Origin of the sequence: Methylobacterium oryzae, from assembly GCF_036441375.1 — a bacterium.
GTDB lineage: Bacteria > Pseudomonadota > Alphaproteobacteria > Rhizobiales > Beijerinckiaceae > Methylobacterium > Methylobacterium oryzae_A.
Map to the genome: position 1 here is coordinate 166,868 of NZ_MLCA01000002.1, position 52,128 is coordinate 218,995.

General features: G+C 69.1%; 50 protein-coding genes, 1 tRNA gene, 8 pseudogenes and 1 riboswitch (1 of these 60 running past the window's edge). Of the genes and pseudogenes, 37 read left to right on the top strand and 22 right to left on the bottom strand.

What is annotated here, in order from left to right; all coding sequences use genetic code 11:
• Together MOTC310_RS09185 and MOTC310_RS09190 are read right to left on the bottom strand one after the other, a co-directional pair.
• Positions 1-192 carry the 5' portion of a DMT family transporter gene (locus MOTC310_RS09185; protein WP_331301570.1) on the bottom strand. Its footprint begins 747 nt before the window's first position, so the window shows 192 of its 939 coding nt (coding positions 1-192); it begins with the start codon at positions 190-192; the stop codon falls past the left edge of the window.
• 113 nt (positions 193-305) lie between these two features.
• Positions 306-1,487, bottom strand: coding sequence for an MFS transporter (locus MOTC310_RS09190; RefSeq protein WP_331301571.1), 1,182 nt, complete (start codon positions 1,485-1,487; stop codon positions 306-308).
• Between the two features lie 106 nt (positions 1,488-1,593).
• On the opposite strand from MOTC310_RS09190, the gene MOTC310_RS09195 reads away from it, so the two are divergent.
• Positions 1,594-2,100 carry a winged helix-turn-helix transcriptional regulator gene (locus MOTC310_RS09195; protein WP_091778593.1) on the top strand — a complete coding sequence of 169 codons (507 nt, stop codon included), beginning with the start codon at positions 1,594-1,596 and terminating at the stop codon, positions 2,098-2,100.
• Positions 2,101-2,336: 236 nt separating this feature from the next.
• On the opposite strand, the gene MOTC310_RS09200 is transcribed toward MOTC310_RS09195, so the two are convergent.
• Positions 2,337-2,960 (bottom strand): TetR/AcrR family transcriptional regulator, encoded by a 624-nt coding sequence (locus MOTC310_RS09200; RefSeq protein ID WP_210185969.1) that lies wholly within the window; start codon positions 2,958-2,960, stop codon positions 2,337-2,339.
• A gap of 124 nt (positions 2,961-3,084) precedes the next feature.
• Between MOTC310_RS09200 and MOTC310_RS09205 the strand changes: the two genes are divergently transcribed.
• The 5 genes and pseudogenes from MOTC310_RS09205 to MOTC310_RS09225 all read left to right on the top strand — a co-directional run.
• On the top strand, positions 3,085-4,326 hold the full coding sequence (locus tag MOTC310_RS09205; RefSeq protein WP_091778597.1) for an efflux RND transporter periplasmic adaptor subunit: 1,242 nt from the start codon (positions 3,085-3,087) through the stop codon (positions 4,324-4,326).
• A 36-nt stretch (positions 4,327-4,362) separates the two neighbouring features.
• Entirely contained in the window at positions 4,363-7,554 is a 3,192-nt protein-coding gene (locus MOTC310_RS09210) for an efflux RND transporter permease subunit (RefSeq protein ID WP_091778598.1), read from the top strand.
• Positions 7,555-7,617: 63 nt separating this feature from the next.
• Positions 7,618-8,376 (top strand): isocitrate lyase/PEP mutase family protein, encoded by a 759-nt coding sequence (locus tag MOTC310_RS09215; protein ID WP_091778600.1) that lies wholly within the window; start codon positions 7,618-7,620, stop codon positions 8,374-8,376.
• A gap of 31 nt (positions 8,377-8,407) precedes the next feature.
• Positions 8,408-8,911: pseudogene (locus tag MOTC310_RS09220) on the top strand (DUF1993 domain-containing protein).
• A gap of 53 nt (positions 8,912-8,964) precedes the next feature.
• Positions 8,965-9,282, top strand: a pseudogene (locus MOTC310_RS09225) (SDR family NAD(P)-dependent oxidoreductase); the annotation flags it as partial.
• Between the two features lie 427 nt (positions 9,283-9,709).
• On the opposite strand, the gene MOTC310_RS09230 reads toward MOTC310_RS09225, so the two are convergent.
• Positions 9,710-10,666 carry an aldo/keto reductase gene (locus MOTC310_RS09230; protein ID WP_175543977.1) on the bottom strand — a complete coding sequence of 319 codons (957 nt, stop codon included), beginning with the start codon at positions 10,664-10,666 and terminating at the stop codon, positions 9,710-9,712.
• Positions 10,667-10,779: 113 nt separating this feature from the next.
• On the opposite strand from MOTC310_RS09230, the gene MOTC310_RS09235 reads away from it, so the two are divergent.
• Positions 10,780-11,667, top strand: a complete 888-nt coding sequence (locus MOTC310_RS09235; protein WP_091778604.1) for a LysR family transcriptional regulator — start codon at positions 10,780-10,782, stop codon at positions 11,665-11,667.
• 208 nt (positions 11,668-11,875) lie between these two features.
• Here MOTC310_RS09235 and MOTC310_RS09240 read toward each other — a convergent pair whose 3' ends face one another.
• Complete coding sequence (locus tag MOTC310_RS09240) at positions 11,876-12,769, bottom strand: LysR family transcriptional regulator (protein WP_091778606.1); 894 nt, start codon at positions 12,767-12,769, stop codon at positions 11,876-11,878.
• Positions 12,770-12,985: 216 nt separating this feature from the next.
• Here MOTC310_RS09240 and paoA point away from each other — a divergent pair, with 216 nt between their 5' ends.
• From paoA to MOTC310_RS09265, 5 genes and pseudogenes are all read left to right on the top strand, one after another.
• Positions 12,986-13,621, top strand: coding sequence for an aldehyde dehydrogenase iron-sulfur subunit PaoA (gene paoA, locus MOTC310_RS09245; RefSeq protein WP_331301572.1), 636 nt, complete (start codon positions 12,986-12,988; stop codon positions 13,619-13,621).
• Positions 13,618-14,568, top strand: a complete 951-nt coding sequence (locus MOTC310_RS09250) for an FAD binding domain-containing protein (RefSeq protein ID WP_091778610.1) — start codon at positions 13,618-13,620, stop codon at positions 14,566-14,568. The genes paoA and MOTC310_RS09250 overlap by 4 nt, the downstream gene beginning before the upstream one ends.
• Positions 14,569-14,571: 3 nt before the next feature.
• Entirely contained in the window at positions 14,572-16,779 is a 2,208-nt protein-coding gene (gene paoC, locus MOTC310_RS09255) for an aldehyde oxidoreductase molybdenum-binding subunit PaoC (protein ID WP_091778612.1), read from the top strand.
• Positions 16,780-16,793: 14 nt separating this feature from the next.
• Positions 16,794-17,510 (top strand): RibD family protein, encoded by a 717-nt coding sequence (locus MOTC310_RS09260; protein ID WP_091778614.1) that lies wholly within the window; start codon positions 16,794-16,796, stop codon positions 17,508-17,510.
• Positions 17,511-17,629: 119 nt separating this feature from the next.
• Positions 17,630-17,824: pseudogene (locus MOTC310_RS09265) on the top strand (amino acid ABC transporter substrate-binding protein); the annotation flags it as partial.
• Between the two features lie 1,293 nt (positions 17,825-19,117).
• Here the strand turns inward: MOTC310_RS09265 and MOTC310_RS09270 are convergent.
• Positions 19,118-21,253, bottom strand: a complete 2,136-nt coding sequence (locus MOTC310_RS09270) for a hypothetical protein (RefSeq protein ID WP_331301573.1) — start codon at positions 21,251-21,253, stop codon at positions 19,118-19,120.
• 225 nt (positions 21,254-21,478) lie between these two features.
• On the opposite strand from MOTC310_RS09270, the pseudogene MOTC310_RS09275 reads away from it, so the two are divergent.
• The 4 genes and pseudogenes from MOTC310_RS09275 to MOTC310_RS09290 form a co-directional block, all read left to right on the top strand.
• Positions 21,479-21,736: pseudogene (locus MOTC310_RS09275) on the top strand (Rha family transcriptional regulator); the annotation flags it as partial.
• A gap of 279 nt (positions 21,737-22,015) precedes the next feature.
• Positions 22,016-22,258 (top strand): annotated as a pseudogene (locus MOTC310_RS09280) (transketolase C-terminal domain-containing protein); the annotation flags it as partial.
• On the top strand, positions 22,249-23,151 hold the full coding sequence (locus MOTC310_RS09285) for an NAD(P)-dependent oxidoreductase (protein WP_091778622.1): 903 nt from the start codon (positions 22,249-22,251) through the stop codon (positions 23,149-23,151). The pseudogene MOTC310_RS09280 and the gene MOTC310_RS09285, both read left to right, overlap by 10 nt.
• Positions 23,152-23,468: 317 nt before the next feature.
• Positions 23,469-23,834, top strand: a complete 366-nt coding sequence (locus MOTC310_RS09290) for a TRAP transporter small permease (RefSeq protein ID WP_419539881.1) — start codon at positions 23,469-23,471, stop codon at positions 23,832-23,834.
• 387 nt (positions 23,835-24,221) lie between these two features.
• On the opposite strand, the gene MOTC310_RS09295 is transcribed toward MOTC310_RS09290, so the two are convergent.
• The 7 genes from MOTC310_RS09295 to MOTC310_RS09325 form a co-directional block, all read right to left on the bottom strand.
• Complete coding sequence (locus tag MOTC310_RS09295) at positions 24,222-24,545, bottom strand: Thoeris anti-defense Tad2 family protein (protein ID WP_091778623.1); 324 nt, start codon at positions 24,543-24,545, stop codon at positions 24,222-24,224.
• A gap of 427 nt (positions 24,546-24,972) precedes the next feature.
• The gene (locus tag MOTC310_RS09300) at positions 24,973-25,398 is read right to left on the bottom strand and encodes a hypothetical protein (RefSeq protein WP_091778624.1); all 426 of its coding nucleotides are present in this window, start codon (positions 25,396-25,398) and stop codon (positions 24,973-24,975) included.
• On the bottom strand, positions 25,368-25,748 hold the full coding sequence (locus MOTC310_RS09305; RefSeq protein WP_175543978.1) for a hypothetical protein: 381 nt from the start codon (positions 25,746-25,748) through the stop codon (positions 25,368-25,370). Before MOTC310_RS09305 ends, MOTC310_RS09300 begins: the two co-directional genes overlap by 31 nt.
• Positions 25,742-25,963: a hypothetical protein gene (locus MOTC310_RS09310; protein WP_091778628.1), complete on the bottom strand. Its 222-nt coding sequence runs from the start codon at positions 25,961-25,963 to the stop codon at positions 25,742-25,744. Before MOTC310_RS09310 ends, MOTC310_RS09305 begins: the two co-directional genes overlap by 7 nt.
• Positions 25,953-26,189: a hypothetical protein gene (locus tag MOTC310_RS09315; RefSeq protein ID WP_091778630.1), complete on the bottom strand. Its 237-nt coding sequence runs from the start codon at positions 26,187-26,189 to the stop codon at positions 25,953-25,955. The genes MOTC310_RS09310 and MOTC310_RS09315 overlap by 11 nt, the downstream gene beginning before the upstream one ends.
• Positions 26,190-26,200: 11 nt before the next feature.
• Positions 26,201-27,847: an AAA family ATPase gene (locus MOTC310_RS09320; RefSeq protein WP_331301574.1), complete on the bottom strand. Its 1,647-nt coding sequence runs from the start codon at positions 27,845-27,847 to the stop codon at positions 26,201-26,203.
• A gap of 108 nt (positions 27,848-27,955) precedes the next feature.
• The gene (locus MOTC310_RS09325; RefSeq protein WP_139174038.1) at positions 27,956-28,468 is read right to left on the bottom strand and encodes a hypothetical protein; all 513 of its coding nucleotides are present in this window, start codon (positions 28,466-28,468) and stop codon (positions 27,956-27,958) included.
• A gap of 718 nt (positions 28,469-29,186) precedes the next feature.
• Between MOTC310_RS09325 and MOTC310_RS09330 the strand changes: the two genes are divergently transcribed.
• The 10 genes from MOTC310_RS09330 (at position 29,187) to MOTC310_RS09375 (ending at position 32,985) form a co-directional block, all read left to right on the top strand.
• A complete protein-coding gene (locus MOTC310_RS09330; RefSeq protein ID WP_091778639.1) occupies positions 29,187-29,507 on the top strand; it encodes a hypothetical protein in 321 nt (106 codons plus the stop codon).
• A gap of 2 nt (positions 29,508-29,509) precedes the next feature.
• Entirely contained in the window at positions 29,510-30,070 is a 561-nt protein-coding gene (locus MOTC310_RS09335) for a TraB/GumN family protein (protein ID WP_091778642.1), read from the top strand.
• Positions 30,071-30,275: 205 nt separating this feature from the next.
• Positions 30,276-30,578 carry a hypothetical protein gene (locus tag MOTC310_RS09340; RefSeq protein ID WP_091778646.1) on the top strand — a complete coding sequence of 101 codons (303 nt, stop codon included), beginning with the start codon at positions 30,276-30,278 and terminating at the stop codon, positions 30,576-30,578.
• Positions 30,571-30,894 carry a hypothetical protein gene (locus tag MOTC310_RS09345; protein ID WP_331301575.1) on the top strand — a complete coding sequence of 108 codons (324 nt, stop codon included), beginning with the start codon at positions 30,571-30,573 and terminating at the stop codon, positions 30,892-30,894. The genes MOTC310_RS09340 and MOTC310_RS09345 overlap by 8 nt, the downstream gene beginning before the upstream one ends.
• Positions 30,887-31,201 (top strand): hypothetical protein, encoded by a 315-nt coding sequence (locus MOTC310_RS09350; protein ID WP_331301576.1) that lies wholly within the window; start codon positions 30,887-30,889, stop codon positions 31,199-31,201. Before MOTC310_RS09345 ends, MOTC310_RS09350 begins: the two co-directional genes overlap by 8 nt.
• Positions 31,189-31,407: a hypothetical protein gene (locus MOTC310_RS09355; protein WP_091778650.1), complete on the top strand. Its 219-nt coding sequence runs from the start codon at positions 31,189-31,191 to the stop codon at positions 31,405-31,407. Before MOTC310_RS09350 ends, MOTC310_RS09355 begins: the two co-directional genes overlap by 13 nt.
• Positions 31,404-32,018, top strand: a complete 615-nt coding sequence (locus MOTC310_RS09360; RefSeq protein WP_091778652.1) for a hypothetical protein — start codon at positions 31,404-31,406, stop codon at positions 32,016-32,018. The genes MOTC310_RS09355 and MOTC310_RS09360 overlap by 4 nt, the downstream gene beginning before the upstream one ends.
• A 1-nt stretch (position 32,019) precedes the next feature.
• Positions 32,020-32,538: a hypothetical protein gene (locus MOTC310_RS09365; protein ID WP_091778654.1), complete on the top strand. Its 519-nt coding sequence runs from the start codon at positions 32,020-32,022 to the stop codon at positions 32,536-32,538.
• A gap of 16 nt (positions 32,539-32,554) precedes the next feature.
• On the top strand, positions 32,555-32,833 hold the full coding sequence (locus MOTC310_RS09370; protein WP_091778656.1) for a hypothetical protein: 279 nt from the start codon (positions 32,555-32,557) through the stop codon (positions 32,831-32,833).
• The gene (locus tag MOTC310_RS09375) at positions 32,830-32,985 is read left to right on the top strand and encodes a hypothetical protein (RefSeq protein WP_175543979.1); all 156 of its coding nucleotides are present in this window, start codon (positions 32,830-32,832) and stop codon (positions 32,983-32,985) included. Before MOTC310_RS09370 ends, MOTC310_RS09375 begins: the two co-directional genes overlap by 4 nt.
• A 117-nt stretch (positions 32,986-33,102) precedes the next feature.
• On the opposite strand, the gene MOTC310_RS09380 is transcribed toward MOTC310_RS09375, so the two are convergent.
• Positions 33,103-33,807 (bottom strand): hypothetical protein, encoded by a 705-nt coding sequence (locus MOTC310_RS09380; protein ID WP_139174039.1) that lies wholly within the window; start codon positions 33,805-33,807, stop codon positions 33,103-33,105.
• 240 nt (positions 33,808-34,047) lie between these two features.
• Here MOTC310_RS09380 and MOTC310_RS09385 point away from each other — a divergent pair, with 240 nt between their 5' ends.
• Positions 34,048-34,992, top strand: coding sequence for a hypothetical protein (locus MOTC310_RS09385; protein ID WP_331301577.1), 945 nt, complete (start codon positions 34,048-34,050; stop codon positions 34,990-34,992).
• Between the two features lie 35 nt (positions 34,993-35,027).
• On the opposite strand, the gene MOTC310_RS09390 is transcribed toward MOTC310_RS09385, so the two are convergent.
• Positions 35,028-35,321, bottom strand: a complete 294-nt coding sequence (locus MOTC310_RS09390) for a hypothetical protein (protein WP_091778663.1) — start codon at positions 35,319-35,321, stop codon at positions 35,028-35,030.
• A gap of 282 nt (positions 35,322-35,603) precedes the next feature.
• Positions 35,604-35,678: transfer RNA gene (locus MOTC310_RS09395), tRNA-Gly, on the bottom strand.
• Positions 35,679-35,937: 259 nt separating this feature from the next.
• On the opposite strand from MOTC310_RS09395, the gene MOTC310_RS09400 reads away from it, so the two are divergent.
• Together MOTC310_RS09400 and MOTC310_RS09405 are read left to right on the top strand one after the other, a co-directional pair.
• On the top strand, positions 35,938-37,707 hold the full coding sequence (locus tag MOTC310_RS09400; protein ID WP_331301578.1) for an N-acetylglutaminylglutamine amidotransferase: 1,770 nt from the start codon (positions 35,938-35,940) through the stop codon (positions 37,705-37,707).
• A 118-nt stretch (positions 37,708-37,825) separates the two neighbouring features.
• Positions 37,826-38,650 carry a class II glutamine amidotransferase gene (locus tag MOTC310_RS09405; RefSeq protein WP_331301579.1) on the top strand — a complete coding sequence of 275 codons (825 nt, stop codon included), beginning with the start codon at positions 37,826-37,828 and terminating at the stop codon, positions 38,648-38,650.
• A 10-nt stretch (positions 38,651-38,660) separates the two neighbouring features.
• Here the strand turns inward: MOTC310_RS09405 and MOTC310_RS09410 are convergent, their stop codons facing one another.
• A complete protein-coding gene (locus tag MOTC310_RS09410) occupies positions 38,661-38,999 on the bottom strand; it encodes a flagellar protein FlaG (protein ID WP_331301580.1) in 339 nt (112 codons plus the stop codon).
• Positions 39,000-39,235: 236 nt separating this feature from the next.
• Between MOTC310_RS09410 and MOTC310_RS09415 the strand changes: the two genes are divergently transcribed.
• Complete coding sequence (locus tag MOTC310_RS09415) at positions 39,236-39,772, top strand: TY-Chap domain-containing protein (RefSeq protein WP_331301581.1); 537 nt, start codon at positions 39,236-39,238, stop codon at positions 39,770-39,772.
• A 22-nt stretch (positions 39,773-39,794) separates the two neighbouring features.
• On the opposite strand, the gene thiC is transcribed toward MOTC310_RS09415, so the two are convergent.
• The gene (gene thiC / locus MOTC310_RS09420; protein WP_331301582.1) at positions 39,795-41,681 is read right to left on the bottom strand and encodes a phosphomethylpyrimidine synthase ThiC; all 1,887 of its coding nucleotides are present in this window, start codon (positions 41,679-41,681) and stop codon (positions 39,795-39,797) included.
• A 71-nt stretch (positions 41,682-41,752) separates the two neighbouring features.
• A riboswitch (TPP riboswitch) is annotated at positions 41,753-41,858 on the bottom strand.
• 104 nt (positions 41,859-41,962) lie between these two features.
• On the opposite strand from thiC, the pseudogene MOTC310_RS09425 reads away from it, so the two are divergent.
• From MOTC310_RS09425 to MOTC310_RS09435, 3 genes and pseudogenes are all read left to right on the top strand, one after another.
• Positions 41,963-42,439, top strand: a pseudogene (locus tag MOTC310_RS09425) (serine aminopeptidase domain-containing protein); the annotation flags it as partial.
• Between the two features lie 369 nt (positions 42,440-42,808).
• Positions 42,809-43,183 carry an HNH endonuclease family protein gene (locus MOTC310_RS09430; RefSeq protein WP_331301591.1) on the top strand — a complete coding sequence of 125 codons (375 nt, stop codon included), beginning with the start codon at positions 42,809-42,811 and terminating at the stop codon, positions 43,181-43,183.
• A 116-nt stretch (positions 43,184-43,299) separates the two neighbouring features.
• Positions 43,300-44,370: an acyltransferase family protein gene (locus MOTC310_RS09435; RefSeq protein ID WP_331301583.1), complete on the top strand. Its 1,071-nt coding sequence runs from the start codon at positions 43,300-43,302 to the stop codon at positions 44,368-44,370.
• 11 nt (positions 44,371-44,381) lie between these two features.
• Here the strand turns inward: MOTC310_RS09435 and MOTC310_RS09440 are convergent, their stop codons facing one another.
• On the bottom strand, positions 44,382-44,627 hold the full coding sequence (locus MOTC310_RS09440) for a pilus assembly protein PilZ (protein ID WP_331301584.1): 246 nt from the start codon (positions 44,625-44,627) through the stop codon (positions 44,382-44,384).
• Between the two features lie 100 nt (positions 44,628-44,727).
• The gene (locus MOTC310_RS09445; RefSeq protein ID WP_331301585.1) at positions 44,728-45,216 is read right to left on the bottom strand and encodes a hypothetical protein; all 489 of its coding nucleotides are present in this window, start codon (positions 45,214-45,216) and stop codon (positions 44,728-44,730) included.
• A 184-nt stretch (positions 45,217-45,400) separates the two neighbouring features.
• Between MOTC310_RS09445 and MOTC310_RS09450 the strand changes: the two genes are divergently transcribed.
• The 3 genes from MOTC310_RS09450 to MOTC310_RS09460 all read left to right on the top strand — a co-directional run bounded on the left by MOTC310_RS09450 (position 45,401) and on the right by MOTC310_RS09460 (position 49,930).
• Positions 45,401-45,769, top strand: a complete 369-nt coding sequence (locus MOTC310_RS09450) for an ATP-dependent helicase (RefSeq protein ID WP_331301586.1) — start codon at positions 45,401-45,403, stop codon at positions 45,767-45,769.
• Between the two features lie 141 nt (positions 45,770-45,910).
• Positions 45,911-48,097 (top strand): transglycosylase domain-containing protein, encoded by a 2,187-nt coding sequence (locus MOTC310_RS09455; protein WP_331301587.1) that lies wholly within the window; start codon positions 45,911-45,913, stop codon positions 48,095-48,097.
• 282 nt (positions 48,098-48,379) lie between these two features.
• Positions 48,380-49,930 carry a GGDEF domain-containing protein gene (locus tag MOTC310_RS09460; protein WP_331301588.1) on the top strand — a complete coding sequence of 517 codons (1,551 nt, stop codon included), beginning with the start codon at positions 48,380-48,382 and terminating at the stop codon, positions 49,928-49,930.
• An 11-nt stretch (positions 49,931-49,941) separates the two neighbouring features.
• On the opposite strand, the gene MOTC310_RS09465 is transcribed toward MOTC310_RS09460, so the two are convergent.
• On the bottom strand, positions 49,942-50,781 hold the full coding sequence (locus tag MOTC310_RS09465) for an aldo/keto reductase (RefSeq protein WP_331301589.1): 840 nt from the start codon (positions 50,779-50,781) through the stop codon (positions 49,942-49,944).
• 295 nt (positions 50,782-51,076) lie between these two features.
• Between MOTC310_RS09465 and MOTC310_RS09470 the strand changes: the two are divergent.
• Positions 51,077-52,012: pseudogene (locus MOTC310_RS09470) on the top strand (adenylate/guanylate cyclase domain-containing protein); the annotation flags it as partial.
• Between the two features lie 27 nt (positions 52,013-52,039).
• Here MOTC310_RS09470 and MOTC310_RS09475 read toward each other — a convergent pair.
• Positions 52,040-52,114, bottom strand: a pseudogene (locus tag MOTC310_RS09475) (hypothetical protein); the annotation flags it as partial.
• Positions 52,115-52,128 lie beyond the last annotated feature (14 nt).

Consider the following 52,128-nt stretch of genomic DNA (forward strand, 5'->3'; position numbering starts at 1 on the left):
GAGCACGAGGGCGGCGAGCGCGGTGCGGATGGCGACCGCCCAGAGCGGCCTGATCTCCTGCACGGCCACCTTCATGACGACCCAGTTCAGGCTCCAGGCCGTCACCACGAACCCGAACAGCGCAAGGGTCGATAGGGGTGAGCCGGCGGCTGGCGCCTCGCCAGGGGCGATGGCTCGCGAGGTGGTTGTCACGACGGCCCCTCGGGGAATGGATCGGTCTGCGGGTCTCGATCACCCACGTACGGGAACGGCCCCGCTGGCGGGACCATTCTCAGATTTCGGGCCGAGACCCGATGCGCGTCGGTTCAGGCGGAAGCCAGCGCCGTGCTATGCGCGGTCCGGTTGGCGGCGTTGATCTTGAGCGTCGCGAGCTCGGCCAGGACGAGGGCGGCGACCACGATGCCGGCACCGACGTAGCCGAGGTCGTGCGCGCCCACCGTCGGGATGGCCAGCGCGCCGATGACGCCGGCCGCCGTGACCCCGAGGTACGTGCCCGAGGTGTTCAGGCCGAGCACCACCGGGGCGGACTGCGGCGCGACGACGACGAGGCGGTGCTGCTGTGGGGCGAGCAAGCCCCAGGCGACCGCGCCCCAGACCGCGACGGCGATGACCGTCGTCCAGAGGTGGGCGCCGGCGGTGGGCAGCCACGCCATGTCCGCGATGAGAATTACCAGCCCTGCCAGGATCACCCGGCGGTTGCCGATGACGTCGGACAGGCGCCCGGTCACGAGGTTGGCGACCATCCCGCTCGCCCCCCAGAGCACGAGCAGCGCGCTGATCAGGAGCGTGTCGTGGCCGAGCGCGCGGTCGAGGACGACGGTGAAGTACGTGTAGCTGATGAAGTGGCCGGTCTGGTAGACGAGGGTCGTCAGCAGGGTCAGCGCCACGCGTGGGTCGGCGACGGGCGCCAGGCGCTTCGCCAGGCCGATGGCCGGGGGCAGCGGAAGCTCCGCGAGCAGCGCCCAGACGCCCAGCCCCGAGACGGCGGCGAGGGCGGACACGAACACCATCGTCCAGCGCCAGTCGCCGAGACCGCCGATCAGCGCGCCGGCCGGCGTGCCGAGCGCGGTCGAGGTCGTCAGGCCGGTGATCACCACCGCGAGCGCGAAGCCGCGCTTCTCGGGCGGCACCATGCTCGCGGCGGCGCCGGTGGCGGTCGGAGCGAACATCGCCGCGCCGATGCCCGCCAGCACCCGCGTGGCGAGGGCGAAGCCGAAGGTCGGGGCCAGCGCGGTGGCGAGGTTGGCGACCACGAAGGTCGCGAGGCTCGCCAGCAGCAGGGTCTTGCGGGGCACGTTCGCGGCGACAGCCGCCACGGTGGGCGCCATCAGCGCGTAGGTGATGGCGTAGACGGTCGTGACCTGGCCGGCCGCGCCGATGGAGACGTCGAAGCCCCTGGCTATCTCGGGGAGCACCGCCGCCATCACGAAGCTGTCGGTCCCGAGGGCGAACATGCCCAGGGCGAGTACGAGCAAACGCCTATCCATGGAGGCCTCCTCCGTCACTGCGCCTTGACCCTCGGCCATCGCAGTTGCATCATGAAACTATCAACGTCAGTTTTATGATGCAACTGTTTTCTCGCGGAAGGGTCCCATGCAGCGGAAGAGCTTCTCCGGCATGAACTGCTCCATCGCCCGTGCGCTCGACGAGGTCGGCGAGTGGTGGTCGCTGCTCATCGTACGGGAGTGCACCCAGGGCGCGCGCCGGTTCGACGAGTTCCAGCGCGGGCTCGGCATCGCCCGCAACATCCTCACCGCCCGCCTCCAGCGCCTGACCGAACTCGGGATCATCGAGCGGTTTGAGCTTGAGGAGCGCGCCAACACGGAGGGCTACCGGCTCACCCCGAAGGGCGAGGACCTCTACCCGGTCGTCGTCGCGCTGATGCAGTGGGGCGACCGCTGGCTGGCCGACGACTGCAAGCCCCGGACGGCTCTCGTCGAGGACGCCACCGGCGAGCCGGTCGAGCCCATCGCCGTGCGCACCAAGAACGGGCGCCCGCTCTCGTTCCGGGACGTCCGCTTCGTGCCCGGACCGGGAGCGACGGCCACGACGCACGCGGTGATCGAGGACAGGAACCGCAAGGTCCTCGGCCGCGCCTGACCGAGACCGGGACGGCCTCCGGCGAGGCGCAACCCCGGCTACCGGCGCCTACGGGACATCCCCGGCCCCGCGGTGCCTTCCGGCCGTTTGGCAGGAATTGACGCTCCGTTGACCTTTGTGCCGAGGCGCAAAGAAGGGACAAACTCCCGGGGGTCGCCGCAAGGCCGACGCTCGCAGGGAGTCCCGGGTCGGGCGGGGCGGCCGCCACCTGGGCATGGCGACCGCACCGGACGCGGTCACGCGTCCATCCGCCCCGGCATCCCAGCGAGGCCGGCCTTCGCGATCCTCACGAGCTTCTCGCAAGAGGCGCCGTCGCGGGCCTGGACCGCGAGGCCGCGCAGCAGCGTGTGGAGGAAGGCCGCGTGAGCGTCCACGTCGATGTCGCCCGGCACGTCGCCGTCCGAGATCCCCTTGCGAAGGCGCTCGGCGAAGTACGTTTCCGTCCCGGCACGGATGTCCACCATCATCTCGCGCAGCGGCGCGAGGCTCGCGGCCTGGTGCGTGCCGGACAGCGAGACCATGCAGCCGCGCGGCGTACCCGGCTTCGTGAAGTGGGTCGCCGCCGCCTCGAACAGGTTCGAGAAGGCCGCGCGCGCGGTCACGCCCTCCTCGAACAGGCTTCCGAGGATCCACTCGCGGGCGCCCTCGACGAAGCACTCGGTCGCCTCCCGGTAGAGCTGCTCCTTGCTGCCGAACGCGTTGTAGAAGCTGGACGGGCTGATGCTCATCTTGCCGATGAGGTCGTCGAAGGTCGTGCCTTCGTAACCGTTCTCCCAGAACAGCGTCATCGCGTCCCGCAGGGCCGCCTGCCGGTCGAGCTTGGGGGGTCGACCGCGACCCCTTTTTTGCGGCTCGGACATTTTTCTAAGCCTTCGCTCCAAAAATGTGTTGACGGGGCCGTCCGCCTCGCCATATGCAGATTATAGGAGCAAACGCTCCACAAATAAAGGCCCCTCGGGGCCGGAGCGCGAAGGAACCTCGGTCATGATCGACGTCGCCCCCAAATCCCTGACGGACTTCGAGGCCCTCCCGCGGGACGGCGCGCCGCGGCGCTCCTCCAAGGCGCGGTTCGTCGCCCTGCCGCTGGTCGCGGCGCTGCTCGGCGGAGCGGGCTGGTACGGCTACGGCCACTACGAGGCTTCGCACGCCGCTGCCCCGGCGGCGACGCCGTTGCCGACGGTGACGGTGGCTGTCCCCGCCGAACGCGACGTTGACGTGCGGCTCACTGGACTGGGCCAGTTCTCGGCCATCAATCGCGTCGAGCTGCGCGCCCAGGTGGGCGGCTCGCTGACCGAGATCCACTTCAAGGACGGCGACATCGTCAGGAAGGGCGACCTGCTCTTCGTGATCGACCCGCGCCCCTACGAGATCAAGCTGGCGGAGGCGCAGGCGCAGCTTGAGACCGCGAAGGCCCGGCTCGGCCTCGCCGACAGCCAGCTCGCCCGCTCCCAGTCCCTGGCCCGCAGCCAGTACGCCACGCAGGAGACCCTGGACCAGCGCGTGAACGAGCAGTCCGCCGCTCGGGCCGCCGTCGATACCAGCGAGGCCCGCGTCCGCGACGCCAAGCTCGACCTCGAATACACCCGGGTCACCGCGCCCTTCAGCGGCCGCATGAGCGCCCGGCAGGTCTCGCTCGGAGGCCTGATCGCCGGCAGCCGCGCCGGCGCGAGCGCCACGACGCTGCTGGCCACCATCGTATCCCTCGACCCGATCTATCTCGACTTCGACATGAGCGAGGGCGACTGGCTGAAGTTCCAGCGCAGCCGCGACCAGAAGCAGCCGCTCTCGAAGACCGTCACGGCGGCGCTCGGCGACGAGGCGGGCTTCGACCGGACCGGCAAGCTCGACTTCGTCGACAACGTCCTGAACCGCTCCAGCGGCACCATCCACGCCCGCGCCACCTACGCCAACCCGGACCTGTTCCTGTCTCCCGGCCAGTTCGCCCGCGTTCGCGTCGCACTCTCGAAGCCCGCGCCTGCGCTGCTCGTTCCCGACGCCGCCGTGCTGCCCGACCAGTCGGACTTCGTCGTGATGACCGTCGGCGCCGACGATGTCGTGACCCCGAAGAAGGTGGAGGTCGGCGACCTGCGCGACGGCCTGCGCGTGATCCGCTCGGGGCTGGCGCCCACCGACCGGGTCATCGTCGACGGCATCGCGCTGGCGCGCCCCGGGACGAAGGTCTCGGCGAAGCAGGCCACCGTCGCCGTCGCTTCCGCTCAGAACTGACGGCGCTTTCACGCACAGCAACGGCAGGGGGCCGTCATGAGACTCGCGCACTTCTTCATCGACCACCCCCGGTTCGCGGTGGTGCTCAACATCTTCATCGTGGTGTTCGGCCTGGCGACGATGGTCTCGCTTCCCATCGCCCAGTACCCGAGCATCGTCCCGCCCACGATCCAGATCAGCGCGAGTTATCCAGGCGCCTCGGGCGAGACCATCGCCAGGACCGTCGCGACGCCCATCGAGCAATCGGTCAACGGCGTCGAGGGCATGGACTACATCACCAGTCAGTCGACCGGGAACGGCGCGCTCACGGTCACGGTGATCTTCAAGATCGGCACCAACGTGAACACCGCGCTGTTGCTGACCCGCAACCGCGTCCAGGACATCCTCAGCCGGCTGCCCCAGGAGGTCCAGCTCCAGGGCGTGCAGGTCAAGAAGACCATCCAGGCCCTGCTGCTCGGCGTCCACGTCTATTCCCCGGACGGATCCCGTTCGCCCGAGTACATCTCGAACTACATGCTGCGCATCCGGGACGAGATCGCGCGCATCCCGGGCGTCGCCGATTTCCAGATCTACGGCGAGCGCCAATACTCGATGCGCGTCTGGATCGACCCGGACAAGGCCGCCGCCTACGACATCACCGCCAACGAGATCCTGGCCGCCATCCGGGCCCAGAACGCACAGGTCTCGGCGGGCGTGCTCAACAAGCCGCCGCAGTCGAGCCCGGCGGCCTACCAGATCAACGTCGAGACGCTCGGCCGGCTGACCACGCCGGAGGAGTTCGAGAACATCATCGTCAAGTCGGACAACCAGGGCCGCGTCACCCGCATCCGCGACATCGGCCGCGCCGAGGTCGGCTCGGCCGACTACAGCTCGAAGGCCTACGCCGACCGGTACGCCTCCGCCCCGTGGTTCGTCATCGCCACGCCCGACGCCAACGTTTACCAGTTGCACCACGCGATCTGGGACAAGATGGCGGAGCTTAAGAAGAAGTTCCCGCCGGGCATCGACTACATCAAGATCTACGACCCGACGAACTTCGTCGACCAGTCCATCGAAGGCGTCATCCATACCATCTTCGAGGCGGTGCTCCTCGTCGTGGCCGTGGTCTTCATCTTCCTCCAGAGCTGGCGCGCGACCATCATCCCGGTCATCGCCATCCCGATCTCGCTGATCGGCACCTTCACGCTGCTGTCCCTGTTCGGCGCCTCGATCAACAACCTGTCGATGTTCGGCCTCGTGCTGGCGGTCGGCATCGTGGTCGACGACGCCATCGTGGTGGTCGAGAACGTCGAGCGGAACATGGCGGCCGGCCTGTCGCCGCGGGAAGCCGCCCACAAGACGATGACCGAGGTCTCGACGGCGCTCATCGCCATCGCGCTGACGCTCTGCGCCGTGTTCGTCCCGACGGCGTTCATCTCCGGCATCTCGGGGCTGTTCTTCAAGCAGTTCGCCATCACCATCGCCGCCTCGACGGTGATCTCCTGCTTCGTCTCCCTGACGCTCAGCCCGGCGCTGTGCGCCGTGCTCCTCAAGCCCCATGACAACCATGCGCAGAAGGGGTTTTTCGGCCGCATCCTGGCGGCCCTGTTCGGGCGCTTCAACCACGGCTTCGAGTGGCTGTCGTCGAGCTACGGACGGTTCACCGGGCGCCTCATCCGGGCGGCCGCCGTGGTCGCGGTCGTCTACGTCGCCCTGATCGGCCTGACGGGCTTCCAGATGTCGCGGATGCCCTCCGGCTTCATCCCCGACCAGGACATCGGATACCAGGCGGTCGTCGCCTTCCTGCCGCCGGGCTCCAGCCTGGAACGCACCGACGCGGTCGTCCGGCAGATCAACGACATCATCCTCGACACGCCCGAGGTGAAGGGCATCACCCATACCTCGCCGGTCACAGGATTCGACGTGACCACCTCGACCGTCGCGCCGAACGTCGGCACGGTCTTCTACGGCCTGCCCTCGCTCTACGACGAGCACGTGCCCGGCATCAACGCGGCGTCCATGCTGCCGAAGATCCGCGCCCGCCTCGCCGGCATCCAGGGCGCCTACATCGTCGTGGTCAATCCGCCGCCGGTTCAGGGCCTGGGCGCCGCCGGCGGGTTCAAGCTGATGGTGCAGGACCGCGGCGACCACGGGCCCCAGGCCCTGGCGAAGGCGACCAACGACCTCGTCGCGGCCGCCAACAAGTCCGGGAAGTTCGGGGGCGTGTTCACGCTGTTCAACGCCGGCGCCCCGTCGATCTACGCCGACATCGACCGCCTGAAGGCAGAGAAGGTCGGCCTGACGCCCGCCGACGTGTTCTCGACGCTGCAGCTCTACATCGGCTCGCAGTACGTCAACGACTTCAACTTCATCGGGCGGACCTACCCGGTCTTCGTCCAGGCCGACGAGCAGTTCCGGCGCACCGCCGAGGACATCGCACGGCTCAAGGCCCGCAACGCCAGCGGCGAGATGGTGCCGGTCGGCTCGGTCGCGACCTTCAAGACCCAGACCGCCCCTTACCGCGTGCCGCGCTACAACCTCTACCCGGCCGCCGAGATCATGGGCGCGGCCGGGCCCGGGGTGTCGTCGGGCACGGCCATCGCGACGATGTCCGAGTTCGCGAGGCAGGTGCTGCCGGCCGGCTTCGACTTCGAGTGGACCGACCTCGCCCACCAGGAGGAGCAGCAGGGGACGCCGACGGTCGCCATCTTCGCCGCGGCTGGCCTGTTCGTCTTCCTCGTGCTCGCCGCCCAGTACGAGAGCTGGATGGTCCCGCTGGCCATCGTGCTGATCCTGCCGATGTGCCTGCTGGCCTCGGCAACGGGTCTCGACCTCCGGGGCATGCCCATCGACATCCTCGCGCAGATCGGGTTCGTGGTCCTCGTCGGCCTCGCCGCCAAGAACGCGATCCTCATCGTCGAGTTCGCCCGGCAGGCCGAGGAGCACGGCGAGACGGCCAAGGAAGCGGCCATCGAGGCGGCGCGGGTGCGCCTGCGTCCGATCCTGATGACCTCGTTCGCCTTCATCCTCGGCGTCGTACCGCTGGCCATCGCCACCGGCGCGGGCTCGGAGATGCGGCAATCGCTCGGGACCGCGGTGCTCACGGGCATGCTGGGCGTGACCCTCTTCGGCCTGCTCTTCACGCCGACCTTCTACGTGATCGTGCGCGGTCTGGGCGCAAAGAGCCGGGTGGCGGGCCCTCAGGGAGCGAACGCCCAAGCCGCCCACCGAGAGGCCCACTCCGCCTGACCCTCTCCACTGGTCGGGCCATACCGCCCGTCCTTCGTCCCCCCAGAAAACCAGGAGTTCGTCATGACACAGGTCGAGAAGGCCAAGCTGTTTGCGTCGCTGCACGCCACCGGCTCGCCGCTGATCCTCTACAACGTCTGGGATGCCGGCTCGGCGAAGGCCGTGCTGGGGGCGGGCGCCAAGGCCATCGCCACCAGCAGCTGGGCGGTCGCCGAGGCGCAGGGTTACCGCGACGGCGAGATCATCCCGCTCGCCGAGGTCGAGCGGGTCGCGGCGCGCATCGCCGCCGTCGTCGACGCGCCTCTCACGGTCGACTTCGAGGGCGGCTACGCCGAGGACGAGGACGAACTCGCCGCGAACGTCTCGCGGCTCGTGGCCCTCGGCGCCGTCGGAATCAACTTCGAGGACCGCGTCGTCCAGGGGCCCGGCCTCTACCCCATCGACCGGCAGGCGCGCCGGATCGCGGCCATCCGCGAGGCCGCGGACAACCTCGGCCTCCCGCTCTTCATCAACGCCCGGACCGACCTGTTCCTGGGCCGCGGTCCCGACCCGGAGGTGGCCATCGGGGAGGCGCTGGATCGGGCCGAGGCCTACCGCGAGGCCGGCGCCTCCGGGTTCTTCGTCCCGGGCCTGCGCGACGAGCGCCTGATCGGTCGCGCCGTCGAGGGCGCCGGCCTGCCCGTCAACGTCCTGACCGGCGAGGGCGTGCCGGCGCAGCGCCGCCTCGCGGAGCTCGGGGTGGCGCGCCTGAGCCACGGCTCGTCCCCGTACGTCCAGGCCACCGCGACCCTCACGGAAGCGGCCCGCTACGCCTTCTTCTGAGGCGCCCCGCCCAATCGACGGAGAGCATCCGATGTACCACGACGTCGTCTCCCAATGCGCCAGCACGTTGAGGCTCGTCGACGCCTGGCTCGACAAGGCCGAGGAGCATGCCACGGAGCGGAAGTTCGACGCCGGCGTGCTGGCCTCCGCGCGCCTCGCCCCCGACATGGCGCCGCTCGCCTACCAGGTCACCAGCGCCTGCGACTACGTGAAGGCGGGGGCCCGGCTCGCCGGCCTGGCGCCGCCCCGGCACGACGACACCGAGACGACGTTCCCGGAACTGCGCACCCGCGTCGCGAAGACCCTCTCGTTCATCGAGGGCGTCGAAGCACATGCTTACGGCGGAGCCGCCGAACGAAAGATCACGCTTCCGTGGGCGCCGGGAAAAACCCTCGCGGCCAAGGACTAAGTGCTGCAGATCACCATACCCAACGTCTATTTCCACCTCGCCATGATCTACGTGATCCTCCGCCACAACGGAGTCGATCTCGGGAAGATGGACTTCCTCGGAGAACTGAACTTCGAGAAGCCATGACCGGACCAGCCGGCCGGACGACCCAAGGCAATCCCCAACTGAGGAGAACGACGATGTCACTTCAAGGAAAGCGCGCCCTCGTCACCGGCGCGAGCCGCGGCATCGGCGCCGCAATCGCCAAGGCCCTGGCCGCCGAGGGGGCCGACGTGGCCATCACCTACGAGAAGTCGGCGGACGCCGCCGCGGGCGTCGTTCGCGCCGTCGAGGAGCAGGGCCGCCGCGGCGTCGCCATCCAGGCCGACAGCGCCGACCCGGACGCGGTCGGGGCCTCCGTCGGAAAGGCCGTCGAGGCGCTCGGCGGGCTGGACATCCTCGTCAACAACGCGGGGATCATCCGCTTCTCCGAGGTCAAGGACATGGCGCTCTCGGACAACCTCTACGTCGCCCTCTACGGGCAGGGACGCGTCATGGTGTTCAATCCGAAAGGCATCCCCATCGGGCAGGTGCTGCTGCCGGGCCGGGACGAGGGCCACCACCTGCGCACCACCAGCATGGCGCTCAGGCTGGGCACCGATGAGCTCCTCATCGTGACGAGCGACGGCGATGGTGGCCGGGGCGCGACCATCTTCCGCGCCGGGGCTTTCGCCAAAGCGCTGCCCCTTTTTGGAAATCGTTGACGATCCCGGTCCTTGCGCATCCTGCCGGGTCGAGCAGGCATCGGCTTCCGATCCCGAGCGGCCTCGGGGATGTCCGCTGGCGGGCCGCCTGTTGGAGTGGCGCGGCATGGCCGCCATGGATGGAAGATCGACCGGCGGAGCGCGAACCGGTTGTCGGCCTGATCTCCGCGCTCGCTCCTGCTCAACCGTGCGCGATCATCTCACGGCTCCCGCGAACCGCGTCTTGCGGAACCGACTTGTCAATGGCCGACAGGGTTTCAGGCGACAGCCGTAAGGGCGATGCCAACGCTTCAGTCAGACGCTCCGGCGTGCGAGCGCCGACCAGGGGGACGATGTCGTCGCCCTGGCTTGCAGCCCAACCGATGGCCGCCTGCGCGATCGTGATCCCGTAAGTCCGCGCGACTTGGTGCAGCGCGCCCGCAAGCTCTCCGTTGCGAGCCCGGTTCACCCCTTGGAAACGTGGGAAGACGGTCGCCCGGAAGTCGCCCGCGCCGCTTCCCGAACTGCCCGTCAGAAGGCCCCGGCCGAGGACGCCGTAGGCCGTGACACCGATGCCGAGCTCTCGGCAGGTCGGCAACACCTCGCTTTCGATGTCGCGGGACATGAGCCCATACTCGAATTGCAGCGCCGTGACCGGATGCGCCGCGTGGGCCCGCCGCAAGGTCGCGGCATCGACGTTGGTGATGCCGACGTGCCGGACGTAACCCTGCCGCACGAGGTCTCCTATGGCCCCGACCGTGTCCTCGACCGGGACGGCCGGGTCGAGACCCGTCTGGTAGAGATCGACGTGGTCGGTCCCGAGACGCCGTAGCGAGTAGGCCAACGCGGTCTTCACGGCGGAAGGGCGCGCGTCGGTCCCGACGAACGCGCCGTCCGGCCCTCGCTGGGCGCCGAACTTTACCTGGATGAAAGCCCTGCCGCGTTTACCGCGCAGGCCCTCGGCCAAGAGCAATTCGTTGTGGCCCATGCCGTAGAAGTCGCCCGTGTCGAACAGGGTGACCCCCGCCTCGATTGCCGCCGAGATCGTGGCAAGGGCGGCGGCACGGTCACTGTGGCCGTAGAACTCCGACATGCCCATGCAGCCGAGGCCGATTGCCGACACCATCGGCCCGTTCGGGCCGAGACGACGCGTCTCCATTGCACCCTCCATTCATGAACCCCATCGGCGGGGCTCCAGAGAATGCAGTAGGCCATCGACCTATTGTCCGATAAGACGCACACGCACGAACGAGGCGTTCGCGGAGCCGGACAATGGCAGGTGCCGACCTCAATGACCTGGGTTCGTTCATGCGGGTCGCCGATGCCGGAGGTTTTCGGGCCGCCGCGCAACGCCATGGCGTTTCGGCCTCCTCACTCAGTGATGCCGTCCAGCGGCTGGAACAGGCGACGGGCGTCCGCCTCTTCAATCGAACCACCAGGAGCATCGTGCCGACGGAGGCTGGTCAGCGGCTCCTGGAAAGGCTGCGTCCCGCCCTGACGGAAATCGCGGTGGCCTACGACGACCTGACGCCCGGTGGTGAGCCGGGCGGCACGCTGAAGCTCGATGTGCCCGGCGTCGTCGCACGCCACATCCTCCCCCCGATCGCCGCCGCCTTTCTCGCCGCCCATCCTCGCATCCGACTTGAGATCAGCGTGACCGAAGGCTTGGTCGACGTCATGGAAGCGGGATGCGTCGCTGGCATCCGCTACGACGAGCACATCGCAGCCGACATGATGGCAGTGCCAATCGGACCGAGGCGTCAGCGGTATGTTGGCGTGGCGTCCCCGGCGTATCTGGCCGCATACGGCACGCCACGCCATCCGGCGGAACTGGAAGCCCATGCGGGCATCGGGCACCTGTTCCCGAGCGGACGTGTGGCCGTCTGGGAATTCGAGCGAGATGGCGAACGGATCAGGGTGCGGCCGGAAGGGCGGCTGATAACCACCTCAAGCGACATCCAGGTCGCCGCAGCCATCGCTGGAAACGGCGTCTTGTTCACCTTCGAGGAGTTCGTTGCCCATCATGTCGAGCGCGGTGAGCTCACCACCCTGTTGGACGACTGGCCGCTGGAGTTTGACGGACCCCGCATCAACTTCCCTCGGAGCCATCGCCGCGATCCGGCGCTCGCGGCCTTCGTACGCTTCGTGAGAGCACTTTAGCGCATTCCCATGCGGCCTCGGTCGAGGGCTGGTGGTCAGCTTCCAGGCGCGGCGCCGAAGCCCGCCTGCCACCCTGGGCGGTCCTTCTCCCTGCCGAGCCGATCAGGTTGGACCGCGAATCCGTCGGGATTCGGCCATCTCGATCCGGCGTGCCGCGCATGGATGCGGCCATGCTCGCCGGATGACCATCGGCGAACCCTGGCGCGCCTCAGCCCCGGTAACGCAAGGCCTCGACCAAGACAGCGAATGCCGGCGAGGCCTGGCGGCGGCTCGGGTAGTAGAGGTGGTAGCCCGGGAACGGGTCGCACCAGTCCCCCAGCACCCGCACGAGGCGGCCCGCCTCCACGTCGGCCAGGACCTGGTCGTCCGGGAGGTAGGCCAACCCGACGCCCGCCAGGGCCGCGCCCCGGGCCAGGTGCAGGCTGGTGAGCGCGACCTGCCCCTCCACCCGGACGTCGAGCCCGACCCCCGCCTTCTCGAACTCCCAGGGGAAGTTCCCGCCGCGCGTCAGGCGACGCAGGTTGATGCAGCGGTGGGCCGTCAGGTCCTCCGGTCGCTCCGGCGCGGGGCGGGTGTCGAGATAGGCGGGCGAACCGACGACGGCCATGCGCATGGCGGGGCCGATGCGAACCGCCACCATGTCCTTCTCGACCTCCTCGCCGAGCCGCACGCCGGCGTCGAAGCGCTCGGCCACGATGTTCGTAAGCCCGTCGTGGCTGACCACCTCGACGTTGATGTCGGGGTAGTCCGGCAGCAGCCTCTCCAGGACCGGCCACAGGACCATCTCGGCCGCGTGCTCGGATGCGGTGATGCGGACCGTGCCCGCCGGCTTGTCCCGGAGCTCGGTCAGGGCCGCGAGATCGGCCTCCAGGCCCTCGAACTGGGGGCCGACGACGCGCAGCAGGTGCTCGCCGGCCGCGGTCGGCGTCACGCTGCGCGTCGAGCGGTTCAGCAACTGCAGGCCGAGCCGCCCCTCCAGGCCGTTCACGGCGTGGCTCAGCGCCGACTGGGTCACGCCCAGGCGCGTCGCGGCGCGGGTGAAGCTGCCCTCCCGGGCCACGGTCGCGAAGTTGAGCAGGTCGGTCAGGTTCTCACGCAGCATCGATGTCCCGGGACCGTGCCCCGTCGAACGGGAACGGCCCGCGAGCCTCGCTCACGGGAAGCGGCACGTCCAGCCCGATCCATAAGCATGGTTCATAGCCTCATGCCGGTTTGAGCGCCTAATCGCCACGTGCCGGCACCGCTACCTTGCAGGTCATCCAAGGTGCCGGGGCTTTCCCGGGCGCCGTGCCTCCAGCGGGCAGGCTCGGAGACCACGATGCGACGACCGAAAGATTTCGAGCTCAATCGGAGGGACCTGATGGCCTGCGCCTCGGCCGCCACCGCCATGGCCGCCATGCCCACGGGCACCTCGGCCCGGCCCGCCGGGGGCGAGCAGCCCGTGATGGCCAAGGTCGGCCTCACGGTGAACGGCGAGCGCCGCGAGCTCGAACTCGACACCCGCACCAGCCTGCTCGACGCCGCGCGCGAGCACCTGCACCTGACCGGGTCCAAGAAGGGCTGCGACCACGGCCAGTGCGGGGCCTGCACGATGCTCGTCGACGGCCGCCGGATCAACGCCTGCCTGACGCTCGCCGTGATGTACCAGGGCTCCGAGATCACCACCATCGAGGGGCTGGGCCAGCCGGGCGACCTGCACCCGATGCAGGCCGCCTTCATCAGGCACGACGGCTTCCAGTGCGGCTTCTGCACGCCGGGCCAGATCTGCTCGTCCGTCGCGGTCCTGAGGGAGATCGAGGCCGGCATCCCGAGCCACGCGACCGCGGACCTGGGCAAGGTCGCCTTCTCCGAGGACGAGGTGCGCGAGCGCATGAGCGGCAACATCTGCCGCTGCGGCGCATACCCGAACATCGTCGCGGCCATCCGCGAGGTCCACGAGGGAGCCCGCGGATGAAGCCCTTCACCTACGAGCGCCCGGGCACCCCGGCCGAGGCGGCGGCCGCCGCGGCGAGCACGCCCGGCGCCAGGTTCATCGCCGGCGGCACCAACCTCCTCGACCTGATGAAGCTGCAGGTCGAGACGCCGGCGCACCTCGTCGACGTCAACGGGCTCGGCCTCGACGGGATCGAGCCGACGCCCGAGGGCGGCCTGCGCATCGGGGCCCTGGTCAGCAACACCGACCTCGCGGCCGACGCGCGCGTCCGGAAGGACTACGCCGTGCTCTCCCGCGCGCTCCTGGCGGGCGCCTCCGGGCAGCTCCGTAACAGGGCGACCACCGCCGGAAACCTGCTCCAGCGGACGCGCTGCCCGTACTTCTACGACACCGCCCAACCCTGCAACAAACGCCGGCCGGGCTCGGGCTGCGCCGCGCTCGACGGGGTCAGCCGGCAACTCGCGGTCGTCGGATCGAGCGAGGCCTGCATCGCCACGAACCCGAGCGACATGGCTGTGGCCATGCGCATACTCGACGCCACGGTCGAGACCGTCGACGCCGAGGGTACCCGGCGCAGGATCGGGATGGCCGATTTCCACCGGCTGCCCGACGAGCGGCCCGAACTCGACACGACGCTCAGGCCCGGCGAACTCGTCACCGCGGTGACGCTGCCGAAGCCGCTCGGCGGGGCGCACGTCTACCGCAAGGTTCGCGACCGGGCGTCCTATGCCTTCGCGCTGGTCTCGGTCGCCGCGGTCGTCCGGCCGGACGGAACGGGCCGGGTCGCCTTCGGCGGCCTGGCGCACAAGCCCTGGCGGGTCGAGGCGGCCGAGGCCGACCTGCCCCGGGGCGCGCGGGCGGTCGCCGAGGGCGTGCTGGCAGGTGCCAGGCCGACCCACGAGAACGCGTTCAAGCTGAAGCTCGCCGAGCGGACCCTCGGCGCGGTGCTCCACCAGGCGAGGGCCTGATCCATGAAGTTCGACACCCCCGCGGGCGCCAACCCCATCGACCGGCTCAAGGTCGTGGGCAAGCCGACCGACCGGATCGACGGCCCGCGCAAGACGACCGGCACCGCCCCCTATGCCAATGACTGGCACGATCCGCAGTCCAGGCTCGCATACGGCTACGTCGTCGGCGCCGGGATCGGCAAGGGCCGCATAGCCGGCATGGACGTGTCCCGGGCCGAAGCGGCGGCAGGCGTGCTCGCGGTCGTGACCGCGGCGAACGCGGGCAAGCTCGACCGCGGCGCCTTCTATGTCGCCCGAGCGCTCGCCGGACCGGACGTGGACCACTACCACCAGGCCGTTGCGCTGGTCGTCGCCGAGACCTTCGAGCAGGCCCGCGCCGCGGCCGCACTGGTCCGGGTGGATTACGTCCGGTCCGAGGGCGTCTTCGACCTCGCGGCGGCGAAGGACACCGCCGTCGCGCCGAAGGCCGGCCCCTTCGTCTCGCCGGAGGCGAAGGCCGGCGACTTCGAGGCGGCCTTCGCCACGGCGCCGGTCAGGATCGACGAGAGTTACGGCACGCCCGACCACGCCCACGCGATGATGGAGCCCCATGCCACCGTGGCGTCCTGGGACGGGGACCGCCTCACCCTCTGGACCGCCATCCAGCAGATGAACTGGGGCGTGCGGGACATCGCCAAGACGCTCGGCATCGCCAAGGGGAATGTCCGCCTCGTCTCGCCCTTCATCGGCGGCGGCTTCGGCGGCAAGGGCACGATCCTGTCCGACGCCGTGCTCGCCTCGCTCGGCGCCCGCGCGGCGGGGCGCCCGGTGAAGGTGTCGCTGCCGCGTCCGCTGATGTTCAACAACGTGACCCACCGTCCGGCCACCATCCAGCGCATCCGCATCGGGGCGGGCCCGGACGGGCGGATCACCGCCATCGGCCATGAGAGCTGGTCCGGCAACCTGCCCGATGGCCCGCCCGAGACCGCGACGGAGCCGACCCGCCTGCTCTACGCAGGGCCCAACCGGCTGATGCGCATGCACCTGGCGCGCCTCGACCTGCCCGAGGGCGGCGCCATGCGGGCCCCGGGCGAGGCCCCCGGGATGATGGCGCTTGAGATCGCCATGGACGAGATGGCGGAGCGGCTGGGGATGGACCCCGTCGCCTTCCGCGTCCTGAACGACACCCAGGTCGATCCGGAGAACCCGAGGCGACCCTTCTCGCGGCGGCAGTTGGTCGAGTGCCTCCGCCGGGGCGCAGAACTCTTCGGCTGGGAACGGCGCGTGGCCAAGCCCGGCCAGGTTCGCGACGGGCGCTGGCTCGTCGGAATGGGCATGGCCTCCGCGATCCGCGGCGCGCCCGTGATGAGGTCCGCCGCCCGGGTCCGCCTCGACGGCCGTGGCATGGTCACGGTCGAGACCGACATGACCGACATCGGCACCGGCAGCTACACCATCATCGCCCAGACCGCCGCCGAGATGATGGGCCTGCCGCTCGACAGGGTCGTGGTCCGGTTGGGGGATTCGGCCTATCCGGAGTCCCCCGGCTCGGGCGGGCAGTGGGGCGCCGCCTCCTCGACCGCCGGCGTCTACGCCGCCTGCGTGAAGCTGCGCGAGGCCGTGGCCCGGCGGCTCGGGTTCAACGCCACGGACGCGGTGTTCGAGGACGGCCAGGTCCGCGCGGGCAACCGGAGCGAGCCGCTCGTCCGGGCGGCCGCCGGGGGCGAGCTCGTGGCCGAGGACGGCGTCGAGTACGGCGACCTCGCCGAGTGGTTCGCGCTGCAAACCTTCGGCGCCCACTTCGTCGAGGTCGGCGTGGACGTCGACACCGCAGAGGTGCGGGTGCGGCGCATGCTGGCGGTCTGCGCGGCGGGCCGCATCCTCAGTCCCAAGGCCGCCCGCAGCCAGATCATCGGCGGGATGACCATGGGCATCGGCGCGGCGCTGATGGAGGAGCTCGCCGTCGATGCGAGGCGGGGCTTCTTCGTGAACCACGACCTCGCCGGCTACGAGGTGCCGGTCCACGCCGACATCCCGGACCTGCAGGTGTCCTTCCTCGACGAGATCGACCCTGCCGCCTCTCCGCTCAAGGCCAAGGGCGTCGGCGAGCTCGGGATCTCGGGAGCCGCCGCCGCGGTGGCCAACGCGGTCCACAACGCAACCGGCGTGCGGGTCCGGGATTACCCGGTGACCCTCGACAAGCTCCTCGGCGGCATGCCGGAAGCTGCCTGAACGGAGGAACGCCGATGCGTCCGAGGATCATCTGCCACATGGTGGCGTCCGTCGACGGCAAGCTGCATCCGAGCCGCTTCACCGTGCCGGCCGCCGGCGTCGATGCCGGACGGCTCCGCAAGCACTACGACGAGGTCTCCGCCAAGTTCGGCGCCCAGGGCTGGATGTGCGGGCGCGTGACCATGCAGGAGATCTCGAAGGGGAAGGCCCGGACGGTCAAGGGGCCCGGTATTTCCTCGCGAGAGCCGTTCGTCGGCGACCGGGGGGACCGGGACCTCGCGGTCGCCATCGACCCGCACGGCAAGGTCCGTTACGGGAAGGACCACCTCCTCGGCGACCACGCCGTCGCCGTGCTTTCGGAGGGTGTGCCCGACGCCTACCTCGCCGAGCTGCGCGAGGACGGCGTCTCGTACGTGTTCGCCGGGCCGGACGGTCGCGACCTCGCCAAGGCCATGGACGCGCTTGGCGACACCTTCGGGGTCGAGACCCTCCTGCTGGAAGGCGGCGCGGCCATCAACGGCGCCTTCCTGAAGGCTGGGCTCCTCGACGAAATCAGCGTGCTCATCCACCCGGCCGTCGACGGCTTGGCCGGCGTCCAGACTATCTTCGAGTACGCGGGCGAGGCCGACGAACGGCCGGGTGCTGGCCAGGCGCTTCGCCACGTCCACACGGAGACCCTCGACGGCGGGATGGTCTGGCTCCGCTACCAAGTGGAGAAGGCCCCAGCCTGAGTCTCCCCTTCTCGAAACAGGGACAAACATCGATGGAAGGCTCGCGCCCATGCCGCTTCCCCGCCGCGCCGTCCTCGGCGGCCTCGCCGCGTCCGCCTGGGCCGTCACGTCCGTGAATGATCACCTTGAGGTTCAGGGACGCCTCGGTGCCGCTCTCCTTCCTCGACGGCAACCAGAAGCCGGTCGGGTACGCGCTCGACATCTGCTACCGCATCGCGGACGCCGTGAAGGAGCGTCTCGGCCTGGTGAAACTCGACATCTGCCTCAACGCCGTGACCTCGGCCACGCGCATCCCGCTCATCGCCAGCCAGACCGCCTCGGCCACGTCTGAGGCCCGAGTCAGCTCTTCTGTCGCCTGTGCCCAATTCGTCCGCAGGACATTGCGGTGGAGCAACGCGTGCCGACGATACCGAGGGACTGGATGCAGAATCTAACGCGGAAGCGCCTTGTCATAGTGACGTCGGCCTTCGAGGCTGTCTCGAAGAAGCTCAGCCATCGCGCTTCGCAGACTTCTTTTAACCGTCCACCTCTTTCAGACTCGGTGCCCCATAGCCGCTGTTGTAGAACGTCGATCCAGATTTTTTTAGGCGTAGGTGATGGCGAAGAGGCCCAGCAAGCCACGGGTGCAGACCGAATTTCTCCCAGGCCAACTGGATATGGTTGACTGGATGGGGGGATTAAGATGGCTGAAGAATGGGTCAGCCGCTGATGACCACGAGACTGCAGACGACATCAATCAACATGCGTACTTTGGTCCGATACGCGCGACCAGATATCAACCTCCGCTGCTGCGAGCTCCACGCTTGCCTGCCATTGTTCAGATACGCGTTTTGGCCACAGCTATTTGGGGATCGACTTGGCACGGTCGCGCAGCCAATGAGCTTGGAGTCGATCAGAAGCAACTTCGACGCTGGGAGGAGACGGATCCGAAAACTATGCAGTTTCGAGGGACGCCGCCTTTCAAACATATTGAGCGTCTACGCGAAGTAGCCGAGCGGTACAGGAACGAAATACAGGTAGCTCTATCTTTGAGCGAGCCGCCCCTGAACGCTTCTTCAGAAGCGCATCCGATCAGAAGGCGCAGCGTCACACCCATTCGCTCCCCTGAAGCATTAGACGCTGATGGTGCTGTCTAAGATTTCTGACACCGTAGGCCATAGACTTCCGCTTAGCGCGGCAGCGATAGTCAGGTTATTATGACAGCAACCTCAGCGTTCGGTTGACGCTCAACCAACTTAAGCATTATAGCGTGTCAGGATTTGCTGATATGTCATATTTCGCGCTTCATGCTGCTCGGCAGTTCATGTCAGGATTTTCTGACGTTAAGTAGCTGCAGTTGTAGGCCCTCGTTTGAAGATAAATCGCATGTGTGACAGCGATTGCTGACAGGTCTTCCTCGACGACAGGCCGCGCGTGCCCTTTCGGACCTGACGGGTCAGCCCGAGGCGCTGTATAAGAGCGCACTCAACCATAGGCTGCGCGACGCCGCGACGCTCGACGATCTCCTCCATCGCCTGCCTCAGAACATCCGCAAGCCCGTGGGCGATCCCTCGTAGTCTTCATGTTGCTTCGCGCGCGAAGGCCACCACGCACGGACAAACCTCGCGTCAGGCCGCGGCGCTGGTCTCGGCGGCGGCCTGTCCGAGCACCCAGGCGCAGAACTCAACTTCGTTCGCCAGCTCCGCCCGCAGGGTCACGGTCCCCTCGTACGAGCGCAGACCATCGACGATGACGTGGGGAATTCCGGCGGCGATGACATATGCCTCATAACCGTGCGCCCTTAGGGCCTGACCGGCCCAGACGAGCGAGCCGCGGAGAGCACCGTCGAGCTCGGCGTCGGCTTGAGCGATCATCCCGCCCCAGTTCCTGAGGATGCGGCGCAGGCCCTCCATGGCGTCCTCGACCGTGCCGGCGCCTGGGACGAGGGGCCGCTTTTCCATGCCCCTGGCCTCTTCGGGTGTCAGCCCAAGGTACGCGAGCATGAGGTCGTCGGCGGCCGGCCGGATGTTGTTGATGCGCCAGTTCTTGGACACCTCTGTCTCCAGCCACCTCGAAAGCACCGTGCGCTCGGTGTGCCGCGGGACGAACTTCTTCGAGGCTTCGAGGACCGTGGTCTTGAGCGAGAGGTCCATCTTCTTGTAGCTCGTGGTGGCGGCGGCGCGGTCGGGGCGGCGACGCTCCGGCGGCAGGGCGATGTTCAAGGGGCGCCGGCCGGGACGCCCTGAGCTCAAGGCGAGCAGCATGGTCGCCTCCCAAGCCTCGGGTGTCGGGGCCGTCGCCAGGGCAGCGCCGATGCGGCGCAGGCGTTCGCGAACAGGGGCGGCCTCGGCACGATGCAGGCGGTAAGCGTAGGACGTGCCCTCGGCCACGTAGGCGTCCCAGGCGGCGCCGAGGCCATCCTGACGCGCCCGCTCGATCAGGCCGCGCACCCGGGTTACGGCCTCGGTGGCCTGTCCTGAAGCCTCGGCGACGATTCCCGCGAGCGGCCCGACGGCGCGCTCCTCGACGACCCGGCACCACTCCTCCGTGTCCCTGTGGCAGGCGTCGGCGTAGGAGCCGCTAACACGCATAAAATCCTCGCAGGCGTCGGCGAGACCGGCCTGCACGAGGACGCGCTGCATGTCTTCGTCGCCCGCGTGCGAGGCAACGACGCGACACAAGGCCTGTGCGTCCTGACCCTCCGGCGTACCCCAGTCACCCTGACGACGGGCGAGCAGGCCACCCGGGATCTGACGGACCTTGCCCTGGCGGACGACCGCGGCTGCGAACGCGTCAGGACCGTCCGGCAGGCGGCGGCCGCGACCCACGAGCGTCACCTCGCCGAGGACGACGACGTGCAGGTCGATGGGCGCCGCGGTGATCTCGGCAGCGGCCTGCCGTAGGCGTTGGCGATGCTTGCGCTTCGTCGCCGTGTTCATCGTGGCCGGCCATAGCTTCGCCGCCAAGGCGTCCGTGCGCACGACCGTCAGGCGGTTTTTAGGGAGGCCGGAAGTCTCCAAGGCCTCGACCAGGTCGCGGGCCGTACCGGGCAGGGCGTCGATGTGGGCCTGCCGCTCGGGGCGGCCGCGAAGCCTTTCCATGGCCCCGCGGATGGCGGACCGCTTCATACCGGTACCGTGCAGGGCTTCCGTGATGGCGTCGATAGACAGGCGCTTCGGGGCGCGGCCCTCGTGCTCCGCAACCTGCCGCTCCCACGAGACGATCAGGTGCACTTCGAAATCGGCCTCCTGTCGGGCACGATAAGTCGCGCCGGGCTTCTGCGTGCTCTCCTGCCGGACCGCCGTCATGCGGCTGTACCAGGCGACCCACCGCTTGATCAGCTCGGCGTGCCCGTCGTCGTCTTGGGCCTGACCGGGGACCGACCGGTAAGCCTCGACAAACGCCACGACCGCGGCCCGTAGCGCGGTGGCGTCGACCGGGGCGCGCGTGGCCCGGCGGTGCGCGACGGTCCATGCCCGCACGTCCGGCTCGACCGCGCGGAACAGCAGCTCGTTCGACGCCGTTTTCTTCCCGGGGCTGACGTCCATGCCGACGCAGTAACGGGCTACGCGCGGCAGGACGTCGGCCAGCATGTCCTCATCGACGCCGGTACCACCCGCCGCGACGTAAGCGTCCGCTGCGGCCACCAGGAAAGACTGGATCTCGGTGGCGTCGAGCGGGGCACCGGTCTCGCGCACGCGCTGGACGGTGAAGCGCCGGGCAGCGTCCGAGATATGGTCGAAAAGGCCGGGGTTGGCGGACAAGGGCTGAGACCGAAGCGATTTCCTGTCGAGTACTGTTACGTGGCCGTAGGCATATCTCCAGGGCCATCAGAGCGAAAACCGACCCTCGACGAGACTTTTTTTGTCACGTCTGGATGCTGCGGCTGAGCCTCCTGTCCGTGCTGGCGCCTAGGGCCTATCCCCGGTGCCCGGTCCCGCACTGTCCCGACCTCGCTAGACCTAGGACTGTCGAACGGCCAGCCGGTCGTGAGCAGCAAAAACGCCGCCTGCCAGCTCGGCCGCCCACACACGACCGTCCTTGCCGCCATCGACGTGCTGATCGAGCGGTGCCCCGTTTTCCTCGGGCAGAAATCTCTGCCTGAGTTCGGTGAGGCTGCAACCGGCAACGGCGGCACTCGCGAAACCCGCGCCTTCCTCATGAACCGGGACGGCTTCAGCCTGCTGATCGCGGGCTTCACCGGCGAGCGGGCCCTTAGTTGGAAGCACAGCTATATCAAGGCGTTCAACGTCATTGAGGCGGTGATTCGCAGCCGGACGACGCTGGCGGTCCTCGGCCTCAACGACTCCGGTGCGCTGCGGGGGCTCCTGCTGGGCTATGCCGAGAGGGTCCTGGCCCTAGAAGCGCAGGTCGCCAAACCCGCCAGCGCTACGCCACCATCGAATCCGCCGTCGCCACGGCCGCCCCCCAAGGTGAAATTTTCGAGCCGGTTCGCCGAGGCCCACGGACACTGCGGCCTGCAAAACTCCGCCAGGGCTACCAAGGCGCCGCCGAACCAATTCTCTATCCTGGCGGAGGTCCGCCGCGGCGGCCGCCTCGTCGTGGTGGACGAGAACCACACGGTGGTGGGCGGCCTCGGCGAGGCCGTGGCCGGTCTCCTGTTCCGTAACGGGGTACTGCCCGAGCGCGGCTTCCGGCAGGTCGGCCTTCCCGACGAATTCCCCGACGCCGGCGCCCTGCCGACGCTGCACGACCGCTACGGCCTCTCCACCGAGGCGATGGCAAGGAGCATCCGCGGATGGCTATGAACGAACCTGGCACCAACCGCCCGACCGTGGCCTTCGTTGGGCTCGGTGCGATGGGGATGCCCATGGCCCGTTACCTCGTGACCGCGGTCTTCCCGACCCGCGGCTACGACGTCCGGCCCGAGAGCCGCGCCACGCTGGCGAGCGCAGGCGGGGTCCCCACGGAGGATCTCATCGCGGCGGCCGACGGCGCCGACGTGCTGCTCCTGATGGTGGTCAACGCCGCCCAGGCCGAGGACGTGCTGTTCGAGCGGGGCGCGCTGGACCGCCTCGCTCCCGACGGCGTCGTCCTGCTGATGGCGACCTGCCCGCCGCGGGCGGTGAAAGGCTTAGCGGCGCGGGTCTTGGAGCTGGGCCGACGCTTCGTCGACGCCCCTGTGTCCGGAGGCGTCGTCGGAGCCACGGCCGGCACGCTCACGATCATGGCGGCCGCGCCGCCCGTGACGATGGAGGTGGTGAGGCCGATCCTCGGCGCCCTGGGCGACAAGCTGTTCCACGTCGGCACCGAGTCTGGACAAGGCGCCACGGCGAAGGCGGTCAACCAACTCTTATGCGGCGTGCATATCGCCGTGGCCGCGGAGGCGTTCGGATTGGCGGAGAAGGTGGGGATCGACCATTCGGTGGTGCTCGACATCCTCTCGGGCTCGTCGGCGTCCAGCTGGATGCTGTGCGACCGCGGACCGCGCATGCTTGAGGACGAGCGCCGCGTGACGAGCGCGGTGGACATCTTCGTCAAGGACCTCGGCATCGTGCTTGAGGCCGGACGCGGCGTCGGGGCGGCGCTGCCCTTGGCGGCGATGGCCCACCAGTTGTTCCTGTCGACTTCGGGCCGGGGTGACGGCAGCGCAGACGACAGCAAAGTCGTGCGCTCGTACCGAGCCCTGAACGGGACCTGAGACTGGCGCCGGCGACTGCGACCTCGCTTCATCGGAAAGGTCCGACCTCAACGCCGTCCAACCGGAAGTCGCGAGGCGAACGGACGATTCGAAGCGGCGACCGGAGGTGGAGGAGCGGCCGGCGTCGACCACGGGTGGCAAACCGCCGACGAGACGACCCGCAGGTGGCCCTCCAAGCCCGCATGCCGGGTGACCACGACGATAAAGAGCCGGCGTCCGGACGCCACGGGACCGTCGTCCACCTGGGACGACGGGTACGGCTCGGTACTTAAGGTCGGCGAGAATCAAGCGTCCGACTAAAAAGGGAGGACCGGCTCATGCAAGTCTATATCCCCGCCGCCGCCGTGGGCTCCAGCGACGTCCCGGTAGATCCGCGCCCCCGCTCGCGCACGGCGTTGCGACTGATCGAGAATGCCATCGGCCTGCTCGTCGAGATCCCCGCCGCCCTGTTGGTGGTGGCTGAGGTCGGCGTGTTGCTCGCCGGAGTGGTCAGTCGCTACGTGTTCCACGAACCACTCGTTTGGTCCAATGAGCTCGCCGGCATCCTGTTCCTTTGGCCGGCCATACTTGGAGCGGTGGTCGCCTTCCGTCGCTCCGAGCACAGGCGGATGACAGCCATCGTCGCGATGGCCGGCCCTCGCACTCGTGTGTTCCTGAGACGGTCGCTCTGGTCGCCGGGCTGATCTTCGTCGCCCAGGTCCTGCACCCAGCCTACGACTTCGCCAGCGACGAGATGTTCGTCACGACGCCTTCCCTGGAACTCAGTTCACACCCTAGACTTGGCCACCGAGTATGCTTCCGCTTTCGGGAGCGGCATTGTCGCGTGTGCGCCCCTGCGTTGGGTGGGGGGGAGGCCGTTTGCTTTACAGCCTAACATTCCCTGAAGCGACTGCTCCGATTGCTGCCGGTTTATGTTAAATATTGAGTGCGATCAACATTAAGCAAGCCGATAACCAGACGAGCAGCGCTTCAACTCTCTCAGCGATGGCTGAGCTGCAGTTGGTAACTTTCTTACCCAGAGGTAGCCGCGATTTGTAATATAAAATATCTGTATCGAAATATGTTGAATTTTAATCTTCTTTTGCAATGATTTCCCAGTCTTCTGCCATAATGTCTATTTGCATCGTCTTCCAACGCTTGCCACATCCGGTGCTAGAGACTTCACTGATTGCGGGATCAACGTAGTACAGGTCGAATTGATCCCCAAATTTTTTCCCATTCTCGTGGGCACGATGATCAATGAACACGTAGCGCCCATCATCCCATCCCTTGCGACGCGCCCATGAACCGTTTCGAACATCCTCGGCGACGGCCTCCCAACGCTGCGCTCGGCGCGCATCATACTTTCTAATGCTTTCGTCCATTTCCTCATGTTTCCTCTCTTTCTTCAACATGCCTGCCTCCGTTCAATGGGATAGACATGGCATGGGCTGCCCTTACGAGCCGTTAGCGGTTGCGGCACCGACCCGGTCTTGATGTGATTTTTGAACGCTGCTTAAAGGTGATCCTAGAAGGCTGTGCCGCTATTTCGAACTCAAGAATGATGACTGACGCTGGATAGCCCCCGGCCAAAAACGTTCCGGGTGTTCGAGTCGGAGGTCCGGCTGGAACCGTTGGCCGCGTCGAGCGGGCCTGCAGTAAGACCTGTGTCATCCCGTTCGGGCTTAGCTTCCTCGCCAAGCGGTGAAAGTGGGCCAAGCTCATACCAAAGGGCGACCGCGACCTGTTCGGGAATGCGGCGTAACTAATCCGTAGCGAACGCCTAATCACTACGTTTGGGCCGACCCGATTCCCTCGGGCCGGCCCTTTGCGTTTGGGGCGTCAGTCCCCCGTGCTGAGGTCGCCAATGCCCCGCCTCGGGCATTTCGGCGCCGTGAACTCGCCGGGCAGGCGGAGGCTTTCGGGTTCGCGTAGGGTCTGCGTGATCACAAACGAAGCGCGGGCTCCATTCGGCCACGACCATTGCCCTCCGAAGCCAAGTGCCGCGCCGCGGTTGGACGTGCCGCGCCCGACGACCTTGGAGAGAATCTGTCCGGTACGGGCGTCCTGAAGCCCGCACGTTACGGTGACGGACCACCCGGCCGGGGGCGCCGGGTCGGCGTCGACGTAGCCGAAGCGCTCCCGGCCGGGGCCCGCCGGAACGGTCAGGGCGAATCGCCAGCCCGTGTCAGGTTGCGGCCAGAGCTCGACGGCGGCGGCGGGGACGGCCGCGCTGATCAGCACGGCGATGGCGGCCAGGAAACGCATGGGGGACCCTCCGAGGGGATGGGGACGGCCCGGCACGAACCGTCAGAGAGGAAGGCGACGAAGGCGGCCGCCGCGATGGGCGTGCCGTCGGGGAGAAGAAAGGCGGCGGCGACGTACGGGTTGAAATGGACCCGCTGCGCGCTGTCGGTGACAGGCCTGGATTCGGTGAGGGCGCCCCGGGCGTAGGCGACGACCTCGCGCTGGCCGCGCCGCCTGATGCGGGCGACGCCGGCGGCGCTGACGACGAACCGGACGTCCCTGAGCGCGAGGGCGGAGACGTACCCGACGACGCGGCCGGCCTCGCGGATCGACCAAGTGCGTCGGACTAGATGCCAGTGGATGTCTAACACGGCGCGGCCGGCAGCGGCGGCAGGCAAAGCGCGACGGCCTCGACCTCAAGCGACATGCGCAGGGCGTCCTCGGCCGAGAGGCGGCCCGCCGCCGCCAGGGCGACGACGCGCTCGACGCGTAGGCCCGCCGCGACCGCGAGAAGCCCGCATGACCGCCGCGTCGACCACGCCAGCCGGATGCGGCGGAGGACGGCTTGGGGGTTGTCATTCGACATCAAGCACACCCCGCTCAGCCATGCTGACGACCTGCGCGGCGCGACGGGCGGCCTCGTGGGGCAGCAAGCCGCCCTGACGGGTCTTGGCCTGCAGGTCGTACAGGCGGCCCCGCGCTGTCACGGCCATCGCCGGCGTCACCCGCCCGGCCTGCTCGGCCGAGGCGACCTGCTCCAGGAAAAGCTCCACGATGGGGCTGCCGACGGGGACGATGGTGGGCGCATCCATGGTCACCCCCCCTAGTTCGCCGGGCCGGCATGGCGGCCGTCCAGGGCGCACTCGCAGAGCGCCTGCAGGGTCCGGACGGAACCACCGCGCCAGTGCTCCGCGACGAGATCGAGTTCACCGGGCGTCAGGTCGGGCAGCCACCGGTCATCGAGGCCCCGCTCGCGACGTAGCTCGGCGACGAGACCGCGGGCGAGCACGGGCAGGGAGGCGAGCGTCGGCACGGGCATGTCCACGACCCGGAATCGGCTCAGCAACGCCGGATCGAGGCCTTCCGTGGAATTCGCCGTGGCGATGTACGAGACACCCGACAGGTCAGTGGCGCACTCCAGGTACGGGTCGTGGTAGGCGCGGGCGGTCTCGGGCTCGGCGAGGGCGAGGATGCCGTCCGTGAGGCGGCCGTTATCGAGCCGCGTGCCAGCCCGGGAGATCTCGTCGACCACCACGAGGACGCTGGCGAACCCGTGCCGCTTCACCGCCTGCAGCGGCACGCAGGCCCGGCCGGTCGACCATTGCCGCGACGTGCCGATGAAGCTGCCGTCCGCTACGCTGGCGGCGCCGTAGACGGTCACCGCCAGCCCGAGCTCCTCGCCGAGCCGGCGCGCCAGCCGCGACTTGCCGGTGCCGGGTCCGCCTCGCAGGAGGAGCGGGGGTAGGCGCACGTAGGGACGCCCGGCGAGGGACGCGAGGATGCTGGTGATGATCTGCGCGGCATCGGGGAACTCGCCCGCCAGGACGCGCTGCACGCGCGCGAGATCGGGCACGGGGACGAGGGGCAGCCGCTTCCCGGCGATGGGGGCGAACTCAATGCGCGGGTTCGAGGCGCTCGTCGTCTTGCTCTCGCCGTCCTTGGCGCTCCCCGGCAAATGCGAGACCGACGCGAGCACGACGAGCCCGGGGCCCTCGGGCTCCGGAGCCGGCCGCTCGGCCTCGGCGGCCTGCTTCCGGAGCGCAGCGAGCACCGTCATGGGCTTGGGCCGCTCCTGGATGGCCTCCGCCACGGCTTCGCGGATGCTGCCGCGCATCTGCGCGACGGCTTCCAGGATGGCCTGCTGACCGCGCTCTCGCCACTGAGCGAGGACGTCGACGAGGTCCTCGCCACCGGGAATCGGCCTCGGGCTGTACGCGCCCTCGTCCAGCTCGGCACCGGTCGCCGCTGCCAGGATCTCGGCCTGCCCCTCGCCGGGGCGCCGGGCATACGCCCAGCAGACGCCCACGACTTCGCCGACGGCGGACTGCTCGCCCATCATCAGGAGATGATGTGCCATCCGCCACCGGAGCTCGTCGAGCGGGCACGGCAGGCCGTGCTGCCAGTCGAAATCGATGTCGATGGCCGGCCGCTGGTCAAGCAGTCGCCGAAGCTCGGTCCAGGAGCACAGGACGTTTGTGTGTAATACCCGAAGGTCCAACCTGCTGTGGCCGCGCTTGTTGTCGAGCATCCTCGCGCTGGTAGTCCAGATGCCGCGTAGGATTTCGGCCATCGTACGTGAGCCGCCGACCGATTCGATCAACCCGTCCCGGTCGTCGACGATGAGGTCCGACCATGTATTGCCGAGAATGCAGTACAGGTCGCGGTAGACCGAGCCGCCGTACAGGGCGGTGCCGCTCAGGAGTTGGCGCAAAGTCGGGGGAACGCCAAACGCGGGCGCGATCTTGGTCATGGGGTGTCTCCGTCACCACACGCCTGGGCGAGAGCCACTGGCGCATATCCGGCGAACACTACCGGCCGTCTGTTAAGAACTCGTCAAACGGTTCTGTGCAGGTGCCCTCTATTCCCTGTCGACAACCGGGCTCCGTTTGGCGTCCCGGGCGACCGCAACGAGCTCTAGGGCCTCCTCCAGGCCCAAGCGGGCGAGGATGGCGAGATCCTCGCGGTCGCGCGGGCGCACGCCGGGGAGCGCATCACCCTGCGCGAGACTGCCCCGCTCTGACATCTCCGCGGCGGCCTGCAGCATGTACCCCATGGCGCGGGGATGCTCGTATGCGGCGGCGCGGGCGAGGAACGCCAGCGCCCACCCCGGCAGCCCGTTCCGGAGCACGCGGTCCCTCGTGACCGTCCTCCGATTCAGCCCCGTCGCGCGCGACAACGGGTTCACATAGTCGCCCCCGAACACGGCGCCGGCGGCTGCCTCGACGGCGTCGGAGAGCGCCTCGGCGATTGCGGCGTGCTCGACAGGGCGGCCAGCCACATGCGGGACCCGGCCCTCGTATGTCAGGGGGGCGCCATCGACGGTGCCGACGGCATCAGGGTGCGTTGGGACGGGGCGGAGGACGACACGCATGCCCCCGGCATAGCGCGCCCCCCAGAAACGTAGAAGGCCCCGGACGATGCCGGGGCCTTGTCTGCCCTCCCGCAAGCAGGAGGAGGTCACAGTTACACTTGAACCCACGTCTGTGACGGGTTTGCCCTCCCGCGGACGGGAGGATGACCAGCCGCCGCCAAAGGTGACGATGACACTGGGTTCGCCCTCCCACCGGGAGGACGCCGCGACTTAGCGGTCGGACCAGAATTGGGGACGCCGCTCGCCGCGTCAAGTCGAACCGGTCTTCTCGAATCGGCGTTTCCACATAGAATCGGATCACGTGCCCATGGAGAGGGCGCGGCTGCCGGTGGTGGGGTCCACTCCCATCATGCCGGGTCACACGGCCAAAGCTGTCCCGGCACTCCTCGCTGATCTTACCGCGAGGACGACGCATGGCCGACGCACACCCCGATTCCGACTACACCCCCCGCTACGGCCAGGTCAGGGCTCGGGCGTTGGACGCCACGGGGAAGCCCGTTGGCTCCTTCGTCGCGCTCTCGGCCTCCGACTTCCGCAGACCCGAACGCGAGCGGCCGGTCATCCATACCCGCATCGAGACGACCATCGACATCAAGATGACGGCCGGCTTCCTCGCCCCGCTGATGCGGACGACCTGCGAGATGCAACTCGACCAGTTGGCCCAACTCCGGAAGTGGCTCGATGGAGATCTGCGCAGTCAGCGCCGCCAGAGGCGGGTGTGCATGTCCTCGCTCAGTTCGGTGGCTTCGAGGAGGGCGAGACCTTCGGCCTCTTCCTGAACAGCTTCAACGCTGCCAGCGCCTTTGTTCAGCGCGTCCTGCCCGGGTGCCGCGGCCGCCGGGACGGTGACTGTATCTTCCTGATGCCGCCGCCGAACGCGCGCCTGCCGAAGGAGGCCCGGGAGGCCTTCCGCGTTCAGCGGGTCGTTCCGGTCAAGGGCGCCAACCCCTTCGCGGTCGCGCTGCTCGGCGCCGCCCTTCAGGTGATGGCCGACATCGTCCGTGCCGACCTGGCCGATCTCGCGTCCGAGGAGGCGTGATCATGGGCGAGGTCCGCATAACCCGCCGGCCGGACCCGCACGCCGAGCTCGGCTACGAGTGCCCGGAGTGCAAGGCTTGGTCGCCAGTCTCCATGTGGAAGGAGACCGAGGTCGGCTGCGAGGACTGCGGTGACCACCGTGCCCGGCTCTGCCCGCTGTGCGAGGAGTGCATCGACGAGGTCTTCACCGAGTTTGAGGAGCCTGCCCACTTCCTGGAGGCGGAAGCTCGCAAGGCCGGTAGGCTCCCAGGCATGCCTACGCCCGACGAGCAGGTCGGCCACCTCAAGCTGTTCCTGGCCGCGTCCGATGACAGGCTCCGGAAGGCTCAGGCCGAGGCGGCCGCCGCTAAGCGGGAAGCCGCCGACATGCGGGCCGCATGGCTCCGCGCCGTCGGGGCCCGCCTGCTGTTCCGGCCCGATCTCCTGACCGCCCTGGAGGAGACTACCCGGGACATGCGCCTGCACCTCGACGAGCTCGATGCGGACGAGGCCGGGGCGACCCTCATCGCGATGGAGGCCGAGTACGGCCCCCACGTCCCCGCCGTCATCGAGGAGGACGCCTGACCATGGCGAACGAGACCACCGTCGCGGGCAGGACAATCCCGCTGAGAGGCATCGGCGCCCGCGCGTATGCGGTGCATGTCGCGAGGCACGCCGCCCGAGATGTGGGTGATATCGTGGAGTGCGCCTGGCTGGGGGAGACGGTCCCTTTCCACCCTCAGGCTAACCGCCAGCAGCGCCGGGCGGCCGAGCGCGCACGGAGGCGGGCATGAAAGAGCGGCTGATCTTCGCCTCGCTCGATCAGCCCCGCAAGCCCGACAAGGGGCTCAGGGACGGCTCCTGCAACCGCACCGCCTGTCAGGCACCCCTCAAGGGGGAGAGGCAGTGGACGATGGACGACTTCATGGTCGTCGGTGGCAAGCTCTACTACTGCCACCGCTGCGCCCGCGACTTCAACGCGTGGGACAGGCAGATCGGGGTGCCGCTCCGCTGCACGCCTGTGCCTCCCCCGGAACAGGCTCGGATCACCCGCGACGCCGACCTCCCGCAGGTGAGCTCGTTCCATGGCTGAGCATCCCCTCGACTACGAGTGCGCGGTCTACGGTCAGGCATGGCGTGAGGTCATGCGACGTGAGCAGGAGCACCGGGCCCGTGCCAGGGCGATCATGGAGTGCGACTACGTGCGCCCGTCCTGGCGGCTGTTCGCCGACGTTTGGCTCGACGCCGAAGCGGACAAGGCCGCCCGTCCCGCCATCGGCAAGCCCTTGTCCATCCGGGCCCGCCGCAGGAATCGGGGGCGCATCCGCGCGGAGCGAGCGCGCCTCGGCCGGGACATGCCGATGTCCATTCAGTGGGCGTGGCCGCACGAGGGAGGCTTTCATGGCTAAGACCAAGCCCGACAACGACTGGATGGCCAAGGCAACCGCCGCCCGGGACGCCATCGAACGAGCCGCGGACGACCTGCTCGTCCATGCCGAGGGCCTAGCCCAACTCGCGATGATGGCTCGCTGGCGTGCGAAGAACCCGGCCGCCGCTGAGACGGAGACGCGGGCGCTCGTCAGGGATGACGATGGCCACTCCGTGTTCGTCAGGAACCGGCTGCCGAGGACGCATTCTGGCGGACGGTTCACGCGGCCGCCATGTTCGCCGGCGCGAGGGAGGCTCACCTGCAGGCGTCCGTCATGCAGAGCGTGATCCTCCGCGGCCTGCGCGAAGCGGTCGAGGACGTCGTCGGGTCGTACCGAAGCCCGCCCCCGCCCCTGGAGAAAATCGCTGAGGCCATGGGAGACAGGCATCCCGGCGTCCGGCCCGAGGCTGTCCACCGACAGGCTTGGCTTAATCACCTGGTGGAAACGACCGCCAGGTTTGCCGGCAAGGCGTCGGACAGGAGCGTGGCATGACCCTGCTGACGGACCGGAAGCGCTGGGACGCCGAGGCCCTTCGGCACATAGCCGAGCGGGACGACCCCGAGGCCGCGTGGGCCTCCATGAACGTGCGCCTGTTCGCCGAACTTCAGGCCGCGGTCGACGACAACGACAGGGATGCGCTCAAGCGCGCGTGCCGCCGGGCCGACCTGCGACGGGTCGAGCTCTCCCTGGTGGATGGTGGTGCGCCGGACCCGGCCCTCGACGCCTACCTGGAGCTGATCCTGCGCAGCACCCCGCTGAGCGTCTACGACCCGCCGGAGGGGCCGGCTCCGTACACCCGCTCAATCGACGCGGCGCGGGCGTTCGTCGCCGAGGCGCTCCCCGGGTTCTGGGTCTCGTCGGGCCTCTGCGGCCTGACCGGGCACGCCTCCCTCTGGCCGGACTACAACGGGCCCCACGGTGAGCGTCTGTTCCGCGAGTGGCCCGAGGACGAGTGCCCCTGCGAGTGGAGCGAGGACCTCGCCCCCGGTAACGGAATTGGGCGGGAGTGCCGGGCCATCCTGGCGGCCGCCGTCCGGGCGCTCTCCCACCGGCACGAGCTCACCGGCGCGGCTCGGCCCGGGCGAGACAGGAGCGCGGCCTGACATGGGCATGGATGTCCGCATCGTCGCGTACCGCCGCCACCTTCCTGAACTCACCGCCATCGACCTCGCGAACCTGAAGAGACGGCTGGATGCGACGCCAGCCCGGTCGTTCTGCACCGGCTTAGCGCTCGACGACAACTGGTGGGCTTGGCCGGACAAGTATCAGGTCCTTGGTGGCGATGGGCCGGCACCTCACGTCCAGGCCGTCACGGTCGAAAGCGGGGTCCGCTATTTCGGACGGGGCTACCACCGGGGTGACTGGCCGGCGTTCAAGGCCATCATTCTCTGGCTGCGCGAACACGTCAGCCCCGACGTCTGGTACGGCGATACCGAGTGTGCGGGCATGCCGGCCGACGATGAGCTCCTAGCCGAGCACGACGCCGCATGGGCGGCCAGCGGCATGAGATCCGACCTCATCGTGCCCGTCGACCCCGAGACCCATTGCCCGTGTGGGAGGCACTGGGAGATCTGCGCCGAAGGTCCGGCGACCGAGGAGGAGTGCCCGACCTATAGGGCCTGAGCGCCTGTTCCCGATCATGGCGCTGTCCTCGTACCGGGCTCGCGATGACCTGTTCGCACTCCGGCAGGCTGGCGCGACGCAGGTCGTCATCGCCCTGCCGTGGAGCCTCATCGCCCCGCACGAGGATCAGGCCCGCAGCAACCACGGCGGGCAGACCCTGGAGCGCCTCGCCGAGCGGGGAGGCCTCGGTCCGGATGAGGCCGTCGCGGTCCTGGAGGACCGGCGCTGGCACCGGATGGAGCCCGCCATGGCGCATGCAGCCCTGGCGAGGATGCTGACGGAGAGGACGACGTGACTGTGCTCTGGCTGATGGGATTCTTCGACCGGCCCGTGACGCCCCCGGATTCAATCGTCACTTGGTGGTGCATCGTCACGGCCCACACAGCCGCAGCCACGTGGTTCATCTGCCGGAAGGTGGGGGACGTGGCACGGGTGGACCGGGTGTGACCCGGCAGCCGCCCCAACCGGTCCGCCCGGCGTGCCCGAGGTTCCCCGCCGGGATGCGGGAGGCCGTCGCCTGGCGGAGGGACGTCAGAACCGACGCCAGCCAGGCCCGCGGGCCTCTCACGGCGGGTACCTTACGTAGTCGTCGAACAGATGCAGCTCCTCAGGGTATTCCGCCCGGAGGACATCCCTGCGCCTGATGGCGTCCCGTTTCTCGTCAGCCATCATAGCGGCGTGCTTCTCGTACACGGGGCGGGCCCTTTCCGAGGCGAACGCTCGGGGGGGAGTGTCACCGTCCGACGGGATCACTGCGATGATGGGCTCGATGCCTGCCGCCTCGTACAGCGCAATCGAGGCAGGCTCTGATGGCACCTCGGCCCCGTAATGCCTGAGCTCTTTGGCCACAGACCAGAGGCAATTCATCAGCTCGTAGCCATCGTATGACTCGGTGAAGGCTGTGCTTACGCCGGTAGCTTCCTCGAAATACTGGTCAATTGAGGCGAGCCAATCCTTGTGGGGAGCAAACGCCATTCGGAGCAATGCCTCATACTGACATTCATCTCTGCTGCTACGCCAATAGCGAGAGTGCGCCAGGGCTCTGAGGTTGTGTACTAGGCAGCTATCAGGGGCGGTCGGATAAGAATACGCCGTTGCCCCATCGCCAGCCCAGACGACTTTCGATTGCAAGTATTCCTCAGCGCCTGACAACTGAAGTTCATGCATCAGCATCGCGTTCCTGTTCGGGGAGATGTGTTTTTCCCGGAACGCATCGCGCTGCTGGGCCGACAGGCGCCCGAACACGTGTTCCTCAACGAGCTCACGCATCGTCATTCCCTTTCAGCCCTGTCACGCTGTCCGCAGTTTGGCGGTGCCACGGTTCCAGTTTGGTTGAGCCGGCCCACCCGATTGCCGGCGTGGCAATTGAGACGTTGCGAGGGTCCATCGCATTTGAGCGAACCCGGCGACCGAACGCGAACCAAGGCGAAGCTTGGCGTTGGGTGATTCGGTTTCAGGTAACCTGAGCCGTTCAGGGTGTCCTCAACAGACGCGGCTGGAAATGACGAGATGGGTGAGAAGAAGCGCCGGGCCCAGCAAGGCCAGCAAAAGGAACCTTGGCAGCAAAGGTTCGAGGTTTCGAAAAAGTGTCCCGCTGAAATGGCCGTCGAAATCCGTCGTGAGGCTGATCGGACCGCGCTTGAACTCAGTCGCATGGACAATGATGCGTCGGGCCGGTGGATCGTGAACGAGTTCCAGGCTGCCGGTATCGTCTACGGTGTCTGGCCGGACCAGGATGCACCTGGCGGTAACCGGGTGGCGGTCCTCCGGGGGATGGGTCGCCTGAAGGAGATTTCAGAGGGCGGGCATCCTGTGACGGAGAGGGTCCTCCGATTTCTCTGCACTGACTATCTCGACGCCGAGCTACACTGGCGCGTCCTCGGTGATGGACGCCAAGACCCCTCGCCGCCAACCGTGGACGACCTGCCGATCAGGCAGTTGATGACGCTGCCGTATATGCCGACGGAAGATCGCATCGAGCAGGCCGGTCTGGCACAGCAAAACCATGACATCCTACGTTCTGTCCCGGTGGACCAACGGGCTTCATGGTTGAGGGAAGCATTCGGCGCGGACATCGTCTTCGGTGTATTTCCCGGAGACAAGGAATGGGAGGTAAAAAATGTCCATGTCGCGGTGTTGAAGGGGGCCGAGATTTTTCGCAGGCCATACGAGAGCGCTGAACCAGTGACCGCGACGCAGGTCAGCATTCTCTGCCACTCGCTCGGATATACCGAAATGCTCTGCTGGACCCTTGGCGACGGCCGGAGAGAGGGTGGACCGACATTCGTGGAGCACCCCGACGACAGACCCCTGCAGGATGATATCCCCCGGGCGGTCCGCTACGATGTCGAACTTGCCCGCGCCCCGGACCATTTTATGCCGTGGCTGCCGAGGAACGACCGGTTCGAGATCAGCGCTCCCGTCCCGTCGGCCCGGACGAAGACGTCGTCCTGACCGCCGGGTAGCCCCACCCCGTCGTCGCGAGGCGGCTACGCGGTCCTTGCGCCCGCATCCACAATGATGCGGCGGACCTGAGGATTCAGGGCGCTGCTGAACCAACCGGACCGCTGACCCGTCAGCAAGCACCCGATGAGGGCCTCCACGCCCTCGCGACGGGAGCGCTCCCGGTCGCGCGGCAGGAAGGGGCGCGCGAGGTCTGCGTTCTCACGGCTCAGGGCGCGGCCCTCGCACCGGGAGATGATGAACGCGACCTCTTCCTCGGTGGCGCGCGGCAGGCCCTCCCGGATGCGCGCTTCGATGACGGCGATGTCGATGGTCTGCATTAAGGTGCTCCTGCCCGGCGCGCGGCGCCGGGGCGATGACGGGGAGCCCTCATGGGGTGCGAGAGGCCGACCGGCCGGGGCCGATCTCCTATGCCGAAATGATGCCCCTCGCGGCTGTGCCCGGCAACCGCGGGGTCTGTGCGATTTTCGCACAGAGCGGCAAGCCTCGGCGCGTCGCCCTCGAATCAGCGCGCAACACCGCCGCTGAGCTTATCCGTTGTATCAAAGTTGTATCATGCCCTTCCAAGGGCAGCTATCCACAGGCTAAGTCACTGAGGATATTGGAGCGGGCGATCGGGATCGAACCGACGACATTCAGCTTGGGAAGCTGACGTTCTACCACTGAACTACGCCCGCCGACATGGTCGACACGGAAACGGACTGTCGCGGAGCGCGAACTCCGAACTGCTCCGTGCGCTCATGTACCGCCACGGTCTAGCAGTTCGACGGCGGCGACGTCAAACGCGTCCGCGATCCTCGGCCGCGGACCGGATCTCCGGACAGTCTGGCGGAAGCCAGAGGCGCGGATCGCGCCGACTGGGCGGAACGCTGCGGCGCGCGAGCCGTTTCGCTCGACGAAGCGCGCGTGTCTCCGGAACGAGAACCACCTGACATCATGTGCGGAATCTGCGGCGAGATTGGCTTCGACCGGCCGGCGGACCCCGCGGCCGTCCACGCGATGATGGGGTGCTTGCTGCCGCGCGGGCCCGACGGTGCGGGGCTCTTCGGGTCCGGCCGGGTCGTCTTCGGCCATCGCAGGCTCAAGATCATCGATCTGTCCGAGGCCGGGCAGCAGCCCATGGTCGACCCGGGCCTCGGGCTCGCGATCGTCTTCAACGGCTGCATCTACAATTTCCGCGCGCTGCGCACCGAGCTGGAGGCGAAGGGCTACGCGTTCTTCTCATCGAGCGACACCGAGGTGGTGCTGAAGGCCTATCACGCCTGGGGGCCCGCCTGCGTCGAGCGCTTCGCCGGCATGTTCGCCTTCGCGGTCCTGGAGCGGGATTCCGGGCGGGTCGTGCTGGCGCGCGACTGGCTCGGCGTGAAGCCGCTCTACTACAGCGAGACGAACGGCCGGTTCCGTTTCGCCTCTTCGCTCCCGGCCCTGCTCGCCGCCGGCGACGTCGACACCGCGATCGATCCAGTCGCCCTGCACCATTACATGAGCTGGCACGCGGGCGTGCCGGCCCCGCTCACCATCTTGAAGGGCGTGCGCAAGCTGGCACCGGCGACCATCCTGGCGATCGAGCGCGACGGGTCGCAACACGCGTCGACCTACTGGACCCTGGCGATCGGCCCCCGCGAGGCCGATCGTGGCAGGACCGAGGCCGATTGGCGCGAAGCCGTGCTCGAGGCCCTGGGCACCGCCGTCGAGCGCCGACAGGTCGCCGACGTCCCGACGGGGGTTCTCCTCTCGGGCGGTCTGGACAGCTCGCTGCTGGTGGCCCTGCTCGCGCGGAGCGGGCAGCAGGGCCTCAAGACCTTCTCAGTGGGTTTCGACGCGGTGAACGGCGTCGAGGGCGACGAGTTCAAGTACTCGGACATCATTGCCGAGACCTTCGCCACCGACCACACCAAGCTGGCAGTCGACGGCTCCCGGACCCTCGAGGCGCTGCCCGCGGCCATCGCGGCGATGTCGGAGCCGCAGATGAGCCACGACGCGGTCGCCTTCCTCCTGCTCTCGCAGGAGGTCGCCAAGCACGTAACGGTGATCCAGAGCGGCCAGGGCGCCGACGAGGTGTTCGGGGGCTACCACTGGTACCCGAAGCTGATGGGCTCGACCGACCCGGTCGCCGATTACGCGAAGGCGTATTTCGACCGCGACCATGCCGAGATGCGGGCGGCCCTGACGCCCGACATGCTGGGCGACGATTACAGCACCGACTACATCGCCACCTTCTTCGAGCGGTCGCGGAGCGACAGCGCCATCGACAAGACCCTGCAGCTCGACCAGCAGATCATGATGGTCGACGACCCGGTCAAGCGCGTCGACAACATGACGATGGCCTGCGGACTGGAGGCGCGGGTGCCGTTCCTGGACCACGACCTCGTCGAGCTGGCGGCCCGCATCCCGGCGGAGCTCAAGGTCCGGGACGGCGGCAAGTACATCCTGAAGGAGGCCGCGCGGGCGGTCGTCCCGGCCGCGGTGATCGATCGCAAGAAGGGGTACTTTCCCGTTCCCGCCCTGAAGCACATCCGCGGCCCGTTCCTCGACTACGTCCGCGACGTCCTGGACCGGCCCGAGGCGCGCGCGCGCGGCATCTTCGACCGCGCCTATGTCGATCACCTGCTCGCCGATCCGGACGGTACGCTGACGCCGAAGGGCAATTCGAAGCTCTGGCAGGTGGCCCTTCTGGAGAGCTGGCTCCAGACACACGGCGTGTGAGTCGGGTCGCGGCACGGCTTTCGCGACGGATCGCGACCGACGGAGCGCTCAAGGTGCCGCGCTTTGTCCATGATCGTCCCGGATCAGCCGGTCGACACACACCCGGAGAAGCCCGTCGATGTGCCGCTGGATCGCCTATGCGGGACGCACCATCCCGTTGGAGCACTACGTTACCGAGCCGTCCCACAGCCTCGTCTCGCAGAGCATCGCGGCGCTCGAATCGACCGCGGCCACCAACGGCGACGGGTTCGGGCTCGGCTGGTACGGCGACCACCCGGAGCCCGGTCGCTACCGTGAGGTCCAGCCCGCCTGGTCGGACGACAACCTGCGCTACCTGTGCCGGCACCTGCACTCGCACCTGTTCTTCGCCCACGTGCGCGCCGCGACGGGGACGCCGATCACCCGGCCGAACTGCCATCCCTTCGCCTGCGGTCCGTGGCTGTTCATGCACAACGGCTATATCGGCGACTGGAGCCGCCTGCGGCGTCCGGTCGAGGCGCTGATCCCGGACGAGCTCTACTCATCGCGCGCGGGGACCACCGATTCGGAGGCGATCTTCCTGGGATTGCTCGGCTGCGGCCTGATGGGGCCGGGCCCGCGCCGCGATCCGGTCGAAGCGACGGCACGCGCGCTCGCGCGGCTCACGGACCTCGCCGGCCCGCACCCGTTCCGCTTCACGGCGGCGCTGGCGGACGGGCGCGACCTGTACGCGTTCCGCTACGCCGCGAACGACAAGGCGAACTCGCTCTACTACCGCGCCTCGGAGGGCGGTGTGGTCGTCGCCTCGGAGCCGCTCGACCGGGATCACGGCACCTGGACGACGGTCGCCGAGAACAGCGTGCTCGTCGCGCGGCGGGACGCGCCGGTAGAGATCCTGTCGCTGGCGCAGTTCGGCCTGGCCGCGCCGTCGGTCGACGGTTCGGTCCGCCGGCTGCGCGCCTGAGCGACGGCGCTCAGGCGACGCGGGAGAGGCTGCCGGTCTGCGAACCCTGCACGCTGCGGGCGGACTCGTAGGCGCGATTGCGCAGGGCGGTCTCGCTCGGAAGTTGGTCGATCACGTTACCGGAGGACGGATCGACCACCTGGAACACGATCGAACTCGTGTCCGGGTCCTGGACGTAGCGCGCCTTGCCGCCATTCGTGCCGATGTCGAGCTTCACCGCGGGCTCGAGCGGCTTGGCCGGGCTCTGGGGCTCGGGTGCCTCCTGCGTCACGGCGGCGGCGGCCGTCGCTCCGAGCGCGTCGAGGCCCTGCGGCCCCGGTGTCGTGGTGGTCAGCGGGCGGATCTCCATGGCCAGTCTCCTGCGATCCTGTGATCGAAGGATTGAGGGATGGACCTGCCTAATCCTTCCTTAATGGCAACCGTCGGTCCACCGGATGCTGCGTCGCGATCCGAGATGCGATGAACATCGCGTTACCGTCGCGCCACAAATCTGTGCTGTTTTTCCGCTGACGCCGACTCGGCGGCCGTCCCCCTCGTCTTCCCGCGACCGGGCCGCGGTCCGAACAGCGCTGCTTGGAGCACGCCATGTCCAGGATTCCGGCAATGCTCGTCCTGGCGACGACGTCGGCGCTCGCCGCGCCGGAGGCCGCGGGCGATCCGGGAACGCGCGCGCCGTTCATCCGCGAGCATCGCTGCGCGATCGCGGAGCGGCTCGACGCCATCCACAGGCGCGGGCCGGTCGACGTCTCCCGCGACCGCTTCGTCGTCGTCGCGCCGCGCGGGCAGACGCAGCGCTACGTCCAGTGCATCTTCCAGGATCGGGATACGCGGATGTTGTGCGAGGCCGCGTCGGGCGCCTACGGGCCGCCCGGCCGGAGGCGCCTGCGGCTGGACGCGGCGGCCCGGCAGGCCCTGGCGGCGCTCGGATACGTCCAGGCGGACCCGGCGGAGAACTTCGCGCGCCTCGTGGAGCTGGGAACGCCGCCCGACATGGGCATCGCCGCGGATCTGATGCTCGCGGCGTTGCACGATGCCTACGGCGCCCGCCCGGGCACCGTCCTCGATATCGAGGCCCCGCACGGCGGAACGCCGGGGCGGGGCTGCGGCGCGCCCGAATCCTGACCGGACCGGGCGCGCCGCCGTCTCACTCGGCGGCGTCGACGTAGAGCTTGCCGCCCTCGGCCAGGAACTCCTGCGACTTCGCCCGCATGCCGGCCTCGGCCTCGGCCTTCGACATCGCGGGCGCCGCGCCCACGACCTCGCCGGCCTCCTCCATCGCCAGCACCTCGGCGCGCAGGTCCTGCGTGATCTTCATCGAGCAGAATTTCGGCCCGCACATCGAGCAGAAATGAGCGACCTTGTGGGCGTCCTTCGGCAGGGTCTCGTCGTGGTACCGCCGGGCCGTATCCGGATCGAGGCCCAGGTTGAACTGGTCCTCCCAGCGGAAGTCGAACCGGGCGCGGCTGAGCGCGTCGTCACGGAGCTGCGCGGCGGGATGTCCCTTGGCGAGGTCGGCGGCGTGGGCGGCGATCTTGTAGGTGATGACGCCGGTCTTCACGTCGTCCCGGTCCGGAAGGCCGAGATGCTCCTTCGGCGTGACGTAGCAGAGCATCGCGGTGCCGAACCAGCCGATCATGGCGGCGCCGATGCCCGAGGTGATGTGGTCGTAGCCCGGGGCGATATCGGTGGTCAGCGGGCCGAGGGTGTAGAACGGCGCCTCGCCGCACTCCTTCAGCTGCTTCTCCATGTTGACCTTGATCTTGTGCATCGGCACGTGGCCGGGGCCCTCGATCATCACCTGGCAGCCCTTGTCCCAGGCGACCTTGGTCAGCTCGCCGAGCGTCTCCAGCTCGCCGAACTGCGCGGCGTCGTTGGCGTCGGCGATCGAGCCGGGGCGCAGGCCGTCGCCCAGCGAGAACGAGACGTCGTAGGCCCGCATGATGTCGCAGATCTCGTCGAACCGCTCGTAGAGGAACGATTCCCGGTGCCCGGCCAGGCACCAGCGCGCCATGATCGAGCCGCCGCGGGAGACGATGCCGGTGACGCGCCGGGCGGTCAGCGGCACGTGGGCGAGCCGCACGCCGGCATGGATCGTGAAATAGTCGATGCCCTGCTCGGCCTGCTCGATCAGCGTGTCCTTGAAGACTTCCCAGTCGAGCTTGAGCGGGTCGCCACCGACCTTCTCGAGCGCCTGGTAGATCGGAACGGTGCCGATCGGGACCGGGCTGTTGCGGATGATCCACGAGCGGATGTTGTGGATGTTGCGGCCGGTGGACAGGTCCATGACCGTGTCGGCGCCCCAGCGGATCGACCAGACCAGCTTCTCGACCTCGTCGGCGGCCGAGGACGTCACGGCCGAGTTGCCGATGTTGGCGTTGATCTTGACCAGGAAGTTCCGGCCGATCGCCATCGGCTCCAGCTCGGTGTGATTGATGTTGGCCGGGATGATCGCCCGGCCGCGGGCGATCTCGTCGCGCACGAATTCCGGGGTGATGAAGGGCGGGACCGAGGCCCCGAAGCTCTGGCCGTCGGCGAGCGCGGCCTCGGCGCCCGCGAGCATCGTCTCGCGGCAGACGTTCTCGCGATGGGCGACGTAGATCATCTCCTCGGTGATGATCCCCGCGCGGGCGAACTCGTACTGGGTCACCATCTGGCCCGGGGCCGCCTTGCGGATGGTCCGCTCGGCGGGGCAGGGGGCCACGAGCTTGTCGCCCGCGAAGCCGTTATCCTCCGGCTTCACCGCCCGCGGCGCGACGGCCGCGTAACCGCGCGCCGCGATCCAGGGCTCGCGCACGCCGGGGAGGCCGGCATTGAGGTCGATGCGGGCATCGGTCTCGGTGTAGGGGCCCGACGGGTCGTAGACCCGCACCGGCTCCTCCTTCGGATCGGAGAGGACGATCTCGCGGTAGGGGACGCGGATGTCCGGCCGCCCGGCCGGGTTCGCGTAGGCCTTGCGCGATCCGGTCACCGGACCCGTGGTCACGGTCTCGGGGCTGCCTTTCACGTCCTTCGGGAGAACGGGTGCGTTCATCGTGGGCCTCTCCTCGTGCTGGAGCGGTCCGGTCCACGCGATGGCCGAGATGAGATGTGGTCGCGCGAGTGGCGACCGCAGGTTCCCGTCCCTCCGCCGGTATGAGCCGGATCAGGTTCAAGGGTCAGGGCAGCGTGCCCAATCTCAGCCCTCTGCAGGGCCCCCCTCGGAACGGTTCCAGACTCGGGCCCGCGGACGGCTTTGTCAATGCTGCCCGGCCGCACTAGAGAACACATCTCGGAAACCGTTCGTCCGAACGCACTCGTTCTCCCGCCCCGCGCATGCGCCTCCTCGCCGGCCTCCTGATCGCCGCGCTCCTCCTCTGCGGTCTGGCCTGCGCCGCGCTCGCGCTCGGGCAGCGCCGTTTCCTCTACCCGGGCGCGTTCGGCCCGCAGAACCCGTGGACGATCCCGCCCGGCCTCGCGACGATCACCGTCACGACCCCCGACGGCGAGACCCTGCACGGCCTGTGGCGGCCGCCGCGACCGGGCTGCGGCATCGTCGTGAGCTTCCACGGCAACGGGTCGCGCCCCGAGCCGCACGCGGCCCGCTTCGCCGCGGAGCCCTGGCGGGCGCGCGGCTGGGGCGTGCTGACCGTGGCCTATCGCGGCTATCCCGGCTCGACCGGGAGCCCGAGCGAGGACGGGCTGATCCGCGACGGGTTGGCGGCCGTCGACGCCGCGCGGGCGCGGGCGCCCGACGCGCCGATCCTGCTCCACGGTCATTCCCTGGGGGCCGCCGTGGCCGTCGCCGTCGCCGAGCGGGTGCCGGCGATCGGCCTGTACCTGGAGGCGCCTTTCGACTCGATGACCCACACCGTGCGGCTGCATGTCCCGCTAGCCCCGATCTGGCTCCTGCGCGACACGTACCGCTCGGACCTGCGCATCCGCGACGGGACGGCGCCGGTGCTGATCGTGCAGGGCCGCGACGATCCGGTGGTGCCGGCCAAGCTGGCGCGGAATCTCGCCGAGGCGGCCGGCCCGCGGGCCCGGATCGACGTGATCCCGGGGGACCACGTCTCCATCCTGGGCGGCCGGGATCGCGAGGCCGAGGCGCTGTTCGGACAGCGCGTCGGTGCGGCCTGCCCGCAACCGGCGGGTCGGCAGGGAGAGGAGAGGGAGGCTCGCGTGGTCGGACGGCGCTCGCAGCGCTGGAGCGCCGAGGATCCGGACGCGCCGGGCATCCCAGGGCCGCCGGATCCGGTCTGCCCCCTCTGCGAGCGCCCGATCCCGCGTCGCGCCCGCTCCAGCCTCCATCACCTCACGCCGAAGCTGAAGGGCGGGACCCATCGCGGCACGGTCCGGCTGCACCAGATCTGCCATTCGGCGATCCATGCCCGCTACAGCGAGGCCGAGATCGCCAAGCGCCTCGCCGACGTCGAGGCGCTGCGCGCCGATCCGGAGATCGCGCGCTTCCTCGTCTGGGTCCGCGGCAAGCCCGACGATTTCCACGCCGCCACGCGCATGACCCGCGACCGGAAGTCGGCGCGGCGCAAGATCTGACACCTGACCGGCAGGCGTTTACCGCCCGTTGGTGACATCCGCAGGTGGCGGCCGCCCTGTTCCTTCCCGTCAACCCGAACCGGTCCAGGATCGTGCCGATCGCGAGGGTTCGGACGATGGCCGGGGTCGGGGATACGGGGGATCGACTCGCCTGGGTCGATATCGCCAAGGGGATCTGCATCCTCCTGGTCGTCATGATGCATTCGGTCATCGGCACCGGCGAGGCCATGGGCGGCGAGGGCTTCCTCCACACGGTCGTCGCCTTCGCGAAGCCGTTCCGCATCCCGGACTTCTTCCTGCTCTCCGGACTGTTCGTGGGACGGGTGATCGACCGCGACTGGCGCCTGTTCTCCGACCGCCGGGTCGTCCACTTCGCTTATTTCTACCTGCTCTGGCTGGTGATCCAGTCGGCCGCCAAGTACGGCAAGATCGTCGGCGATGCCGGCCCCGCTTCCTTCGCGGCGCACCTCGCCCACGCGCTGATCGAGCCCTATTCCAGCCTCTGGTTCATCTACCTGCTGGCGGTGTTCTCGGTGGTCACGAAAGCCCTGCGCCGCGTGCCCGGCGGCGTGATCCTCGTCGGCGCCGCCCTTCTGCAGATCGCCGACATCCGCAGCGATTCGACCCTGATCGAGGAGTTCTGCGCCCGCTACGTCTACTTCGTCGCGGGCTACCTGTTCGCCGGACGCATCTTCGCGCTCGCGGACGCGGCGCGTCACCGCGTTTCGCTAGCCCTGTGCGGCCTCGCCGCTTGGGCGGCCGTGGAGGGTTGGCTCGCGCTGACCCCGTCGGGCCTGCCGGACTACCCGACCCTCGCCAGCCTGCCGCTGGTGAGCCTCGCCCTCGGCGCCGCCGGTGCCCTCGCGATCGTGGTGGCGGCCTCGCTGATCGGGCGCGCCGGCGGTCCAGTCGCCGAGGCGATCCGGACCTGCGGCCAGCGCTCGATCGTGATCTACCTCGCCTTCTCGCTGCCCATGGCGGCGACCCGGGAGATCCTCGTCCGCACCAGCGCCATCGCCGATATCGGCCTCGCGAGCCTCACGGTCATGACGATGGCGGTGCTGCTGCCCCTGGCGCTGGAGCGGTTGGTCCGCGGCACGGCGCTCGACCTGCTGTTCGTGCGGCCGCGCTGGTTCCGGCTGGTGGCGCCCGGGCCCCGGCCGCGGCCGGCGCTCCAGGCGACCTGAGGGGTGCGGCCTCAGCCCTCGAAGGAGATGCCGATCCGGCGGCTGCGCCGCCACGCCACGGCCGCCGGTCGTGGCGCGGCGTCGGCGCTGACGCGCAGCGAGAAGCGGTCCGGCACAGCCTGATCGTCCGCGACCTCGATCTGCGCGCCCACATCGGTGGCGTCCCAGACCAGACAGCTCACCTCGCCGCCGTCGAGCAGCACCGCGCCGAAGGTGAAGGCGTTCTTCCGGAAGACGCCGCGGCGATTCTCCGTCATCAGCTCCTCCGTCCGGTCTCGCGGCTCCGCGGAGCCGGACGATGCCGGATGGCGGTTAACAGGGCAAATACGTTCCCGTGTAAGCCCTGTTAGACCGAGATCAATAATCGTCCGGATCACCCCGATAGCGGCGCGGCCCCGGCCCGTAATCCTCGTCGTACGGGCGGCGCACCGGCGGGCGATCGTAGTCGCGTTCGTAGCGGGAGGAGTCGCGCCGGTCGTCGTACCCGTCATTCCGGTAGCCGCCACCTCCGTAGCCGCCCCCGCCACCGTAGTTCCCGCCACCACCACCGCCGCCCGCTGTGATGCGCGGGGCGTACCAGCAGCTCTTCGCCTGGCCGGGGGCCGGATCGCCGAAGGTCTGGCTGTTGCAGGGCACGACGCCGCCCTGCGGGAAGGGCCGGCCGTTCGTCCGGCCGGGCACCCCGTAATAGACGTTGGTGGGGTAGGGCATCCGGCAGACGCCGCCCTCCTGCGCGCAGCCGACCAGGTTCACCGTGTCGAGTTGATAGGCCTGGGCCGGTGCGGGAATCAGCGCGCCGCCTCCCAGCGTGAGGGCCCCGAAGGCCAGAACGATCCGAATCTGCACGTCCCCGATTCCCCCGTGGTTTGCGGTCCGGGTGCCGAATAATCGGGTCGGCGGCTTCCGGCCAGCGGCCGCCCTCGCTATGGCGTCGCACATAGATGTGCGCGGGCCGGTCCGCTGCCGGCGCGACGGTGATCGGGCGGGACGACCCGTCGTCGGACGGGCGACAGCGCCCCGGGAGGGCTTGATGAGGGATGCGTCCGCGCAGGAGCTTCTGCTGCTCAGCGCGCTGCAGGAATGCCGGATCCAGCTCGACGCGGCGCGCAAGGACGAGGCGACCCGCGCCGCCGTCCGGGCGGAGCTCGAGGCCGCGCTCCGCCGCGAGGCGGCACTCTCGGCGGCGATCGTGGAGGAGCGCGAGCGGACGGAGGCCGTCCGGCTCGTGCTCCAGGCATTGGTGATGAGCGTGCGCTGGTTCGGCTTGCGCCGGCGCCTGTTCCGGGCGCGCATCGCCCGGCTCGGTCGCGAGACGCCGGATTCCGGGCCGCAATCGGCCCGCCATCCCGTGCTGCTCGCCGAGGCCCGCCGCGTGCTCGGCGCGCCGGCCGAGCGGTGACCCCGGTCGCCGCGCGGGCAGGGAACGGGAGCCGAACACTTCGATAACGGCCCCTTAAACCGCCGCATTTAGCGTGCCGAAACCGTGACGCGGCGCGCCTGAGAGACGCGCGTCGTGGCGGAACATTCGAAGACGGGATGCATGGCCAAGGGTCGCGGCAGGATTGAGCCGAACTTCGACGTGCCCGAGGGGCGCGCGCGGGATCGCGGCGAACTCGATCTGCGCCTGACCCGGGAGGACCGTGCCGGGTCAGGAGACGGCGTGGCGAAGCGATCGGGCGGCGGAGCGCGGCAGCCGAACAAGGCACCGGCGAGGACCACGGGGCGGGCGAAGGCCTCGGGTCGCGGCCGACGCCGGCGTTCCTGGCTCGGCCGCATCGTCTACGGCACCGTCGTGCTCGGTCTCTGGGCGGTGATCGGGCTCGCCGGGCTCATCGCCTACCACGCCTCCCAACTGCCGCCGATCGACCAGCTCGCCGTGCCGAAGCGGCCGCCCAACATCGCCATCCTGGCGAGCGACGGCTCCCTGCTCGCCAACCGCGGCGAGACCGGCGGCCGGGTCGTGTCCATCAAGGAACTCCCCCCCTACCTGCCGCGCGCCTTCGTGGCGATCGAGGACCGGCGCTTCTACCAGCATTTCGGCGTCGATCCGGTCGGCATCCTGCGGGCCGTCGGTCAGAACTTGACCCGCCGCGGCGTGGCGCAGGGCGGCTCGACCCTGACCCAGCAGCTCGCCAAGAACCTGTTCCTGACCCCGGAGCGTTCCGCCTCGCGCAAGATCCAGGAGGCGATCCTCGCGCTCTGGCTGGAGCACAAATACACCAAGGACGAGATCCTCGAACTCTACTTGAACCGTGTCTATTTCGGTGCCGGCGCCTACGGCGTCGAGGCCGCGGCGCAGCGCTATTTCGGCAAGCCCGCCAAGGAAGTCAGCCTCGCGCAGGCCGCGATGCTCGGCGGCCTCGTGCAGGCGCCCTCACGCCTCGCCCCGAACCGCAACCTCCCGGCCGCCCAGGCTCGCGCCGCCCAAGTGCTCGCGGCCATGCAGGAGCTGGGCTTCGCGTCGGCGCAGGACGTCAAGGTGGCGCTGGCGCAGCCGGCGAAGCCCGCCAATGCCCGCGGCGGCGGGTCGGCCAACTACGTCGCCGACCTCGTGATGGACGTGCTCGACGATTACGTCGGCAAGTTCGACACCGACATCACCGTTCAGACCACAGTCGATCCCAGCCTTCAGGCGGCCGCCGAGAAGGCGCTCACCGACGAGCTGAACGCCAGGGGCGCGCGCTACAACGTCAGCCAGGGGGCGCTGGTCTCGATGCGGCCCGACGGCGCGATCCGCGCCCTGATCGGCGGCCGCGATTACGCCCAGAGCCAGTACAACCGGGCCACGACGGCGAAGCGTCAGCCCGGCTCCTCGTTCAAGCCCTTCGTGTACCTCGCGGCCGTGGAGCACGGCGCCACGCCCGACACCGTCCGCGAGGATGCCCCGGTCCGGATCGGCAACTGGGCACCCGAGAACTACTCTCATCGGTACGAGGGACCCGTCACCCTGCGGACGGCGCTCGCCCACTCGCTCAACACCGTCGCCGTGCGTCTCGGCCAGGAGGTCGGCCCGAAAACCGTGGTCCAGACCGCCCAGCGGCTCGGCATCACCTCGCCGCTCCAGGCCAACGGCTCCATCGCCCTGGGCACGTCCGAGGTCACGCTCCTGGAGATGGTCGGCGCCTACGGCGCCTTCGCCAACGGCGGCATCGGCGTGATCCCCTACGTGGTCACCGCCGTGAAGAGCCAGGACGGGAAGGTGCTCTACAAGCGGTCCGACAACGGACTCGGCCGGGTCATCAGCGCCGATGCTGACGGCATGATGAACGCGATGCTGCACGAGGTCTTCGTCAGCGGCACCGGCAAGAAGGCGGACATCCCGGGTTGGGACCTCGGCGGCAAGAGTGGCACCACTCAGGATTACCGCGACGCGTGGTTCATGGGCTTCTCGGGCAGCCTCGTCACCGGGGTCTGGCTCGGCAACGACGACGGTGAGCTCACCAAGAAGGTCACCGGCGGCAACCTGCCCGCGGAGATCTGGAAGACCTACATGACCCAGGCGCTGAAGGGTCAGACCCCGGTCCCGCTCCCCGGCCTCAACCGCTGGCGCCGGCAGCCGGAGACGACGGCGTCGGTGGCGAGCGCCGCGCCGCCCGGCCCGGGCGGGCTCCTCGGTCAGATCCTGGGCGAACCGGAGGCGCCGGCGCCCCGCCAGGCCGCGCCGGCACGGCGTGCCCAGAAGGATGACCGCAACTTCATCGAGAAATTGTTCGGCATCGGGGACTGACGCTCCACGCCGGGGCAGGCTTCCGCGCAGCGCGGGTCACGGGCAGGATGCGTCCCGCGACGCGCGCCGCCGCATATCTGCCTGGGGGCTGCCGATCCCGATCCCCGTCGGGCGCCTCGCGTGGGCCCTCACAGGCGCGTGACTCTGTATTTGTATTGGCGGCGCTTTGGCGCTTCTTAATGCTGCCAATAACCGCTTTTTCAATCTTCGCTGACGTAAGGTCGGGCCGATAGCAAGTCCGTTTGTCGCAATGGCGCGACCGGCGGCAGCCCGATCGAGTTCATGGTCCTGCGCGCGACTGCCTCAGCGATCCGAGCCCACCTCGCCGATCGCGCCTCGCGCCTGATCGCGGCGGGCGGCACGTGCCTGGTGCTCTGCCTAACGCTGCTCGGCGTCTATCTCTGTCTCGATCTGCGCGACGTCGCCTGGCACAACGCGCGCCGCAACGCCGCGAACCTGCTGGCAGTGATCGAGGAAGGCGTCGGCCACAGCCTGCGGATCTACGACCTGTCCCTGCAGAACTCCGCGCGCCTCGCGGCCCGCGCCGACGTCGCGCTCCTGGACCCGGACCTCAGACGCCTGGCGATGTTCGACACGGCGGTCGCGGGCTCCGGCGTCGGCCCGATCGCAGTCACCGATAAGGCCGGCGATGTCCGGCTGACGAGCGATCCCGGCCTGCGGAACCGGCCCAACCTGGCGTCGCTGCCGGAATTCGAGATCCACCGCGCGAATCCCGATGCGGGCCTGATCCTGTCCGGGCCGACCGAATCCCGCCTGACCGGGGCGCCGATCATCCGCATGACCCGCCGGATCCAGGCGCCGGACGGCTCGTTCGCCGGGATCGTCTCGGGGTCGATCAAGCTCGCTCATTTCCAGGCCTTGTTCGAGCGTCTGCACTTCGACGACGGCATCGCTCTGAACGTTTTTCATCGCGACGGAACGCTCCTGATCCGCGCGCCGGCACTGCCGCAGGCGCTCGGCCGGAGCATCGGCACGAGCGCCGGCTACAGGATGTACCGGGCCAAGCCGCGCGGCGAGTTCCAGGGGCGCTCGTTCCTCGACGGCGTGGAGCGTGTCTACAGCTTCGCCGACCTCAAGGACCTGCCGCTGATCGTGACCGTGGCGACGGATATCGACAGCATCCGCGCTGTCTGGATCTACAAGGCGGCGATCGTCGGCGTCCTGATTCTGTGCCTCTGCGTCCTCTCCTTCGGCCTGACGGTCCTGCTGCACCGGGAGGTCGGGCGCCACGTGGCCGCGGAGGCCTCCACCCGCGAGGCCAACGCCGCGCTCGCCGTGCTCGCCCGGACCGACGGCCTGACCGGGCTGCCGAACCGGCGCAGCTACGACGAACACTTCGCCGTGGAATGGAAGCGCGCCGCCCAGCTCCGGACGCCCCTGGCGCTGATGATCGTCGATGCCGACCACTTCAAGCAGTTCAACGACCGCTTCGGCCACCAACGCGGCGACGAGGTGCTGAAGGCGGTGGCGGATTGCCTGCAGCGGACACTCGACGGCGGCGGGCACAGCTTCCGCATCGGCGGCGAGGAGTTCGTCGCGCTGCTGCCGGGCCTCGACGCGACGGCCGCCAGCGTGGCGGCGGAGCGGATCCGCCGCGCGGTGGTGAACCTGCGCATCCCCCACGCCCCGGAGGTCGGGGGCAGCGCCACCGTCAGCATCGGCATCGCCAGCGCCGATCCGGGAGGCGGCGATCCGCCCGAAACCCTGTTCACCGCGGCGGACGCCGCGCTCTACGCGGCCAAGAAGGCCGGCCGCAACCGCGTCCGGGCCGCCGCGCCAACGGATCCCGTGACCGTCGCGCTGCGGGCTTGAGCCGGCGCGGCTCAGAGCATCGGCAGCATCCGGGGGCGCGGCCCCCGCGGGAAATGCGCGTCGATCAGGGCGATCTCGGCCGCGCCCAGATGCAGGTCCGCCGCGCCGGCATTCTCGACGGCCCGGCCCGGGCGACCCGTCTTCGGGATGGTGAACGTGCCCGGCAACCGGGTCAGGTAGGCGAGGGCCACCGCGTAGGGCGTCGTGCCGTGGTTCTGCGCGATGCCCGCCAGCACGCGGCCGCCGGGGCTGGCGGGATCGGGGAAGTCGCCGCTGCCGAAGGGCGAGTAGCCGACCATCGCGACGCCGTGCTTCTCGCACCAGGGCAGCACCGCGTGCTCGATGGCCCGCTCGTTCAGGTGGTACAAGACCTGATTGCAGGCGATCCGGTCGGGGCCCGCGATGGTGAGGGCGCGGTCGAGATCCTCGACATCGAAATTGCTGACGCCCCAGGACAGGATCTTGCCGGCCCGGCGCAGGTCCTCGAAGCCCGCGATCGTCTCCTCCAGCGGGTGCTGGCCCGGCCAGTGCAGCAGGTAGCTGTCCAGCCGGTCCGTCCGCAGGCGCCGGAGCGAGGCCTCGCACGCCCGCGCAACGCCGCGGCGCGTTGCGTTGCCCGGCACCACCTTCGAGACGAGGAACACCTCCTCGCGGCAATCCGCGATGGCGGCGGCGACGATCGCCTCCGCGTCGCCGTACATCTCCGCGGTGTCGATATGGGTCATGCCGGCGTCGATCCCGGCCCGCAGCGCCCGGATCGCGTCCGTCCGGTCCGAACTGTCGATGTGCCACGTGCCCTGGCCGATGACCGGCACCGGGACGCGCGTCGCGCCGAAGCTCCTGGCGTACATGGCAGCGCTCCCTCTTCGCTGTCACAGGGGTTGCAGGCGGCGGTCCGGTCGTGTTCCGGGCCGCCGGCGTATCACGGCTTGGCCGCGCAACAAGCCGGTACGCCTTACTCGCGCCATCTTGGGGCGTTGAGCAATGGCATGCGGCTTTCCGCGCCGCTAAACTTTAGGCCCAGGCCCGAAGTTCGGCGGCGGGGGCGTGCCGAGCCTGCGCTGCCCCGCGCAGCGCCGCCGCGCAAGGCGACGCGACCCCGGACCCGCGCAGGGCCCGTCGGGTGGCCATGCTGGAGATGCGTCGATGCTGCCGGCCCACCGGATATTCTGGGGTCTGATCCTGCTGGCGGCGGCCGGCGCAGGGTTGCTCTACAACATCATCTTCGCGGCCGGCGCATCGCCCCTCGCGGGCTTCACCTACGGCCTCTGCATGGGCGCCACGGTGCTGGCCTTCGACCGCGGGCTGATCCTGGCCGGCCTACAGGCGCGGATCCGGCGGCTGCCGGCCTGGCTCTACGTGCTGGCCGCGGAACTCGCCTACGTGCTGATGATCATGGCGGGCAACGCGCTGGGCGGGCTGGTCGTCTGGGCCTGCGCCCTGACACCGGACGACCTCACGACCGCGACCCGCATGACCGCGCGGGTCCTCGCCTACGCGCTGGCCGTGTCGGGCCTGCTGGTCTTCGTCATCCGGATGCGCGACTTGATCGGCGGCGAGGTGTTCGTGAACTTCATGATCGGCCGCTACCACAAGCCGGTGGCCGAAGAGCGGATCTTCCTGTTCCTCGACGTCGTCGGCTCCACCGCCTTCGCGGAGACCCACGGCGACCTGCGCGCCCAGGACTATCTCGGCGCCGTCTTCGCGACGCTCGCCGAGCCGGTGCGGCGCAACGGCGGCTCCGTGGACGATTATGTCGGCGACCTCGCCATGGTGACCTGGCCGATGGCCCGCGGCCTCAAGGACGCGCGCTGCGTCACCTGCCTGTTCGAGGTGCTCGACCGGATCGAGGCGGACGCGGCGGCCTGGACCGCGCGGTTCGGCACCGTTCCGCGGCTGCGGGCGGCGCTGCACGGCGGCTCGGTGGTCACGGCGGAGGTCGGGGTCGACCGGCACAAGATCGCGTATTTCGGCGACGCCGTGAACGTGACGTCGCGGATCGAGGCTCTGTGCCGCCCCCTCGGCGTCGGCATCCTGATCTCGCAGGATCTCCTCAACCGCCTGCCGCGCCTGCCGGAAGGCGAGCCAGGCCGCCAGCCCGACCGTGAAGGCCGGGAAGATGATGTGGAACGACACCGTGAAGGCGAACTGGATGCGCGAGAGCATCAGGGCGGAGATGTCCATCGTTCCTCTCTCCG

Coding starts and splice junctions, on each gene's coding strand:
- paoC (WP_091778612.1), top strand. CDS start 14,572: ATGAAGTTCGACACCCCCGCGGGCGCCAACCCCATCGACCGGCTCAAG.
- MOTC310_RS09205 (WP_091778597.1), top strand. CDS start 3,085: ATGATCGACGTCGCCCCCAAATCCCTGACGGACTTCGAGGCCCTCCCG.
- MOTC310_RS09410 (WP_331301580.1), bottom strand. CDS start 38,999: ATGGAGATCCGCCCGCTGACCACCACGACACCGGGGCCGCAGGGCCTC.
- MOTC310_RS09460 (WP_331301588.1), top strand. CDS start 48,380: ATGGTCCTGCGCGCGACTGCCTCAGCGATCCGAGCCCACCTCGCCGAT.
- MOTC310_RS09380 (WP_139174039.1), bottom strand. CDS start 33,807: ATGCGTGAGCTCGTTGAGGAACACGTGTTCGGGCGCCTGTCGGCCCAG.
- MOTC310_RS09235 (WP_091778604.1), top strand. CDS start 10,780: ATGGCAGGTGCCGACCTCAATGACCTGGGTTCGTTCATGCGGGTCGCC.
- MOTC310_RS09385 (WP_331301577.1), top strand. CDS start 34,048: ATGGGTGAGAAGAAGCGCCGGGCCCAGCAAGGCCAGCAAAAGGAACCT.
- MOTC310_RS09200 (WP_210185969.1), bottom strand. CDS start 2,960: ATGTCCGAGCCGCAAAAAAGGGGTCGCGGTCGACCCCCCAAGCTCGAC.
- MOTC310_RS09405 (WP_331301579.1), top strand. CDS start 37,826: ATGTGCCGCTGGATCGCCTATGCGGGACGCACCATCCCGTTGGAGCAC.
- MOTC310_RS09465 (WP_331301589.1), bottom strand. CDS start 50,781: ATGTACGCCAGGAGCTTCGGCGCGACGCGCGTCCCGGTGCCGGTCATC.
- thiC (WP_331301582.1), bottom strand. CDS start 41,681: ATGAACGCACCCGTTCTCCCGAAGGACGTGAAAGGCAGCCCCGAGACC.
- MOTC310_RS09340 (WP_091778646.1), top strand. CDS start 30,276: ATGAAAGAGCGGCTGATCTTCGCCTCGCTCGATCAGCCCCGCAAGCCC.
- MOTC310_RS09210 (WP_091778598.1), top strand. CDS start 4,363: ATGAGACTCGCGCACTTCTTCATCGACCACCCCCGGTTCGCGGTGGTG.
- MOTC310_RS09300 (WP_091778624.1), bottom strand. CDS start 25,398: ATGCGTTTCCTGGCCGCCATCGCCGTGCTGATCAGCGCGGCCGTCCCC.
- MOTC310_RS09230 (WP_175543977.1), bottom strand. CDS start 10,666: ATGGAGACGCGTCGTCTCGGCCCGAACGGGCCGATGGTGTCGGCAATC.
- MOTC310_RS09215 (WP_091778600.1), top strand. CDS start 7,618: ATGACACAGGTCGAGAAGGCCAAGCTGTTTGCGTCGCTGCACGCCACC.
- MOTC310_RS09440 (WP_331301584.1), bottom strand. CDS start 44,627: ATGACGGAGAATCGCCGCGGCGTCTTCCGGAAGAACGCCTTCACCTTC.
- MOTC310_RS09450 (WP_331301586.1), top strand. CDS start 45,401: ATGAGGGATGCGTCCGCGCAGGAGCTTCTGCTGCTCAGCGCGCTGCAG.
- paoA (WP_331301572.1), top strand. CDS start 12,986: ATGCGACGACCGAAAGATTTCGAGCTCAATCGGAGGGACCTGATGGCC.
- MOTC310_RS09315 (WP_091778630.1), bottom strand. CDS start 26,189: ATGGATGCGCCCACCATCGTCCCCGTCGGCAGCCCCATCGTGGAGCTT.
- MOTC310_RS09290 (WP_419539881.1), top strand. CDS start 23,469: ATGCAAGTCTATATCCCCGCCGCCGCCGTGGGCTCCAGCGACGTCCCG.
- MOTC310_RS09400 (WP_331301578.1), top strand. CDS start 35,938: ATGTGCGGAATCTGCGGCGAGATTGGCTTCGACCGGCCGGCGGACCCC.
- MOTC310_RS09370 (WP_091778656.1), top strand. CDS start 32,555: ATGGCGCTGTCCTCGTACCGGGCTCGCGATGACCTGTTCGCACTCCGG.
- MOTC310_RS09415 (WP_331301581.1), top strand. CDS start 39,236: ATGTCCAGGATTCCGGCAATGCTCGTCCTGGCGACGACGTCGGCGCTC.
- MOTC310_RS09360 (WP_091778652.1), top strand. CDS start 31,404: ATGACCCTGCTGACGGACCGGAAGCGCTGGGACGCCGAGGCCCTTCGG.
- MOTC310_RS09310 (WP_091778628.1), bottom strand. CDS start 25,963: ATGTCGAATGACAACCCCCAAGCCGTCCTCCGCCGCATCCGGCTGGCG.
- MOTC310_RS09455 (WP_331301587.1), top strand. CDS start 45,911: ATGGCCAAGGGTCGCGGCAGGATTGAGCCGAACTTCGACGTGCCCGAG.
- MOTC310_RS09365 (WP_091778654.1), top strand. CDS start 32,020: ATGGGCATGGATGTCCGCATCGTCGCGTACCGCCGCCACCTTCCTGAA.
- MOTC310_RS09435 (WP_331301583.1), top strand. CDS start 43,300: ATGGCCGGGGTCGGGGATACGGGGGATCGACTCGCCTGGGTCGATATC.
- MOTC310_RS09260 (WP_091778614.1), top strand. CDS start 16,794: ATGCGTCCGAGGATCATCTGCCACATGGTGGCGTCCGTCGACGGCAAG.
- MOTC310_RS09350 (WP_331301576.1), top strand. CDS start 30,887: ATGGCTAAGACCAAGCCCGACAACGACTGGATGGCCAAGGCAACCGCC.
- MOTC310_RS09190 (WP_331301571.1), bottom strand. CDS start 1,487: ATGGATAGGCGTTTGCTCGTACTCGCCCTGGGCATGTTCGCCCTCGGG.
- MOTC310_RS09355 (WP_091778650.1), top strand. CDS start 31,189: ATGCAGAGCGTGATCCTCCGCGGCCTGCGCGAAGCGGTCGAGGACGTC.
- MOTC310_RS09240 (WP_091778606.1), bottom strand. CDS start 12,769: ATGCTGCGTGAGAACCTGACCGACCTGCTCAACTTCGCGACCGTGGCC.
- MOTC310_RS09335 (WP_091778642.1), top strand. CDS start 29,510: ATGGGCGAGGTCCGCATAACCCGCCGGCCGGACCCGCACGCCGAGCTC.
- MOTC310_RS09250 (WP_091778610.1), top strand. CDS start 13,618: ATGAAGCCCTTCACCTACGAGCGCCCGGGCACCCCGGCCGAGGCGGCG.
- MOTC310_RS09345 (WP_331301575.1), top strand. CDS start 30,571: ATGGCTGAGCATCCCCTCGACTACGAGTGCGCGGTCTACGGTCAGGCA.
- MOTC310_RS09320 (WP_331301574.1), bottom strand. CDS start 27,847: ATGACCAAGATCGCGCCCGCGTTTGGCGTTCCCCCGACTTTGCGCCAA.
- MOTC310_RS09195 (WP_091778593.1), top strand. CDS start 1,594: ATGCAGCGGAAGAGCTTCTCCGGCATGAACTGCTCCATCGCCCGTGCG.
- MOTC310_RS09325 (WP_139174038.1), bottom strand. CDS start 28,468: ATGCGTGTCGTCCTCCGCCCCGTCCCAACGCACCCTGATGCCGTCGGC.
- MOTC310_RS09295 (WP_091778623.1), bottom strand. CDS start 24,545: ATGTTGAAGAAAGAGAGGAAACATGAGGAAATGGACGAAAGCATTAGA.
- MOTC310_RS09285 (WP_091778622.1), top strand. CDS start 22,249: ATGGCTATGAACGAACCTGGCACCAACCGCCCGACCGTGGCCTTCGTT.
- MOTC310_RS09390 (WP_091778663.1), bottom strand. CDS start 35,321: ATGCAGACCATCGACATCGCCGTCATCGAAGCGCGCATCCGGGAGGGC.